Origin of the sequence: Roseibium denhamense (assembly GCF_009711415.1) — a bacterium.
Taxonomy (GTDB): domain Bacteria; phylum Pseudomonadota; class Alphaproteobacteria; order Rhizobiales; family Stappiaceae; genus Roseibium; species Roseibium denhamense.
In genome coordinates, this window is the sequence record NZ_SMLZ01000108.1 from 173,615 (window position 1) to 214,081 (window position 40,467).

The 40,467-nt window shown below is 57.5% G+C and carries 35 protein-coding genes (1 of these 35 running past the window's edge); 2 read left to right on the forward strand and 33 right to left on the reverse strand.

Translation table 11 applies throughout. The features are described 5' to 3' along the window. The 10 genes from lpxD to rpsB all read right to left on the reverse strand — a co-directional run. On the reverse strand, positions 1-985 hold the 5' portion of the coding sequence (gene lpxD / locus E1180_RS12230; RefSeq protein WP_155191457.1) for a UDP-3-O-(3-hydroxymyristoyl)glucosamine N-acyltransferase. 53 nt of this gene lie to the left of the window's left edge; only the first 985 of its 1,038 coding nucleotides appear in the window; the start codon lies at positions 983-985; the stop codon falls past the left edge of the window. Between the two features lie 94 nt (positions 986-1,079). Further along, on the reverse strand, positions 1,080-3,425 hold the full coding sequence (gene bamA, locus E1180_RS12235; RefSeq protein WP_425280916.1) for an outer membrane protein assembly factor BamA: 2,346 nt from the start codon (positions 3,423-3,425) through the stop codon (positions 1,080-1,082). Positions 3,426-3,632: 207 nt separating this feature from the next. Continuing rightward, positions 3,633-4,769: an RIP metalloprotease RseP gene (gene rseP, locus E1180_RS12240; protein WP_155191459.1), complete on the reverse strand. Its 1,137-nt coding sequence runs from the start codon at positions 4,767-4,769 to the stop codon at positions 3,633-3,635. Positions 4,770-4,876: 107 nt separating this feature from the next. Continuing rightward, a complete protein-coding gene (locus tag E1180_RS12245; RefSeq protein WP_244314047.1) occupies positions 4,877-6,091 on the reverse strand; it encodes a 1-deoxy-D-xylulose-5-phosphate reductoisomerase in 1,215 nt (404 codons plus the stop codon). 1 nt (position 6,092) lies between these two features. Continuing rightward, on the reverse strand, positions 6,093-6,935 hold the full coding sequence (locus tag E1180_RS12250; RefSeq protein WP_208997106.1) for a phosphatidate cytidylyltransferase: 843 nt from the start codon (positions 6,933-6,935) through the stop codon (positions 6,093-6,095). A 14-nt stretch (positions 6,936-6,949) separates the two neighbouring features. Continuing rightward, positions 6,950-7,717 (reverse strand): isoprenyl transferase, encoded by a 768-nt coding sequence (locus E1180_RS12255; protein ID WP_155191460.1) that lies wholly within the window; start codon positions 7,715-7,717, stop codon positions 6,950-6,952. 33 nt (positions 7,718-7,750) lie between these two features. After that, positions 7,751-8,314, reverse strand: coding sequence for a ribosome recycling factor (frr, locus tag E1180_RS12260; protein ID WP_155191461.1), 564 nt, complete (start codon positions 8,312-8,314; stop codon positions 7,751-7,753). Positions 8,315-8,424: 110 nt separating this feature from the next. Further along, positions 8,425-9,144: a UMP kinase gene (pyrH, locus tag E1180_RS12265; protein WP_155191462.1), complete on the reverse strand. Its 720-nt coding sequence runs from the start codon at positions 9,142-9,144 to the stop codon at positions 8,425-8,427. Positions 9,145-9,215: 71 nt separating this feature from the next. Next, positions 9,216-10,133, reverse strand: a complete 918-nt coding sequence (tsf, locus tag E1180_RS12270; RefSeq protein ID WP_155191463.1) for a translation elongation factor Ts — start codon at positions 10,131-10,133, stop codon at positions 9,216-9,218. Between the two features lie 147 nt (positions 10,134-10,280). Next, positions 10,281-11,096, reverse strand: a complete 816-nt coding sequence (gene rpsB / locus E1180_RS12275) for a 30S ribosomal protein S2 (RefSeq protein WP_155191464.1) — start codon at positions 11,094-11,096, stop codon at positions 10,281-10,283. A gap of 378 nt (positions 11,097-11,474) precedes the next feature. Between rpsB and E1180_RS22495 the strand changes: the two genes are divergently transcribed. Continuing rightward, complete coding sequence (locus tag E1180_RS22495) at positions 11,475-11,804, forward strand: hypothetical protein (RefSeq protein WP_244314048.1); 330 nt, start codon at positions 11,475-11,477, stop codon at positions 11,802-11,804. Between the two features lie 123 nt (positions 11,805-11,927). On the opposite strand, the gene dnaE is transcribed toward E1180_RS22495, so the two are convergent. The 4 genes from dnaE to proS form a co-directional block, all read right to left on the reverse strand. Continuing rightward, positions 11,928-15,413: a DNA polymerase III subunit alpha gene (dnaE, locus tag E1180_RS12285; protein WP_244314049.1), complete on the reverse strand. Its 3,486-nt coding sequence runs from the start codon at positions 15,411-15,413 to the stop codon at positions 11,928-11,930. Between the two features lie 457 nt (positions 15,414-15,870). After that, positions 15,871-16,587 (reverse strand): ABC transporter ATP-binding protein, encoded by a 717-nt coding sequence (locus E1180_RS12290; RefSeq protein WP_155191466.1) that lies wholly within the window; start codon positions 16,585-16,587, stop codon positions 15,871-15,873. 11 nt (positions 16,588-16,598) lie between these two features. Further along, positions 16,599-17,903 (reverse strand): lipoprotein-releasing ABC transporter permease subunit, encoded by a 1,305-nt coding sequence (locus E1180_RS12295; RefSeq protein WP_155191467.1) that lies wholly within the window; start codon positions 17,901-17,903, stop codon positions 16,599-16,601. A 78-nt stretch (positions 17,904-17,981) separates the two neighbouring features. Beyond that, on the reverse strand, positions 17,982-19,313 hold the full coding sequence (gene proS, locus E1180_RS12300; RefSeq protein ID WP_155191468.1) for a proline--tRNA ligase: 1,332 nt from the start codon (positions 19,311-19,313) through the stop codon (positions 17,982-17,984). Positions 19,314-20,232: 919 nt separating this feature from the next. On the opposite strand from proS, the gene E1180_RS12305 reads away from it, so the two are divergent. Beyond that, a complete protein-coding gene (locus E1180_RS12305) occupies positions 20,233-21,252 on the forward strand; it encodes a hypothetical protein (protein WP_155191469.1) in 1,020 nt (339 codons plus the stop codon). Between the two features lie 124 nt (positions 21,253-21,376). On the opposite strand, the gene E1180_RS12310 is transcribed toward E1180_RS12305, so the two are convergent. The 19 genes from E1180_RS12310 to E1180_RS12400 form a co-directional block, all read right to left on the reverse strand. After that, a complete protein-coding gene (locus tag E1180_RS12310) occupies positions 21,377-21,649 on the reverse strand; it encodes a DUF1467 family protein (protein WP_155191470.1) in 273 nt (90 codons plus the stop codon). A 1-nt stretch (position 21,650) separates the two neighbouring features. Continuing rightward, entirely contained in the window at positions 21,651-22,055 is a 405-nt protein-coding gene (mce, locus tag E1180_RS12315) for a methylmalonyl-CoA epimerase (RefSeq protein WP_155191471.1), read from the reverse strand. Positions 22,056-22,103: 48 nt separating this feature from the next. Beyond that, positions 22,104-23,783 (reverse strand): ribonuclease J, encoded by a 1,680-nt coding sequence (locus tag E1180_RS12320; protein ID WP_155191472.1) that lies wholly within the window; start codon positions 23,781-23,783, stop codon positions 22,104-22,106. 43 nt (positions 23,784-23,826) lie between these two features. Further along, on the reverse strand, positions 23,827-24,600 hold the full coding sequence (locus E1180_RS12325) for a biotin--[acetyl-CoA-carboxylase] ligase (protein ID WP_155191473.1): 774 nt from the start codon (positions 24,598-24,600) through the stop codon (positions 23,827-23,829). A gap of 9 nt (positions 24,601-24,609) precedes the next feature. Continuing rightward, complete coding sequence (nuoN, locus tag E1180_RS12330; RefSeq protein WP_155191474.1) at positions 24,610-26,046, reverse strand: NADH-quinone oxidoreductase subunit NuoN; 1,437 nt, start codon at positions 26,044-26,046, stop codon at positions 24,610-24,612. Between the two features lie 23 nt (positions 26,047-26,069). After that, on the reverse strand, positions 26,070-27,599 hold the full coding sequence (locus tag E1180_RS12335) for an NADH-quinone oxidoreductase subunit M (protein WP_155191475.1): 1,530 nt from the start codon (positions 27,597-27,599) through the stop codon (positions 26,070-26,072). After that, positions 27,599-29,668, reverse strand: a complete 2,070-nt coding sequence (gene nuoL, locus E1180_RS12340) for an NADH-quinone oxidoreductase subunit L (protein WP_155191476.1) — start codon at positions 29,666-29,668, stop codon at positions 27,599-27,601. The genes E1180_RS12335 and nuoL overlap by 1 nt, the downstream gene beginning before the upstream one ends. Positions 29,669-29,674: 6 nt before the next feature. After that, positions 29,675-29,983 (reverse strand): NADH-quinone oxidoreductase subunit NuoK, encoded by a 309-nt coding sequence (nuoK, locus tag E1180_RS12345; protein WP_155191477.1) that lies wholly within the window; start codon positions 29,981-29,983, stop codon positions 29,675-29,677. 102 nt (positions 29,984-30,085) lie between these two features. Further along, on the reverse strand, positions 30,086-30,700 hold the full coding sequence (locus tag E1180_RS12350; protein WP_155191478.1) for an NADH-quinone oxidoreductase subunit J: 615 nt from the start codon (positions 30,698-30,700) through the stop codon (positions 30,086-30,088). Positions 30,701-30,791: 91 nt separating this feature from the next. Beyond that, positions 30,792-31,280: an NADH-quinone oxidoreductase subunit NuoI gene (nuoI, locus tag E1180_RS12355; protein WP_155191479.1), complete on the reverse strand. Its 489-nt coding sequence runs from the start codon at positions 31,278-31,280 to the stop codon at positions 30,792-30,794. 17 nt (positions 31,281-31,297) lie between these two features. Continuing rightward, positions 31,298-31,537, reverse strand: a complete 240-nt coding sequence (locus E1180_RS12360) for a hypothetical protein (RefSeq protein ID WP_208997108.1) — start codon at positions 31,535-31,537, stop codon at positions 31,298-31,300. 9 nt (positions 31,538-31,546) lie between these two features. Continuing rightward, positions 31,547-32,605, reverse strand: a complete 1,059-nt coding sequence (nuoH, locus tag E1180_RS12365; RefSeq protein WP_155191480.1) for an NADH-quinone oxidoreductase subunit NuoH — start codon at positions 32,603-32,605, stop codon at positions 31,547-31,549. Between the two features lie 16 nt (positions 32,606-32,621). After that, complete coding sequence (nuoG, locus tag E1180_RS12370) at positions 32,622-34,691, reverse strand: NADH-quinone oxidoreductase subunit NuoG (protein ID WP_155191481.1); 2,070 nt, start codon at positions 34,689-34,691, stop codon at positions 32,622-32,624. 26 nt (positions 34,692-34,717) lie between these two features. Further along, the gene (gene nuoF, locus E1180_RS12375) at positions 34,718-36,019 is read right to left on the reverse strand and encodes an NADH-quinone oxidoreductase subunit NuoF (protein ID WP_155191482.1); all 1,302 of its coding nucleotides are present in this window, start codon (positions 36,017-36,019) and stop codon (positions 34,718-34,720) included. A 9-nt stretch (positions 36,020-36,028) separates the two neighbouring features. Then, positions 36,029-37,243, reverse strand: a complete 1,215-nt coding sequence (locus E1180_RS12380) for an NADH-quinone oxidoreductase subunit E (RefSeq protein ID WP_155191483.1) — start codon at positions 37,241-37,243, stop codon at positions 36,029-36,031. A gap of 79 nt (positions 37,244-37,322) precedes the next feature. Beyond that, on the reverse strand, positions 37,323-38,507 hold the full coding sequence (locus E1180_RS12385) for an NADH-quinone oxidoreductase subunit D (protein WP_155191484.1): 1,185 nt from the start codon (positions 38,505-38,507) through the stop codon (positions 37,323-37,325). An 11-nt stretch (positions 38,508-38,518) separates the two neighbouring features. Further along, positions 38,519-39,124 (reverse strand): NADH-quinone oxidoreductase subunit C, encoded by a 606-nt coding sequence (locus E1180_RS12390; RefSeq protein WP_155191485.1) that lies wholly within the window; start codon positions 39,122-39,124, stop codon positions 38,519-38,521. An 88-nt stretch (positions 39,125-39,212) separates the two neighbouring features. Further along, positions 39,213-39,791 carry a NuoB/complex I 20 kDa subunit family protein gene (locus E1180_RS12395; RefSeq protein ID WP_155191486.1) on the reverse strand — a complete coding sequence of 193 codons (579 nt, stop codon included), beginning with the start codon at positions 39,789-39,791 and terminating at the stop codon, positions 39,213-39,215. Beyond that, positions 39,782-40,147, reverse strand: coding sequence for an NADH-quinone oxidoreductase subunit A (locus E1180_RS12400; protein ID WP_155191487.1), 366 nt, complete (start codon positions 40,145-40,147; stop codon positions 39,782-39,784). The genes E1180_RS12395 and E1180_RS12400 overlap by 10 nt, the downstream gene beginning before the upstream one ends. Between the last annotated feature and the right edge of the window lie 320 nt (positions 40,148-40,467).

The following is a 40,467-nucleotide window of genomic DNA, read 5'->3' on the forward strand; positions in this document are numbered from 1 at the left end:
ACCACTGTTTTACGGGTTTTGCGGGCGCACCGCCGTAACGGCCACCAGGGGCAAGGTCTTCACTCACCACACTCACAGCTGCCACTTGCGCGCCCATACCGATACGCACATGTCCGCGGACACCGGTCTGCCCGCCAATTGCGACAAAATCTTCGAGGGTACAACTGCCCGACAATCCGACCTGCGACACCAGCACGCAATGACGGCCAATGACGACATTATGTCCAATCTGCACCTGATTATCGATCTTCGTGCCTTCGCCAATGATGGTATCGCGATTTGCGCCCCGGTCGATGGTCGTATTCGCCCCGATTTCCACATCATCCTGGATGATGACACGGCCGATCTGCGGCACCTTCAGATGCCCTTGCGGCCCCATCGCGTAACCGAACCCATCCTGGCCGCAACACACACCCGGATGGAGATAGACCCGATTTCCTAGCACGGAATGCTGAACGGTCGCATTCGGTCCGATCACGCAATCCCGGCCAATGCGGACACCATTCGCGATCACTGCGTTGGCCCGGATAACAGTTCCCGCCCCGACCTCGGCTTTCGCACCGATCACCGCGCCCGGCTCAACTGTTACGCCATCTTCCAGAACAGCTGTAGGATCAACGAATGCCGATGCCGCAATACCTTTCGGCCCTTCTTGAACCGGCACCATTGCGCCTGGGTAGAGTTTTGCCAGGACCTTGCCCCAGGACCGGTACGCATCCGCACACACCAGAACGGCTACCCCGTCCGGCACCTTGTCCTTGTGGCGTTTACCTACCAAACAGGCGGCCGCTCGGGTCTTCGATAGCTGGTCGAGATAAGCTGTATTGTCAAAGAACACCAGACTTCCCGGAGTTGCGTCCTCCAGGGGCGCAACTGCAGTCAGTTCCAAAGCTTCGTCGCCGCGAACCAGCTCCGCTTCTGCCCAAGCCACCACATCCGTCAAACGTACATGCGCTGGAAACTCAAAAAATCCCGGATCTGACATAAGTTTGGAGCCCTTTTCATGGAGCCGGTCTGCGCCCAACAAAAACGGCCGCCGTTGGACCGGCGGCCGTTCTTTTAACTCAAGACGCCCTGATTTAGAAGCGCGTCCCGCCACTCAGCCGGAAGACCTGTGTCTTGTCGGCATCTTCCTTGGCAAGCGGGTAAGCAAAGTCTGCCCGGAGCGGCCCGAATGGCGATTGCCAGCGGATCCCGGCACCAACCGAAGCCCGGATCGCAAGATCGTTGGACTCTACCGTGCTGGTGCCACCTTCAACAAGGTTCACTAGATCGCTGTCTGCGTCCCACAGTGAGCCAGCGTCAGCAAAAACCGCTCCACTCAAGCCGAACTCCTTGGGAAGGACTGGGAACGGAAACTGTGTCTCAGCAGATGCAGCAAAGTAGAAGCGGCCACCCAGCGCATCATCGGTAGCAGAGTCCCGAGGTCCGATACCCTGGTTCTCAAAACCCCGAACAAGATTACCACCAAGCATGAACTGCTCGGACACCCGAAGACGTTCATCACCAAGAGCCATGATGTTGCCGCCACGAACCGACAAGCTTCCTACAACACCGTAGTCTGCAAGGATTTCCTTGTAAGCACGCGCTTGAGCTTCGGTTTTGACGTAGTAGCTGTCACCACCAACGCCGGCAAACTGCTGTTCGAATGAGAGGTAGTAACCATCCGTCGGGTTAATGAAGCGGTCTAGCGTGTTGTACTTGAGCTCATAACCGACCAGAGACGTCAGATAGGTTCCGAGCGAGTCACAAACAGCAAGCGAAAGTTCACTGGTGTCACAGTTGTTGATGCCCGTGGAGTTCCCGTCCGGATCTTCATTGTCTTCCTGGAAGATGTTGTAGAACAGACGCAGTGTCAGCTCGTCTTCCCGCAACGGCAAGGTGAATCCGAAGCCGCCGCCAGTGACTTTCTGATCGAACGAGCGATAGTCGTTTGCGTCATTCACCCTGCGATAAAGATCCAGGTCCAAGGCGATCCGGCGCCCCATGAAGAACGGCTCGATGAACCGGAACTCGTACTTCTGCGAGTCAGCACCTCCGCCTGCGCCAAGTTTGACGAATTGACCGCGGCCGAGGAAGTTCTTCTCTGTGATGGATACATCACCGACAATACCATCCACGGTCGAGTAACCGACACCAAAGGAGAGCTCGCCTGTCGGCTTTTCTTCTACCCGGACGTTGACAATCACGCGGTCCGGCGCACTGCCCTGCTGGGTCGTCACGTCAACCCGCTCGAAGTACCCAAGGTTCCGCAGGCGGCGGGTCGCCTTATCTACGAGCGCCCGGTTAAACGCATCACCTTCGGCGATATCGAACTCGCGCCGGATGACATATTCCCTCGTCCGGTCGTTACCGATCACGTTCATTCGCTCAATGTAGGTACGCGCGCCCTCTTCGACGTAGTAGATCAAAGAGATTGTGTTGTCGTCGTAGTTCCGGGCTCCACGCGGACGAACGCGGGCGAATGCATACCCCTCTTCGGACACACGGAGGGTGATATCCTCTACGGTCTGCTCAACCCGCAGAGAGTTGAATGTCTGACCTGGGCGGGTCCGCAAAAGTTTGCGAAGCTCCTCAGGGTCGACGTCCGAAATCGTGGACACGACTTCAACATCGCCAATTTCGTACTTCTCGCCCTCATCTACAGTGAAGGTGACGTAAAAGATGTTTTGTTCACGATCGAGGTCTGCACTGACAGACACGATCCGGAAATCAGCGTAACCCTTGCGGTTGTAGTACTGACGCAGGAGCTCTTCGTCTGCCGCAAGACGATCAGGATCGTAGGTGTCTGTGCTGCGCAGCCAGCTCAACAAGCCGCTTTCGCGCGTCCGGATCACATCCCGCAACCGGCCGTCACTGAAAGCGCTGTTTCCGATGAAGCTGATACGCTCAACGCCGGTTTTCTGGCCTTCATTGATTTCGAAAACCAGATCGACGCGCCCTTGGCCGCGATCAATGATTTTCGGCTCGACGGAGGCACCAAAACGGCCGCTGCGGCGATACGATTCCAGAATGTTCTGGACGTCCGTCTGGACACGGGCGCGGGACAGGCTTGTACGCGGCTGCGAACGGACAGCCGTTCCAAGCGCATCATCCTTGATCCGGCGGTTACCTTCAAAAGAGACACGATTGATGATCGGGCTTTCAGACACCGTGACGATAACCGTGCTACCGCGCGGGGTAATTTCGACGGTTTCGAACAGCCCGGTCGCATAAAGCGCCTTCAGCGACTCATCGACATCAAAAGCGCTGTAGGAACGCCCAGGCACGATGGTCATGTAGCCAATCACTGTATCGGCATCAATTCGGCTGGTTCCGCGCACCTCAATATTGCGTGCGACCGCGGCCTCAGCTTGTGTGGCACCGCCCACAGGACCGAAGCTGGCCGGCAGCAGGGAACCGGTGGAAAAAACGGCAGCCGCCAACAGTACGGCCTTAGTAAGTCTCTGCAATCGCTGCATTAGTGCGCTATGCCTTTTTTATAAACACCCCTTCCGGACCCCTGCATACCCCCTGCAGAATCCCAGAAACCGATCAACGTTTTATAGGTTTTTACCGATAACGCAACCGCCCCAATCGACTGAAAGCGATTTATTCTGAAGACGTTGCGTCAATGTCACGTCCCTTGTTTTCTAGAGGCTCACAAGCCGCCAGATGTCGTTCCAAGTAGCAAAAACCATCATTGCCAGAACAAGACAGATTCCAATCTGGAATCCAATCTCCTGAACACGCTCGCTCAGCGGTTTTCCACGTACTGCTTCGGCCGCATAGAAAACGAGATGGCCGCCATCCAATACCGGAATCGGCAAAAGATTTATGAACCCGATCGAAACAGACAAAAACCCCGCGAGGTGAATCAGCTCAATCAGGCCGAATTGTGCCACCGTGCCGGACACCTGTGCGATCTGGACAGGGCCGCCAAGCTGTGTCGGCGACTGAATGCCGGAGAACATCTCCCCGATAAACGCAATCGTGTCGTAGATGATCTTGTAGGTCCGCTCCACGCCTGCTCCGACAGCCTCGACCGGCCCCAGACGGCGGACCACCTGATTGCTTTCAGAGCGTGATATCTCCACGCCGATACGCGGCTCTTTGAATTCGATGCCAAGCGTATTTTGGTCCGTGACATAAACAGGTGTCACAGTTGTTTCGACACGCTGTCCATCGCGGTCAAGGCCGAGGATAAGAGGTTCGTGCGGGTTGCGCCGGACTGTCCATTTCAGATCATCAAAATAGGAGATCGGTTTGCTGTTGATCGATAGGATCAGGTCGCCTTCCTTGATGTCAGCGCTTGCGGCCGCAGAATCTTCAACGATGCCAGAAACATATGGAAGCAGCTCAGGTTTGCCGTGAGCCATGTAGATGGACGCGAAAATGGCAATCGCGAGGATAAAGTTCGCGATCGGGCCCGCAGCAACAATCGCAGCGCGCTGCCAAACCGGCTTGGCGACAAAAGCGGTTTTTCGTTCCTCCGCGCTCATCTGAGCAATGCGTTCCCGGTCCGGAACGCTGGCGGCGTTCTCGTCACCCGCAAATTTTACATATCCACCAAGCGGGATAAGCGAAATTTTCCAACGCGTCCCTTTGCTGTCGTTCCAGCCGATAAGTTCCTTGCCGAAGCCGATTGAAAACGCATCCACCTTTACGTTGCACCACCTGGCAACCGCAAAGTGGCCGAGCTCGTGGAAGAAAACCACGATGGTCAGCACGAACAGGAAGGGGATGAGATATTCGCTGAACAGGGCGTAGGGAGAAAGAAGGAATTCCATTAGAAGCGATATTCCTTAAGCGCGTGGTGAACCTGCACCTTACAAACAAGACAATTACGGCGCGTTAATGGTGGACAGCCAGTTCCGCGCCAACGGAAACCTAGAGACTACCGGGACGATATCCAGTCAGAGGCAAATTTGCGGGCATCGGCGTCCAATGCAAGCACGCCATCAATGTCCATGCTGCCCTTGAGCCGACCGTCGCGATCAAATCGCTCCAGCACGGCGCCTATCACATCCGGAATGCCCGGATACCCGATCCGTCCTTCCAAAAACGCCGCAACGGCCACCTCATCGGCCGCATTCAGAACCGCTGGTGCACCGCCGCCAGTTTCCAGCGCCTGCATGGCAAGTTTGAACGCCGGAAACCGCTGTGTATCAGGGGTCGCAAAAGTCAGAGTTCCAAGAGCTGCCAGATCGAGCCTTTCGACCGGCACCGGCATGCGCTTTGGATAGGACAGGCAATGCGCAATCGGCGTACGCATGTCCGGGTGGCCCAGCTGCGCCAGAAGCGAGCCGTCTTTGTATTGAACAAGTCCATGAACGGCAGATTGAGGGTGGACGAGGACATCAAGCTGATCCCTCCGGACCGGGAAAAGATGAAAGGCCTCGATGACTTCAAAACCCTTGTTCATCAGGGTCGCACTGTCGATCGAGATCCTGGCCCCCATGTCCCAATTCGGATGCTTGAGCGCCTGTGCCGGTGTGACAGTTGCCATTTGCTCAAGCGGCAACTCACGAAACGGACCGCCGGAAGCTGTCAGAATGACTTTCTCAACCTGATCTGCCTGGTTTGTTTCGAAAACCTGAAAAATCGCATTGTGTTCGCTATCGACAGGGAGCAGTTCCGCGCCCTGATCACGGATAGCGGCCATGAACAGGTCACCCGCACAAACAAGGCACTCCTTGTTCGCCAGCGCGATTCTGCGGCCCGGTTTCACGGCCGCCAATGTCGGCACAAGCCCGGCCGCACCGACAATCGCGCCCACGACAATATCCGTATCGCGGTCAACAGCTTCAAGGACCGCAGAAGACCCGGCTGCAACGTCGACCGGCTGCCCCGACAACCGTGCCTTCAAGTCCGGTAAATTGCCATCGTCGGCAAGAACGGCGCAGTCCGCGCGAAGGCGGACTGCAAGATCCGCCAAGACGTCTGCATTCTGGTTCGCAACAAGGGCGACCACATCAAACTGGTCAGGGTTCCGTTCGATAATATCGGCAACGCTGAGGCCTATGGACCCCGTCGCTCCCAAAACTGTGATACGCGTCTTTTGGCCGGTCTCCCGGCTCTGTCCGTCCGGCATGTGCATCTGCTGGTCCATGTTACATCAATCCCAGCCCGGCAATCGGATCGGATAGACTTCCTCCAAGGATGAGACCGAGGATCACCGCGAAGATGGCTGCGGCCACAAGCCCGTCTATGCGGTCCATGATACCGCCATGCCCTGGTATAAGCCGACTGGAATCTTTGACTGAAAAGCGGCGCTTGATCGCAGACTCAAGCAAGTCCCCGCCCTGGGACACAACGGAAAGCACGGCTGACAGAAGCGCCCAGCTCGCCAGATTGACGGCACCGAACGCTGATGCGATTGCGGTGCCCAGAACGACGGAAAACACCAGGCCGCCCATGGCACCCGACCAGGTCTTTTTCGGAGAAACCCGCACCCAGAGCTTTGGGCCACCAACGAAACGGCCAACGAAATAGGCAAAGATGTCCGTTGCCCAAACCACGATCAGCAGGAAGAAGGCAAATAGGAGCCCGTTTGACCCCGTTCTTATTGTCAGGAGAGCAATCAGCGCCAATCCGGAGAACAAGATTCCCTCACCGGCCCATCGGCCGCTGCGGGATAATCCCGTTCCCAGGGCAGCAAATGCCGCGGCAACTGCTACGGCGGCCAATCCATATTCAACCGCCCCCAGAACATGAGCAACCAACACAGCGACGAGCGCGCCGTATCCGGCAATAGCAACCGTTGATGTCTTTCCCGTACCTGTGATGGTAAGCCACTCCCAAAGGAACAGCGCCACCGCAACCAGGATCAAAAGGGAATAAGGCAAGCCGCCCCAGTAGGTGACGAACAGGACTGTTGGCCCAAGCACAACAGCGGAAAGCAACCGCAAGCGCAGATCTGACATTTTTTTCTGGCTGGAAGCGCTTTCGGCCATCACATCATCAACGTTCACAGCGAGCCGGAATCAAGACCGCCAAACCGGCGCTCCCGATCACTGTAGGACGCGATTGCCTCGTCAAAAGCGGTCTCGTCGAAATCCGGCCAATAGCGGTCGGAGAAGAAGAACTCAGAATAAGCTGCCTGCCACAGAAGGAAATTCGACAGGCGCATTTCGCCGCTCGTGCGGATGATCAGATCAGGATCCGGAAGCCCGCCCGTATCCAGAGCCTCGGAGACCGAGTCTTCCGAAATCTGGTCGATCCTCAGTTCTCCGGACTGCACCTTTGCGCTGATCCGCTGGATCGAGCGCACAAGCTCGGAACGGGCGCCGTAGTTGAAGGCAATCACAAGCTCCAGGCCGGTGTTTGACACCGTCAGCTCTTCAGCTTCTTCAAGAAGTTTGAGAATTCCCGGTTCAAGGTTGGACCGTTCGCCAATCACCCGGATACGGACATTGGCTTCGTGCAGTTCACTCAGATCACGCTGTACAAAGCGGCGCAACAGCCCCATCAGGAAGGTGACTTCCGTTTCCGGGCGCCGCCAGTTCTCAGACGAGAAGCTGAAGACAGTGACCACTTCAATACCGATTTTGCCGGCATAGCGAATGGTCCGGCGGAGCGCTTCCAGCCCCTGCCGGTGACCTTCCGTGCGGGGCAGACCGCGCGCTGTGGCCCAGCGGCCATTGCCGTCCATGATAAGAGCAACGTGACGCGGAAACCGCGCCACAGCCCCCTCTGCAACTGGCAAATGCGTCTTTCGGTCTGGTCTGACGTTCATCAGTCTCCCCAAAGCTCCAAAAAATCGCCGGTCTTAGACCTGAGAGATTTCCTGCTCTTTCTTTTCAAGCATCGCGTCGACTTCCGAAATCATCTGGTCGGTCAGCTTCTGCACTTCGTCAGACGCAACGCGGCTGTCATCTTGGGAGATGTCACCGTCTTTTTCCGCCTTTTTCGCGGCGTCCATACCATCGCGGCGCACGTGGCGGATCGCCACCTTGGCCTGCTCGGCGTATTTATGAGCAACCTTGATCAATTCCTGGCGGCGTTCCTGGTTCAGTTCCGGGATCGGAAGACGCAGCAACTGGCCGTCAACGACCGGGTTGAGGCCAAGGTTTGATTCGCGGATGGCTTTTTCCACCGCCGACACCATGCCCTTGTCCCAGACTTGAACAGCCACCATGCGCGGCTCGGGCACAGATACCGTACCAACCTGGTTGAGCGGCATTTGCTGTCCATAAGCATCGACGGTGATCGGGTCCATCATGCTGGCGGACGCGCGGCCAGTGCGCAGGCCGGCAAAGTCAGTCTTCAATACAGACAGAGCCCCTTGCATGCGGCGCTTCAAGTCATCCAGGTCGACACCTTCAACCGACATAATTTCCTCACTGTTCTTATGTGCGTGGCTTAAAAGAAATTCGGCGCGCGCCAACATGGCACAAACGCACCGAAAAACAAGAGCTTCAACCGCGAACCGGTGCGATTACGTCAGTCACTCACAACCGTGTAGGTGCCGGTTTCCTGCAGGACGCTGACCAGTGCGCCCGGAGTGTGAATGGAGAACACGATGACCGGTATGGAGTTGTCGCGCGCCAGTGCGATAGCTGTTGTATCCATCACCTTCAAATTGCGGGTAATGACTTCCTCGTAGTTGAGGGTCTCATAGCGTTCCGCATCCGGGTTCGACTTCGGATCGTCGGAGTAGACACCATCCACCTGGGTGCCCTTCAAGAAGGCGTCACACTTCATTTCAGCAGCCCGGAGAGCCGCACCGCTATCTGTGGTGAAGAACGGGTTCCCGGTGCCGCCCGCAAAGATGATCACATCACCATCTTCCATGTACCGGTCGGCGACACGCTGGGAAAATGTTTCGCAAATGGAGGGAACCGAAACCGCCGATAAAACGCGGGCATTCACTTTCAGGCGCCGCAGGGAATCAGCCAGTGTCAGGCTGTTCATGATGGTGGCGAGCATGCCCATATGGTCGCCCGTGACCCGGTTCCCGCCCTTGGCGGCAACCGCAACGCCGCGGAAGATGTTGCCGCCGCCAACGACAACACCGACCTGCGCGCCAAGCGCGACTGCGTCGGCGATTTCCTTGGCAATCCGTTGCACGATCGCAGGATCAATTCCAAATGCCTGCGAGCCCATTAAAGCCTCACCTGACAGTTTCAAAAGAATCCGCTTCCAGCGCAATGGATTGGTCATGGGCTCACCTTATCAAAAAATGTCTCTCTATAAAAAAAGCGCCGGACTGGCCGGCGCTTTTTCGAAGAGGCTTACTGCCCGGTGGCTGCTGCCACCTCCGCGGCGAAGTCCTGTTCTTCCTTTTCGATCCCCTCGCCGAGAGCGAAGCGAACAAAGCCGGTCAGCTTCACATCGGTTCCAAGCTCTTTACCAAGAGCTTCGACCGCTTGTTCGACCGTTTGATCCGGATTGATCACGAAAGCCTGTTTGACCAGCGTGACTTCCTCGTAGAACTTGCGCAGACGGCCTTCGACCATCTTCTCAATGATGTTCTCCGGCTTGCCGGACTCACGCGCCTGTTCAACAAAGACCTGCTTTTCACGCTCGACAACAGCTGCGTCCAGCTCTTCGGTGTTCAGAGCCAGCGGGCTGGTTGCTGCAACGTGCATGGCAATCTGGCGGCCAAGGCCGTTCAGCTTGTCTTTGTCGCCGGAAGATTCCAGGGCAACAAGCACACCGATCTTGCCCAGACCGTCTTTAACAGCACCGTGAACATAGGATGCAACAACACCCTCATTGACACCAAGAACCGCAGTGCGGCGCAGGGTCATGTTCTCACCGATGGTCGCAATCGCATCTGTGATTGCGTCGGATACCGGCTTGCCGCCAAGAGTGGCCGCAGAAACGGCTTCAACGGAACCGTCGGTGCCCACGGCAACCTCGGCAACGCTGGAAACCAGCTCCTGGAAGCCTTCGTTGCGCGCAACGAAGTCGGTTTCGGAGTTCAGCTCGATAACAGCCGCTTTCGCGCCGTCCGACGCTACACCGACAAGGCCTTCAGCCGCAACGCGGCCTGCCTTTTTCGCAGCCTTGGCAAGGCCTTTGGTGCGCAGCCAGTCAACAGCCGCTTCCATATCACCGCCAGATTCGTTCAAAGCGGTTTTGCAGTCCATCATGCCAGCGCCGGATTTCTCACGGAGCTCTTTTACCATCGCAGCGGTAATGCTCATCGATTGCCTCGTGGATGGGGGTTTCAGATAAGGCACGGTTTAGCCGATGGCTATCCGCGCCTTTATGACGGGAACGCAACAAAATGCGGCCCATCTGGCGAAAGTCACATAAAACTGCCGCCCTTGCAGGCGGCAGCTTCAAAGATCTTAGGCTTCAGCGGCGACCGGAGCGGCTTCTGCTGGAGCTTCAGCGGCTGCCTCACCCGCATCAGCAAGTGCTTCTTCAACCGGAGCCTCTTCCGATGCGCCGACATCCATGCCAGCAGCGCCCTGTGCACGGGAGATCCCGTCAATTGCAGCGCGGGCAATCAGGTCGCAGTAGAGCGAAATCGCACGGCCGGCATCGTCGTTGCCCGGAACCGGGTACGTAATGCCATCCGGGTTGGAGTTGCTGTCCAGGATCGCTGCGACCGGGATACCCAGACGGCGCGCTTCCTGAATGGCAATTGCTTCACGGTTTGTGTCGATGACAAAGATAAGGTCCGGAATACCGCCCATATCCTTGATACCGCCCAGGTTCCGCTCAAGCTTCTCTCGCTCGCGGTCCATGAACAAACGCTCTTTTTTGGTCAGAGCGTTTGCAGCGTCAGAGCCGAGCGTTTCTTCGAGCTTGCGCAGGCGCTGAATGGACTGCGAAATGGTTTTCCAGTTGGTCAGCATGCCGCCGAGCCAGCGTGCGTTCACGAAGTACTGCGCGGAGTTGCGTGCAGAAGACGCAACAGCTTCCTGTGCCTGGCGCTTCGTGCCAACGATCAGAACACGGCCGCCGCCGGCGACTGTGTCGGACACGGCTTTCAACGCCTGGTGCAGAAGCGGAACGGTCTGGGACAGGTCCATGATGTGAACATCGTTGCGTACACCAAAGATGTACTGACCCATGCGCGGGTTCCAACGGTGTTTCTGGTGACCGAAGTGAACGCCAGCTTCCAAGAGCTGACGCATTGTGAAATCGGGCAATGCCATACCCTTAAACTCCTGATTTTTCCGGTTTAACCTCCGCAAGAGGGTTTGGGCCGGAGGATCATCTCCCGTCGGCCACCGGATGGATCCCGATAAGCTCGGTTTCCGCCCCTTGCGTGTGGAATGGGCGCCTTATAGTTGGGAAGAAATTTTATTTCAAGAGCCGGGCGCCGGTTTTCTGCGCAGAAAATGCCAATGTTTGCCCGACCCTACAGCGGCAGGAGCCTGACTGCCGGGCAACTATGTCTCTGTCATGTTGCCCCGAACAGACTGCTACCGGCCTTCAAGTATTGATTCTGCCTCTGCATAGCACGGTTTGCTGATGCTATTTGACCGCGCATAAAGGCAAGCCAGAACCCGCTCCGTTCCGGACCCAGCGCTTTGGCATTGCGCCTTGATATCCGTCCCGCAAACTTGCTGGAGTTTGGCGGCGCGGTCGCTCCCCTGGAGGGAGTTCAGGCTGGCGGGAAGCATCTTTTTGAACGTGGCGCTGCTGGTGACCTTCGCAAGTTCCGGCTTGCAAGTGCCGGATACCTTTGTGTCATGGGCAAACAGGCAGGCGGACAGCCGGCCCCTGCCCTCCTTTACACCGCTGCACAGGGTTTCCAGATCGGTCTTGCAGGCCGCCATAAAGGCATTGGAATGTGCCGGACCAACCGAACCGGCCGATGTCAACAAACCGGCCGCTATAATAACGGCGGCAAACCTTAAAAAACGGACCATGTCATTTCACCTTGAAGGAGGCCGCCCGACCCACTTGCAAGAATAGATTACATGCTTCCGTTTCGGAAGGAAAAATCGCGACGGCTTGTTGTAAGGCCCCCGGGCCGCGGATCACGCCATCTGGACATCCGTGACACCAGGCACGGCTTTAAGCGCTCCGGCAATTTCGGGCGACAGGCGGAAGCGGCCCGGCAGCTTGACCTCAACTTCCCGTGCACCGCTCTCCAGAAGCACAATGACCGTGACCTCGCCTTCCCCGCGCATTTGAAGATGTTTGGCAAGGCTGGCAATCGGACGTTCATCCCGGACGAAAACACGCATGCTCTTCTGCAAACGCGCCGCCACCTTGTCGATCGGGTCAACCTGTTCGATCCGCAAGGACGGCTCGTCATCGCGCATGTCCGCGCCCACAAGCACGACCACAGACCTGCCGGTCTGCAAAACATCCCGGAACTGCTCCAGCTTCTCCCGGAAGAGCAAGGCTTCGTATTGCCCGGTCGCATCGGACAAACGCGCGATCCCCATCCGCGTTCCGGACTTGGTCTTGCGCTCCTGCATGGAGACAACCGTTCCGGCAAGACGGCCGTGCGAGGCGCCTTTCTTGACCGCCTCGGCAAACTGGGTCCAGGGCTGCGCACGCATCTTCTTCAAGACACTGGCATATTCATCGATCGGGTGCGCAGACAGATAAAAGCCGATGGCCGAATGCTCACGCTGGAGCTTTTCCTCCGACGTCCAGCCATGGACCTCGTCCAGCTGAAGCGGTTCTTCGCTGTCGCTGCCACCAAAAAGTTCGTCCTGTCCGACACTGCGGTTTTCCTCGGTGCGTTGGGCAAGACCCATGATCCGGTCCAGCCCCTCGAAAACCCTGGCCCGGTTGGGTTCCAATTCATCGAAAGCACCGGCGGCCACCAGGTTTTCAAGCGTCCGCTTGTTCAGCGCCCGTGGAGAGATCCGCCGGGCGAAATCGCCAAGGCTCTTGAAGGGGCGGTCCCCGCGCACCTCCACAATGTGTTCCACCGCCTGTTCGCCAACCCCCTTGATCGCGCCCATGGCGTAGAGGATTTTGCCGTCAGCCACATCGAAATAGACCTGCCCCCGGTTGATGGACGGCGGCACAATCTCAATACCCATGCGGCGGGCTTCCTGGCGGAAGTCACCCAGCTTGTCCGTGTTGCCCAAATCAAGCGTCATGGACGCTGCCATGAATTCGACAGGGTGGTTCGCCTTCAGCCAGGCCGTGTGATAGGACACGAGTGCATAGGCGGCCGCGTGGGATTTGTTGAAGCCGTAATTGGCGAATTTCGCCACAAGGTCGAAAATCGTTCCGGCTTGATCCTTCTTAATGCCCCGCTCAACCGCACCGTCCACGAAGCGGGCGCGCTGCACCTCCATCTCGGCTGCAATCTTCTTACCCATCGCCCGGCGCAAGAGATCCGCTTCGCCGAGTGAATAGCCGGACAAAACCTGTGCGATCTGCATCACCTGTTCCTGGTAGACGATAATGCCGTTCGTCTCCATCAGGATCGGCTCCAGCAGCGGATGAAGGCAATCCGCTTCCTGTTCACCGTGCTTGACCGCGTTGTAGATCGGGATGTTTTCCATCGGACCCGGACGGTACAGCGCCACCAGGGCAATGATGTCTTCGAACCGGTCCGGCTTCATGCCGGCAACCGCCCGGCGCATGCCCTGGCTTTCCAGCTGGAACACGCCGAAGGTCTCGGCCTTGGCAAGAAGCTCGTAGGTCTTCACGTCATCAATCGGCAGCCCGGCAACATCGATCTTTTCGCCGCGCCGTTCGATCAGCTTCACCGCCGTATCGATCACGGTCAGGGTCTTGAGGCCCAGAAAGTCGAATTTCACCAGCCCGGCATCTTCAACCATCTTCATGTTGAACTGGGCAACGGGCATGTCCGAGCGCGGATCGCGGTAGAGCGGCACAAGTTGTTCAAGCGGCCGGTCCCCGATGACGACACCGGCCGCGTGGGTCGACGCATGCCGGTAAAGCCCCTCCAGCTTCTGCGCCATGGTCAGCAGCCTGTCGACAATCTCTTCTTCCTTTGCCGCCTCGCGAAGGCGCGGCTCATCATCCAGCGCCTGGCCCAGGGTGACCGGATTGGCCGGATTGGCCGGGACGAGCTTGCAGAGCCGGTCCACCTGGCCGTAGGGCATTTGAAGCACACGGCCCACATCCCGGAGCACAGCCCGCGCCTGCAGGGATCCAAAGGTGATGATCTGGGCGACCTGCTGGCGGCCGTATTTTTCCTGAACGTAGCGGATCACTTCTTCGCGCCGGCTCTGGCAGAAGTCGATGTCGAAATCCGGCATGGACACACGTTCCGGATTCAAAAACCGCTCAAACAGAAGCGAAAACCGCATCGGATCAAGATCGGTGATCGTCAGCGCCCAGGCAACGAGCGAGCCCGCCCCCGAACCGCGGCCCGGACCGACGGGAATATCGTGATCCTTCGCCCATTTGATGAAGTCGGCAACGATAAGGAAGTAACCGGGAAACTTCATCCGCTCGATAATACCGGTCTCATAGTCGAGCCGATCCCAGTAATCTTTCTCCTCCAGACCTGGCGCAAGACCGTGCTTGTCCAGCCGGTCCTGGAGCCCTTCCCTTGCCTGGCGCAACAGCTCTGCGGCCTCGGCCTTTTCCGCTTCTTCCGGGTCGGCGTCCGCCCCGGCAAAGCGCGGGAGGATCGGCGCCCGGCGCAGCGGCCGGAACGAGCAGCGACGTGCGATCTCAACGGTTGAGGCAAGTGCTTCGGGAAGATCAGCAAAAAGCGCGCACATTTCCGCGCGAGACTTGAAGTAATGCTCCGGCGTCAAACGGCGCCGGTCGTCCTCGATCAGGACCCTGCCTTCGGAAATGCAAATGAGCGCATCGTGCGCTTCGTAATCCTCCCGTTTTGGAAAGAACGCCTCATTGGTCGCAACAAGTGGCAGCCCCGCGCCATAGGCAAGCTCCAAAAAGGCGGCTTCGGTCTTTTTCTCCGCCTCCATTCCGTGCCGTTGAATCTCGACATAACACCGGCCCGGGAAAGCTCCGGCCAAACGCTGCAGGCGTTGAGCTGCAAGATCCTTGCGCCCGGCAAGCAGAGCCGCCACCAAAGGGCCGCCGACACCGCCGGTCAACAGGATGACGTCTTCTGCCTTGGACAGGAGATACGCTGCACCCACATGAGGGCGTAAACCAGTGTCCGTATCAAGAAAGGCCCGGGAACTGAGTTCCATGAGATTGCCGTAGCCAATTTCGGACATGGCAATGAGGACAACATCCGCCAGCGCAGGCTCGCCCCTGCGGCCGGTGTCCAGCCCATCATCAAACGCAACGGAAAGCTGGCAGGCGGTTATCGGCTGAATTCCGGCGCCCCAGGCTTTCGAGGAAAACTCCTGGGCGCCGAAGAGATTGTTCGTATCCGCGACCGCCAATGCCGGCTGTTCATCCGCCTTCGCCAGATCAAGAAGCTTCTTGATCGGCAAAGCCCCCTCGAGCAGCGAGAGCGCCGAGTGCACTCGCAGATGAACAAAGCCCGGCCCGTTGTTTACGGCCCTGCCCTGCATCTGATCGGTCAAACTGGCGTCGGTCATGGCAGCCCCCGGAGCGGTCTTGGAATCAGAGCGCAGTGAACCGCGAACCGCATTATGTGTCGAGAGACCGCGCGTTGCCGGGCCGAGTTGTCACCGGTCTTCTTGTCACAGCACCCGCTCCCCCGGACAAAAGGGCGGAACGCCAAAACTGCATGACAGCCCCTGGCGCCGCCGCTTAGGACAATGGTCAGCCAACGGCCAGAAGCACATCACCCCAAACGGCAAGCGTCGTGCAAAAGCAAACGATGGATCCCAGAGCGGCAAAATCACGAGCGATATGAAACATGACAGTCTCCAGCCAATTTCCTTACGTCAGGCGATTTTGTTCCATATACGTTCTCATTGCAAGCACTTTTTGTTCCTCTTGCCTTTGATAATTGACACCCCGCGGAATTCTGGCTGTTTTTGGTTTGTTCCGGTTCCACTGCGGCCGTTGCGATAGGCTGCAGCCGGGATCTCAAAGATCTTTGACAAGGCCGTCCTGCAGCGTGATCGCCCGGTCCATGCGTCCGGCAAGATCAAGATTGTGCGTCGCGAACAAGGTTGCCACACCGGAGGCCCGCACAAGCGCCGACAATGCATCGAACACGTAGGTCGCCGTGACCGGATCAAGGTTTCCGGTCGGCTCGTCCAGAAGCAGGATCCGGGGCGCATTTGCCACGGCCCGCGCGACGGCAACCCGCTGCTGTTCGCCGCCCGACAGCTCTGACGGACGGTGCTTGCCGCGTTCGCCAAGGCGCATGTAGGCCAGCAACTCATCGGCCCGGTCCGCGGCGACCTTTTTTGAAAGTCCCCGGATCATCTGCGGCATCATGATGTTTTCCTGTGCCGTGAACTCCGGCAGCAGATGATGGAACTGATAGACAAATCCGATGTCGTTGCGCCGGATGGCCGTCCTGTCATCATCGCTAAGGTCCGAGCAATTCACCGGACCGAGAAAGACATCCCCCTCATCCGGGCGCTCCAGCAACCCGGCGATGTGAAGCAAGGTGGACTTGCCGGTTCCGGACGGGGCAACCAAGGCGACCATCTCGCCGGCCTGAATTCGCAAGTTGGCGCCCTTCAGGATATCCAGCTGACGGTCGCCCTCATCGAAACTGCGGACAATGCCAGACAGTTCAAGCGCGGCAGGTTGGAGCCCGGATGCGCGGCGTGGATCAACAGCCATATTCATCTCCAGCCCCTTTACTCATACCGAAGAGCTTCAACCGGATCGAGCCGGGCGGCGCGCCAAGCGGGATAAAGCGTTGCCAGCAGCGACAGGACCAATGCCATGACCAGAACGGTGATGGTTTCACCGCTGTCAATCTCCGCAGGCAGGCGCGACAGAAAGTACAGCTCGGGCGAGAACAGCTCGGTCCTGGTGAGCCAGGACACGAATTGGCGGATGCTCTCAATGTTAAGGCAAACGATCAGCCCGAGAATGAAACCGGCCAGGGTTCCAACGCAGCCGATGCTGGCCCCGGTGATCAGAAAGATCCGCATGACCGCCCCTCTTGTGGCGCCCATGGTGCGCAGGATCGCAATGTCGCGGCCCTTGTCTTTCACCAGCATGATAAGGCCGGAAATGATATTGAGGGCGGCTACGAGAACAATCAGGAACAAGATGATGAACATCACATTGCGCTCAACCTCAAGGGCCGAGAAGAAGGTCACGTTGCGTTGCCGCCAATCGGTGACAAAGGCCGGACGGTCGGCGGCATCTTCGATCGCCTGTGTCATGACACCGACACGGTCAGGATCCGTCACGTAGACTTCGATCCCCGTGGCCCGGTTGTCCATGTTGAAATAGGCCTGGGCTTCCGGCAGCGGCAAAAACAGGAAGGTGGCATCATATTCACTCATGCCGATTTCGAATATCGCCGTGACCGGGTAAGCCTTGCGCCGGGGCGTAATCCCCATTGGGGTAACACTGCCGCGCGGAGACAGGACAGTTATGCTGTCACCAAGGGTGATGCCGAGCTGCTCGGCCATGCGGCTGCCAATGGCAATGCCCTGCCCTGAATCAAAATCGTCCAGCGTTCCTGCCCGGATATTGTTCGCAACCAGCGGCATGCGCCTCAGATCGCTTTCATAGACACCGCGCACGAGACCGCCAAACCCGCCGGCCGGACCGGAAACAAAAGCCTGGCCTTCGATGAACGGGATCGCGGCGACCACTTCCGGTACGCCTTCAATGCGTTTTGACACAGGGTCATAGTCGGTGAGCGGCATATCAATCGGCTGCACCAGCATATGGCCATTGATACCGAGGATCTTGCCGAGCAGTTCTGTCCGGAAGCCGTTCATAACGGACATGACGATGATCAGCGTCGCCACGCCCAGCATGATCCCGACAAAGGAGAAGCCTGCGATCACCGAAATGAACGCTTCGCGCCGGCGCGAGCGCAAATACCGCCCGGCAATCATCCACTCAAAGGCAGAAAAGGGGCGCGTGGGGGCAGCTCCAGTCTGCTCTGCTTCGCCTTCTGCGCGATCTGCTGCAGTCATTGTCCATCCATTTCACCATGCCCCGGACGGCCGCATGACCTGCGGCCGAATCCCCGCCCCGAGGATCACCGGACTGGTTTAGTCCGTCAATGCCGCCACCAGCTTGTTCAACGTGGCTTCCGGCGTCAGCATCTCTTTTTCCCCAGTTGCCCGGTTCTTTACCTCAAGCTGGCCCTCTTTCAATCCGCGCGGACCGGCCACGACCTGATACGGCAGGCCAATCAGGTCCATCGTGGCGAATTTCGCTCCGGCCCGGTTGTCTGTATCGTCGTAAAGAACCTCGATACCGGCAGCTTCCAACTTGGCGTAAAGGTCTTCGCATGCCGGGTCTGTCAGATCATCGCCCGGGCGCATGTTGATCAGACCGACATGGAAAGGTGCGACCGATTTCGGCCAGATGATTCCGTCATCATCATGATTGGCCTCAATCAAGGCACCGAGAAGGCGGGACACACCCACGCCGTAAGAGCCCATGTGGACCGGCACTTCCGTACCTTCCGACGTGGCGACCTTGGCCCCGAGGGGCTCTGAATATTTCGTGCCGAAGTAAAACGTCTGCCCGACTTCGATTCCGCGGGCAACAATCCGCTTTTCCTCAGGCACTTCTGCCTCAAAGGCCGCCTTGTCGACAACATCTTCAGTTGCCGCATAATGAGACGTCCAGTCCTTCACGATCCCGCTCAGGTCACTGTCGAAGTCAACATCAGCGCCAGGGACCGGTTTCGTCAGATAATCAGCGTGGCAATAAACCTCGCTCTCGCCCGTATCGGCAAGAACGATGAATTCATGGCTCAGATCCCCGCCGATCGGCCCTGTCTCGGCGCGCATGGGGATCGCGGTCAGCCCCATCCGCTTGTAGGTCCGCAGATAGGCCACAAACATCTTGTTGTAGGATTCGACGGCCTTGTCCTGATCCAGATCGAAGGAATAGGCATCCTTCATCAGGAACTCACGCCCCCGCATGACGCCAAAGCGCGGACGGACCTCGTCACGGAACTTCCACTGGATATGATAGAGATTGAGCGGCAGATCCTTGTAGGACCGCACATAGCTGCGGAAGATCTCGGTGATCATTTCCTCGTTGGTCGGACCGTAGAGCATGTCCCGCTCATGCCTGTCTGTGATCCGGAGCATTTCCTTGCCATACGCATCATAGCGCCCGCTTTCGCGCCAAAGATCCGCTGACTGGATTGTCGGCATCAGCATCTGGATCGCGCCGGCACGCGCCTGCTCTTCTTCAACAATGCGCTCAATCTTGCGCAGCACCTTGTGCCCAAGCGGCAGCCACGAATAAATGCCAGCAGATTGCTGACGGACCATGCCCGCCCGCAGCATCAAGCGGTGGGAGACGATCTCCGCTTCCTTCGGTGTTTCTTTCAGGATCGGAAGAAAATATCGGGACAGGCGCATAAAGGATCTCTCAGATTTCGGCTATGCCAGTACGGAGCGCAGTCAAAGCGCATGCAGCGGGCAAACACAAGTCTTTTGCTCGGGGCAGAGCGGTTTTGGCAGCTTATCTCCACAGTGTTGATATCAGGTCATGCAACAGTCTGCACATCTACTTACTATTTATTTAGTAGAATAAGCAGAACACCTCAAAAATCACGCTCGGGATTTAGGCAGGCAAAAAAAGTAGGCTAATTGCGACAAACAGGTGACAAGCAGAAAATGATCGGATAGTTTCCAAAATCATAAAAAAGACGCCTTGGCATTTGTGCCAACAAGCTGAATATAAAGCGCGGTCTGAGTCTTGGGAGGAAGGACCCTTTTGGCGCACCGTTTGGTTCGCAGCCGCCCGATCAGATCACAAAAAAGTCGATTGGGAACAAGGGTTGGTTTAGGCGCGTAACTTTTCGAAAAGCGGAGCTTCGGCTCTGCTTTTTTTTTGCCTTGCGCCCATCAAACGCGACCAGGTGCACCGGAGGTGTAATCAGCGCCTTAGGGTCTGCAGTCATGTTCCGGAAAACCGTGCACCCGTTTCCAATCAACTTTGCCCGCTGGATGACCAGTCTCTTTAGCTGGCAAAAATCGGCGGTTTCCAGCCGCGCCATACATTTAGATACAATTTTGCTTAGCTGGCTATCTTGAAATCCCTGTCATTTCCCACAATGTCTAACTTTAGATTAGGAAAGAAAGGTCAACTTAGATCGACGGTTTATTCCCTTTTGTTAACCGCGCATACAAAATCGGAGTATCGAGGATTACAGTTTTGTGACATAAGGCGCGACCTTAGGTCACCTCAGCGGATGAAGGGCCCGAAAAGGCCTTCAGCTGAATAGTGCCCCGGCAGAGCCGGAATCAACGAAGAAGAAGAAACTGGAGACGAAACATGGCTCTGCAAGATTGGCACCCACCGCACCATATAGACCGACACGGCCAGCCAGAAGGCAGACGCTCCTCACCTGGGCGCCCGAAACCGCCGGCGCATACGAACCGGAACATCATGTATCTGGTCCCGTCGGCGAGCACCGATGAAGCAACGGACAATATCGGCGCGTTCTTCCGCCTTGGGGAGTATTCCCAGACCGAACGGAACGCTGTCGAGAACGACCACGAAAGTGAACTGTTTCCCGCGCAGCATATTGAAGACGAAGACGACCAGACCGGCATATACACCAACGCTGCCGGCGGATCACAAGGCATCATGCTCGCCTGTGACGGCCGCATTCTCGTGAAAGCTGCCGAGCGCATGTATCTTGAGACCGGCGACTACCACCAGAAGGTCAATGGTGATTACACCCAGGACGTAGAAGGTGCCTACACGAGTGTTGTGAAGGACAATATCGACATTTCGTCCGAGGACGGGCAGATCAAGATCCAGAGCGCCAACAACAAGCCTCTCAAGCTGAAAGCAGGAGACGGCTCCGGGAAGCTCGAAATAAAAGCCAAGGATGAAGAAAAGAACATCAAGGGCGAGTCCGAACACACGTACCACAAGTGGCACACGATCAAGTACAAGGACTCCTATGAGAGCCACAAATTCGGCTGGGATTTCAATTCCATCTACGGCTTCGCTATGACAACCTATTACGGAAGCAAGATGGAGTCGCTCTACGGTCTTCGGATGCAGTTCGACAAATTCAACTTCTTGTCCGATTGGGTCTCCTTCAACTGGAAGGGCACACAAATCGACCTTAAGGGCATCGTCATGAAGAAGATCACCGCCAAGTTCGGCAAGTCCGATTGCTCGGCTGAGTGGGATGAGATCATGGTTGGTTTGCAGGGTTTGAAGGCAGAGGCCACCCGCCTCGAGGCCAAGCGCAAGGAACTGGCCGTTCAAAGCGGCAACGTTGATCTGAAGAATCACAGCACCGGTGCGCGGCTGGTCGGTATCGAGTGCGTCCTTTAACAGCGATCACGCAGCTAGATGACAAAAGGGGAATGGCTCAGCCATTCCCCTTTTTTATTTGCCGGGTTCGCACAAGATCCCTGGCCAGCCTTGCAGACTTTGACGTCCGGCAGACCTCACGTCATTACAATTGGCTCGGCGGCACAAAAAACGGAATGTCATCCAGGCCGAACCCGGATGCGCGAACCCACATATAGAAACTGAACAACACACTGGTCACAATAGTTGTCAGCAAGATGACCCGCAGCAGCTGCGGCTTTTCCGGTGCGCTGGCTTCCGAGCCCGGGATGACGTCCCCTGCCTCTTCCTGGGTCCGGCGCAGTCCAAAGGGCAGCATCGCAAAGAGTACGATCCACCACATCATGAAAAACAGGGCCAGGCTGAAAGCGATCGACATGTTAGGCCTCTTCTAATTCCGTTAGTGTCCCGAGGAAGTCCTTCGTGTGCAGAAACAAGACCGGCTTGCCATGGGCACCGATCTTGGGCTCGCCATCGCCAAGCACCCGGGCCCCATCGGCGACAAGCTTGTCACGGGCCGCTTTGATATCATCGACCTCGTAGCAAACGTGATGAATTCCACCCGACGGATTCTTTTCCAGGAACTTGGCAATCGGGGAATTCTCTCCCAGCGGCTCCAGCAGCTCGATCTTTGTGTTCGGCAAGTTAATGAACACCGTGCTGACACCATGATCGGGCTGGGCTTCCTTCGCTGAAACCTCAGCTCCAAGCGTATCGCGGTAAACAGCTGTGGCAGCTTCAATATCCGACACGGCAATGGCAACGTGATTAAGACGACCAATCATACCTTACATCCTCCATTGAAACCGCCCCGGACCATGGGCACGGCCTCCTTATAGCCGGGTCACCGTCACCTTGCAGAGCGTCTTTTTGCCCCAGACATCCAGGATCTCAGCGCGGGCAGCCTTTCGTGCGGCCTCCCCGATCAGATCCTTGTCTTTCCGGCGTGCCTTCGGGACGCTTTTGACCGCACCGGCAACCGCCTTCATCACAATGTCTTCCATCGGCTCGCCGTCATCATCGGTATCTGGAAGCCCAAGCAGGGTGACCGAAGGATCATCCAGCAAATCTCCCGCGCGGTTCACGACCAGTCCGATGACCGCCGCCCCAGCATAGGAAAGCTTCCGGCGTTCCTTGACCCCCGTCACCTCCGGATCGTCGAGAATGTCGCCATCCTTGACCATGATGCCGAACGGAGCCTGGTCAATGACCCCGGCTTTACCGCTTACAAGACGAACGATGTCCCCGTTCTTGCCGCGCACCACCTCCGGAACACCGAGCTCCTTCGCAAACGCAGCATGAGCGCCAAGATGCAACGGTTCTCCATGAACCGGAAGTACGACTTTCGGCTGCACAAGCTTATAAAGCTGTTCCAGCTCGCCCCGCCGCGGATGGCCGGAGACATGCACAAGGGCATCCTTGTCGGTGATGATGTCTACATCGCCGTCTGCCAGATTGTTGAGGACTTCGCCAACCGCCTTTTCATTTCCGGGGATCGTCCGCGACGAAAAGATCACCATATCGCCTTTTGAAAGGGCGATGTTGCGGTGATCACCCGCTGCAATACGGGCAAGCGCCGCCCGGTTTTCCCCTTGGGACCCGGTGCACAGCAGCACCACTTTGTCGCGCGGCAGATACCCGAAGGCTTCTTCATCATGGAAAGCCGGAAGACCTTCCAGATACCCCAGCTCTCCGGCAACCTCAATCACCCGGTGCATCGAGCGCCCGACGACAACTACGTTCCGGTCATTCGCGGCAGCAGCCTCGGCGATGGCCCGGATCCGGGCGACGTTGGAGGCGAAGGTCGTAACGGCAATACGGTGCTTTGCCTTGGCCATTACGGATTTCAATTCCTCCGCAACATCGGCTTCGCTGGGGCTTACGCCGTCCCGCACGGCGTTGGTGCTGTCACACACCAGCGCCATCACGCCCTCACGGCCGAGGGCGGCAAGCCGGTCCATATCAATCGGCAGGCCGACACCCGGCGTCGGATCGATTTTCCAGTCCCCGGTGTGCAACACCAGTCCGGCCGGCGTTCTAATCGCCAGAGCACAGGGCTCGGGGATGGAATGCGCCATCGCCACGAATTCAACATCGAACGGTCCGATCTGATGCCGTTCGCCCTGTTTTACAATCGTAACCGGAATGTCTTCTGAACCGGGCTCGCTCTCGGCCTTTGCAGCTAAAAGACCTGCTGTGAAATCAGTGGCATAAACCGGTACCTTCAAGTAAGGCCACAAGTGAAGGATCGCCCCGTAGTGATCTTCATGGGCATGTGTGATCACCATGCCGACCACATTGTCGATCTCATCTTCCAGGAACTTGATATCCGGGACGACCACATCAATGCCCGGAAGGTCCGGTCCTGCAAAACTCACTCCGCAATCAACAATCAGCCAGGAGCGGTTCGCTTCGGGGCCAAACCCGTAAAGACCCAGGTTCATTCCGATTTCGCCAACCCCGCCAAGGGGTAAAAACACGATGTCATGCTCATTCGTTTTGGCCGAAGCCATGGATTGCTCCTCTCAAACCCTGTCTGCAGGAGCCATGTGCCGCCTAGTTTCCGGCCAAAAACACATCGCCCGCATAAATTGTCTGCACCCGGCCATCGTCCAGTTTCAAAACGAGGTGCCCGCGGGTGTCCAAATCCGTAAAGATACCGGTCACCTCTTCGTGCCCGGTACGCACTGTAATTTCCTTGCCTATATGGGCAGCGCGTTTCAGCCACGCGCGCCGGACAGGCTCGAAGCCGCCGGGCCCCTGCCAGGCTGCCAAGTGTCTCGCCACGCTTTCCGTGAGGCATTCAAACAATCGGTCGGCCGCAACTGGAAACCCGAGGCTTCTCAAATCCGTTGCCTGGTACATCGAAAGCGGCGGATGAGACATGCAGTTGACCCCTATACCAAGGACCACCGCGAGCCTGCCGTCACCCAGCGTTTCGGCCTCCAGGAGGATTCCAGATAGCTTAGCGCCTTCGACAAGAAGGTCGTTCGGCCATTTCAAGCCTACCAGTTGGAGTGTTCCGGCTGCTTTGTCAACTGCTTCCGCCAGGGCCACTGCTGCAAGGAGGGGCAATTCGCCAATGCGATCGCGAGGTTCTGGATTGATCAGCAAGAGGCTGGCAAACAGATTTCCATTGGGCGAGTCCCAATCACGGCCCCGCCGGCCGCGTCCCGCCGTTTGGATATCCGCCCGGATCCAAAGCCGGCCGGCATCCCCTGCCCGGGCCCTGTCGAACGCCAGAGTGTTGGAGGAGCCGACTTCAGCGTGGTGTTCAAGCCTGAAGCCCGGCGCACCTGGCGCCGGGCATTCGTTTTTTGGAATGTCCATGCGTCCCAATTAAAACAGCGAACCGGCTGCTGCGGACGCGGCCGACACAACGGGTCCCGGCATCGCCCAGAAGAAGATCACAAAGATACCGGAGAGGGCCAGCACCACTTTCAGTTCGGCCGGCATGGGTTCGAAGCCCTCCACCGGCTCGTCAAAGAACATCACTTTGACAATCCGGAGGTAATAGTAACATCCGACAACCGATGCCAGGACACCAATGATCGCCAGCGGATAAAGGCCTGCTTCAACGGCTGCAGAAAAGACGAACCATTTCCCGAAGAAGCCAACCAATGGCGGTATCCCGGCAAGAGAGAACATCAGCAGGGCCAAAACGATTGCCATGGGCAGATTGGTGGTTGCAAGCCCAGACAAGTCCGAAATTTCTTCGACCATGCCGTCCTTGCGGCGCATGGAGAGAATGCAGGCAAAGACACCGAGCGTCATGGCCAGATACGTGATCATGTAGAAGATCACGCCTTCGACGCCGGTCTGAGTACCAGCGGCCAGACCCACCAGGGCATATCCCATATGACCAATGGAGGAATACGCCATAAGTCTCTTCAGGTTACGCTGGCCAATTGCCGCAAAAGCCCCAAGCACCATGGATGCAATGGCGACAAATACGACAATCTGCTGCCAATCCGAGGTAACCGGCTGAAAGGCGTCAATCACGATCCGCACCAGCATGCCCATGGCAGCCACTTTTGGCGCGGCGGCCAAAAACGCGGTGACCGGGGTTGGCGCCCCCTCATAAACGTCGGGCGTCCACATGTGGAACGGCACTGCGGAAATCTTGAACGCAAGACCGGCAAGGATAAAGGTCAGGCCGATGATAAAGCCGATGGAGGCCCCTTCCTCGTTCAGCGCATGCGCAATGCCTTCGAAGGAAATCTGACCCGTGAAACCGTAAACCAGCGACATACCATAGAGCAGCATGCCGGAGGACAATGCGCCCAGCACGAAGTACTTGAGGCCTGCTTCCGTTGAGCGGACGCTGTCACGATTGATGGCTGCGACCACGTAAAGCGCAAGGCTCTGCAATTCGAGCCCGAGATACAAGGCGATCATGTCGTTTGCAGACAGCATGAGCATCATGCCCAGCGTCGCAAGCAGGATCAGGATCGGATACTCGAACTGGTCGAAGGCCTGGTTTTTCGCGTAGGCCCAGGACATCGCTATGGCAAAGAAGGACCCGATCAGGACCAACAGCTTCAGAAGATAAGCAAACTCATCAAGAATGAACGACCCGCCGAAGGTCACACCGAAATTGGGCGCCAGCAGCAAGATTAGGAACGTGCCGCCAAGCAATCCCATGGCAACGCCGAAAACGGCATAGGTCACGCGCTTGCCGCCGAAGGCACCGACCATGAGCAGGGCCATGGCTCCGAGGGCCAGGATGATCTCCGGCAGAACCGGCATAAGGTCTGGCAATTGGGTATCTGACATAGCTCTGTCTTATCCTCGAAACCTTAGTTGCCGACGGCAGCTGACGCCGCCGCATGTTGTGCGGCACCGGCAGCCTCAAGAGCCGCCGTATACTGATTGATGAGATTGTCGACCGCCCCTTGTGTGACGTCGAGAATGGCCATCGGATAGAAGCCGAAGAAAATCGTCAGCACGATCATCGGGATCAGGATCACCTTCTCGCGCAAATCAAGGTCCAGGATCGACTTCAGGCTTTCTTTCTCAAGCGCGCCGAACACCACGCGCCGGTAAAGATAAAGCGCATAAGCGGCCGACAGGATGACGCCGGTGGTCGCGAAGACCGCGAGCCATGTGTTCACCTGGAAGGCGCCCATGAGTGTCAGGATTTCACCGACGAACCCGGAGGTTCCCGGCAGACCGACATTGGCCATCGTGAAAATCAGGAACGCAACCGCGTATTTCGGCATCCGGTTGACCAGTCCGCCATAAGCGGTGATCTCGCGGGTATGCATCCGGTCGTAAACCACGCCGACACAAAGGAACAGCGCGCCCGAGACGATACCGTGCGAGAGCATCTGGAAGATGCCGCCCTGAACACCCTGCTCCGTCATCGTGAAGATACCCATCGTCACATAGCCCATGTGGGCGACGGACGAATAGGCAATCAGCTTTTTGATGTCTTCCTGAACCAGCGCGACAAGAGAGGTGTAGATGATCGCGACAACCGACAGCGTGAACACCAAAGGCGCGAACATGTCGGATGCGAGCGGGAACATGGGCAGCGAGAACCTCAAGAACCCGTAGCCGCCAAGTTTCAGGAGAATACCCGCCAGAATAACCGATCCTGCCGTGGGGGCCTCCACGTGGGCATCGGGCAACCACGTGTGAACCGGCCACATCGGCATCTTAACGGCAAAGCTGGCAAAGAAGGCGAGCCAGAGCCAGGTCTGCATCTCGGCCGGGAACGGATGATCAAGCAGCGCTTGAATATCGGTCGTGCCCGCTTCCCAGTACATTGCCATGATGGCAATCAGCATCAGCACAGAGCCGAGCAGCGTGTAGAGAAAGAACTTGTAGGACGCATAAACCCGGCGCTTGCCGCCCCAAACGCCGATGATCAGGAACATCGGAATGAGGCCGGCTTCGAAGAAGATGTAGAACACCACGATATCCAGCGCACAGAACACGCCGATCATCAGGGTTTCCAGCACCAGGAACGCGATCATGTATTCGCGGACGCGTTTCTGGACACTCTCCCAAGAGGCAAGGATACAGAAGGGCATCAGGAACGTCGTCAAGATGACGAAGAGGACCGAGATGCCATCAACACCCATCTTGTAGGTGATGTTACCGGCCAGCCATTGGCGTTCTTCAACAAACTGGAAGCCCGGGTTCGAGTAGTCAAAATAGAGCCAGATCACAAGCGACAGAATGAACGTGATGGACGTTGTGACAAGCGCCACCATGCGCATAGCCCGCTTGCCATCCTCATCCTCGCCCCGAACGAGCAGAATGAACAGCACACCTAGCAAAGGCAGGAATGTGGTGAGTGACAGAATTGGCCAATCAATCATTAGTGTACACCCCCGCCGGTGCCGGCTCCGGTGAACATTGACCAGGTGATCAGCGCGGCCACCCCGATCAACATGGCAAATGCATAGTGGTAAAGATATCCGGTTTGCAGTTTGACAACCCAGGCTGTCAGGCCCTGGACCCGGCCGGCAACGCCGTTCGGTCCAAACCCGTCAATCACTGTACCGTCGCCCTTCTTCCAGAGAACACGGCCAAGCCACATGGACGGCCGGACGAAGATGAAATCGTACAGCTCATCGAAGTACCACTTGTTCAAGAGGAACTGGTAGAGGCCAGAATGGCGCTCCGCGAGCCGTTTCGGCAGATCCGGCGAGCGGATATAGAAAATATAGGCAACCACAAGACCGCCAACCATCATGACAAACGGCGACAAGCGGACCCATGCCGGGACATAGTGCATGTCATGCAGCACATGATTGGCACCAAATGCGGGAAGGGTTCCGGCCCAGAAGGCCTCGTAGGCCTCTTCGGAGTAGAAGAACGAGCTGTAGAACACCACACCCGCCAGGACAGCACCGACCGACAGAATGAACAGCGGCACCGTCATGACCAGCGGCGATTCATGAATATGTTTCATCACGTCCACAGGTGCCCGCGGCTTTCCGTGGAAAGTCATGAAGGTCAAACGCCAGGAATAAAAGGACGTCAGAGCTGCTGCCGCAACGGTCATCCAGAACCCGTAAAGGGCAATCGAGTTAGCGTGATCACCCGAACCGGCAGCATATGCGGCCTCGATAATCGCGTCCTTGGAGACGAAGCCCGCAAACCCGAAATGGGTGAACGGAATACCCACACCTGTAAGCGCCAGCGTGCCGATCATCATCGTCCAATAGGTGATCGGTATATGCTTGCGCAGGCCGCCCATCTTGCGCATGTCCTGCTCGTCCGACACGGCGTGGATGACCGAGCCAGCGCACAGGAACAACAGCGCCTTGAAAAAGGCGTGCGTGAACAGATGGAAGATCGCGATTGAATAGGCGCCAATCCCCAGTGCCACGAACATGTAGCCGAGCTGGGAACAGGTTGAATAGGCGATCACCCGCTTAATGTCGTTTTGAACGAGGCCGACCGTGGCTGCAAAGAAGGCCGTCGTTGCCCCGAAGAAGATGACGACGGTGAGTGCAACATCTGAGGTTTCAAACAGCGGCGACAGCCGCGCAACCATGAACACACCAGCGGTCACCATGGTCGCCGCGTGAATGAGTGCCGAGACGGGTGTCGGGCCTTCCATCGCATCCGGCAACCAAGTGTGCAGCAGGAATTGTGCTGACTTGCCCATGGCCCCCATGAAGAGCAGCAGGCACACAATGGTCATCGCGGTTTCAATGCTGACATTGTAACCGAGGAAGTTCATCGCTGTGTGGGCTGCTATGGCCCCGGCGTCGCCGGCAGCCGCCGCACCGGCTGTTGCCAGCATGGCATGCTCTTCTGCGCCGATCCCGGCAGCCGATGCGAAGATCTGTTCGAACTCGACGCTTCCAAACAGGAAGAATACGCCGAAAATGCCGAGCGCGAAGCCGAAATCACCGACGCGGTTGACGACGAAAGCCTTCATCGCGGCCGCATTCGCCGATGGCTTTTTGTACCAGAACCCAATCAGAAGATAGGAGGCAAGGCCTACGCCCTCCCAGCCGAAGAACATCTGCAGCAGGTTGTCGGCGGTCACCAGCGTCAGCATGGCGAACGTGAACAGGGACAGATAGGCAAAGAAGCGCGGCCGGTGCGGATCGTGGTGCATATAGCCGATCGAATAAACGTGCACGAGTGCCGAGACGGAGTTGACCACAATCAGCATGACCGCGGTTAGGGTATCCACCCGGATCGACCAGGAGACCTGCAGGTCCCCGGCGTTCATCCAGCGGAATAGCTCAACAACCTGCGCTTCCGAGCCGCCCAGCCAGAAGCCGAAGAACGCAACCCAGGACAGAAGAGCAGCCAGGATCACAAGACCGCTGGTGACATATTCCGAAGCTTTGGCGCCTATCGATTTGCCGAACAGTCCGGCAATCAGGAAGCCGATCAACGGCAGGAACAGAATTGCGGAATACATCAGCCCCTAGCCTTTCATCACGTTGACGTCTTCCACGGCGATGGAGCCGCGGTTTCGGTGGAATACGACCAGGATGGCAAGGCCGATGGCCGCTTCAGCAGCCGCGACTGTCAGAACCAGCATGGTGAAGATCTGGCCCATCATGTCCCCGAGAAAATGAGAAAAGGCGACGAAGTTGATGTTCACCGAAAGCAGAAGCAGCTCGACCGACATCAAGATGACAATCACGTTCTTCCGGTTCAAAAAGATACCGAAGATCCCGATCGTGAACAAAATCGCCGCGACCGAAAGGTAGTGCGACAGACCGATTTCCATGGGCGCCTCGCCGTGCTCCCCTCGTATTACCCCAACCCGGGGCCGCACGGAGGAGCGTGCAGGCACCAGGACAACTCTCAAAGACCGCAGAACGTATCTGCGTCAGATCCCTTTTCCAGTCTCGACCTTCCGCACTTCCACGGCGTCCTCGCGGGTGCGGCCGACCTGTGTCGGAATATCCTGGCGCTTGACGTTCGACTTGTGGCGGAGAGTCAGCACGATCGCACCGATCATTGCCACCAGAAGCACAAGTCCTGCGACCTGGAAGAAGTAGATGTATTTCGTGTAAAGCACCGATCCGATGGCCTGGATGTTCGGCGTCTCGTTCAACGACGGCATGGGCTCAGCGCCCTGCCCCAAAATTTCAGGTGCGATCACCCACGCGCCCAAGCCCATGAGCAATTCAACCAGCAGGATCAAACCGATCAGGCTGCCGATGGGCAGGTACTGCAGGAAGCCCTGACGCAGCTCCACGAAGTCCACATCGAGCATCATCACCACGAACAGGAACAGCACCGCGACCGCGCCGACATAAACAACCACGAGCAGCAGTGCGAGATATTCGGCACCGAGCAGAATGAAGAGCCCGGCGGAATTAACGAAAGCCAGAATCAGAAAGAGCACCGACGTCACCGGATTGCGCGCGGCGATGACCATAAAGCCGGACGCCACCGTTACTCCGGCAAACAGGTAAAAGAAGAGGGCTTTCAGGATCATTTCAAAGACCTGCTTGTCGAGTGGCCGTGTGGCCTTTAAGTGCGGGTCCCGGCCGAATTGCCGGGATGTTTAAGAGGATACGGTTGCGTTCCTAGCGGTAAGGCGCGTCCATTTCAATGTTTCGCGCGATTTCCCGCTCCCAGCGATCACCATTGGCAAGCAGTTTCTGCTTGTCGTAGTACAGCTCCTCACGGGTTTCCGTCGCAAATTCGAAGTTCGGGCCTTCGACAATCGCATCGACAGGACAGGCCTCCTGGCAGAAGCCGCAGTAGATGCACTTGACCATGTCAATGTCATAACGGGTGGTCCGCCGGGTGCCGTCATTGCGGCGTGGACCGGCTTCGATTGTGATCGCCTGGGCCGGGCAGATTGCCTCGCACAGCTTGCAGGCGATGCAACGTTCTTCCCCGTTCGGATACCGGCGCAAGGCATGCTCGCCTCTGAAACGCGGGCTTACCGGGCCTTTTTCGAACGGATAATTCACCGTTGGCTTCGGTTTGAAGAAGTAACGCATCGCAAGGAAAAATGCGGATACGAACTCCTGCAGAAACAGCGATTTGACGGTCTGACTGGGTCCCATCGCGGTTAGCCTCTCTTTCATAAACCGGCCAGCTGGCTAGCAGCCCAATACCCAATAACCGGAAAGCCGATCACCGGAACTCCAAAGATCACAGCTCCAATCGGCGCTCTGTATTTCGCAGCAGTGCCGCCATCGCCGCCCTGCTGCCTGTTCTTCATTTCATACGCCTGAAGCATACCCTTCAGGATCTTCCAGTCGAGCCAACCGATGTAGAGCCCGACAGCTGCTCCAATGACGCCGGCTATCGAGACCTCCACAACGGCCTCTTATGCCGAGGTGGGCGCCCAGCCCATTGCCATGAGAACCGCAGCGACAACAACGACCATTGCCAAAGACAGCGGCAGGAACACTTTCCAGCCAAGGCGCATCAGCTGATCGTAGCGGTAGCGCGGCACCATTGCCTTGACCATCGCGAACATAAAGAAGCAAAGCAGACACTTCAAAATGAACCAGACAACGCCCGGCACCCAGGTGAACGGCGCGAAATCGAATGGGGGCAGCCATCCCCCCATGAAGAAGATCGTCATGAGTGCGCACATCAAGCAGATGGCAACATATTCACCGAGCATGAACATCATGTACGGGGTGGAGCCGTACTCGACCATGAAGCCCGCAACCAGTTCCGATTCCGCCTCGGCCAAATCGAATGGCGGGCGGTTTGTCTCGGCCAGTGCTGACACAAAGAACACGACAAACATCGGCAAAAGCGGCAGCCAGTACCAGTTCAGGATGTTGAGCCACGGAACACCGAGCATGTCCGCAAGCCCGGTTTCCTGCGCGTAGACGATACCCGACAGGTTCAATGTTCCCGCGCAAAGAAGCACGGTCACGATTACAAACCCGATGGACACTTCATAAGAGACCATTTGGGCTGCCGACCGGAGCGCCGACAGGAAAGGATATTTCGAGTTGGACGCCCAGCCGCCAATGATCACGCCGTAGACTTCAAGCGAGGACACCGCAAAGACAAACAAGACGCCGACATTAATGTTGGAGATCACCCAGCCATCGGCGACCGGGATCACGGCCCATGCGGACAAGGCCAGAAGTACTGAAATCAGCGGCGCCAGCAAAAACAGGATCTTGTTCGAGCCCGATGGAATGATCGGCTCTTTCAGAACGAACTTCAAAAGATCGGCAAAACTCTGCAGTAGCCCCCAGGGTCCGACCACATTCGGGCCACGGCGGATCTGAACTGCAGCCCAGATCTTCCGGTCGGCGTAAAGCACGTAGGCGACGATTACCAGGAGTACAACCAGCAGCAGCACGCTCTGGAACACCATCCAGAGGAACGGCCAGCCGTAGGTCGTCATGAACTCAGCCATATCGGTCCCCTGCCCCTTATTCAGCTGCTTCTGCCGCGCGCGTCTGCGCGAGCGCCGAACACTCGGCCATCACCTTGGAGGCGCGCGCGATCGGGTTGGTCAGATAAAAATCACGAACTGTATTGGCAAAGGCGGCCCCATCCGCTTTTGCCGAGCCGCTAGCCATTTTTTCAAGATCGGCGGTATCTCCGGCCTCGATCTCGTCAACCGCTGCCAGATGAGGCACGGCCTCAAACAGCTTCGAGCGCAGCTCGGGAAGGGAGTCGAAGGGCAGCGTTTGTCCTACCTGAGCAGACAGGGCCCGCAAAATTGCCCAATCCTCACGGGCATCCCCTGGCGGGAATCCTGCCCGGTCGGCCATTTGCACACGGCCTTCGGTATTTACATAAAGCGCGGACTTTTCGGTGTAGGCCGCACCCGGCAGGATGACGTCGGCGCGATGCGCACCGCGATCACCGTGAGTTCCCTGATAAATTACAAAGGCGCCTTCCGGAACTTCAACCTCGTCGACACCCAGTAGATAAAGCACGTCCATCGAGCCCGGTTCCAGCATAGCGCCGGTATCTTTGCCGCCCTCACCCGGCACGAAACCGATGTCGAGCGCGCCGACCTGCGCCGCTTCCGTGTGAAGAATGTTGAACCCGTTCCAATCGTCGCGGATCGCGCCGCGCATGCGGGCGAAGTCCGCAGCCAATGCCAGAACTTCGGCCCCGTCAGCCCTGTTCAGCGCCCCCTGACCGACGATCACCATCGGTTTTTCAGAATGCCCGTCATAGGATTTGTCGTTGATGAGTGCTTTTAGCGTATCGGGACCAGCGCCCACATAAGTGACCGGATAGGTCAGTTCGGCATTTTCGCCAATCAGACCGACCTCCATGCCGCCCTCGACCCAACGCTTGCGGATGCGGGCATTGAGAACCGGAGCCTCCAGGCGCGGATTGGTGCCGATCAGCATAATCGCGTCGGCCTCTTCGATCCCCTGGATCGTCGTATTGAAGAGGTAGCTGGCGCGGCCGTGTTTCGGGTGAAGCGGAGATCCCGGGAAACGGCTGTCGATATTGGCAACGCCGAGTTTTTCCATGAGGCTCTTCAGCGCGAAAATATCCTCGACACCGGCAAGCTGCCCTGCGAGCGCACCGATTTTCTCGGCCGGTGCCGCTTTCATCTTTTCAGCAATAATCCGGAAGGCCTCAGCCCAGGAAACCGGCTGCAACTTGCCTTCTTTTTTCGCATAAGGCCGGTCAAGCCGCTGTGTCTTCAAGCCGTCCCAGATGTAGCGGGCCTTGTCGGAGATCCACTCTTCGTTGATCTCCTCATTTAGCCGCGGCATGACCCGCATGACTTCCTTGCCGCGGGTGTCAACGCGGATCGCCGAGCCGACAGCATCCATCACGTCGATGCTCTCGGTTTTCGTCAGCTCCCACGGACGGGCATGGAACTCATATGGCTTGTGGGTCAATGCGCCCACCGGGCAAAGATCGGCAACATTTCCCTGCATCTCGGAAGACAGGGCTGCTTCCAGATAAGTGGTGATCTCGGCATCTTCGCCGCGCCCGATCAGGCCCATGTCGGTCACACCGCAGACTTCCGTCGTGTAACGGACGCAGCGCGTGCAATGGATGCACCGGGTCATGATCGTCTTGATCAACGGCCCAATTTCCTTGTTCTCGACCGCGCGCTTGTTCTCATGGAAGCGCGAGCCGTCTACACCATAGGCCATCGCCTGATCCTGCAGATCGCACTCGCCGCCCTGGTCGCAGATCGGGCAATCCAGGGGGTGGTTGATGAGCAGAAACTCCATCACCCCTTCACGCGCCTGTTTCACCATGGGAGACTTGGTCTCGACCACCGGCGGCTCGCCGTTCGGCCCCGGGCGCAGATCCTTCACACCCATGGCGCAAGATGCGGTCGGCTTGGGAGGTCCGCCCTTCACTTCCACCAGACACATGCGGCAGTTGCCCGCGATGGACAGACGGTCATGGTAGCAAAACCGCGGAACTTCGGCGCCTGCCTCTTCACAAGCCTGAAGAAGGGTGTAGTCCGAAGGGACCTCCACTTCCTTGCCGTCGATGATGAGCTTCGTCATCCGGTGCTCTCCAAATTCCGTTCCGCTTACTCGGCCGCAACCATGGCCGAAGATGATTTCGACTTGGCGACATAATCATCGATGCGTTGCTCGATGACCGGCCGGAAGTTCTTTATCAAGCCTTGGATCGGCCAAGCGGCCGCATCTCCAAGAGCACAAATGGTGTGGCCTTCGACCTGTTTGGTGACCTTGAAGAGCATGTCGATCTCTTCATAGGAGCTTTCGCCCTTCACCATGCGTTCCATCACACGCCACATCCATCCGGTGCCTTCCCGGCACGGTGTACACTGTCCGCAGCTCTCGTGCTTGTAGAAGTAGCTCAGACGGGCAATCGCCTTGATAATGTCTGTGGACTTGTCCATCACGATCACGGCGGCTGTACCAAGGCCAGATCCCATGCCGCGCAATGTGTCGAAGTCCATCGGCGCATCCTTGATGTCCTCAGCCGTGCAGCAAGGAACCGAAGATCCGCCCGGAATAACCGCGAGAAGATTGTCCCAGCCGCCGCGGATGCCGCCGCAATGCTTGTCGATCATCTCGGAGAACGGAACACCAAGCTCTTCCTCGAAGGTCGAGGGCTTGTTCACGTGCCCGGAGACACAGAACAGCTTGGTGCCCGTGTTGTTCGGCCGGCCAAGCGCGGAGAACCAGCTGGCACCACGGCGGAGGATCGTCGGAGCAACCGCAATGGATTCAACATTGTTCACCGTTGTCGGGCAGCCATAAAGGCCGACATTTGCCGGGAACGGTGGCTTCAGGCGCGGCTGGCCCTTTTTGCCTTCCAGGCTTTCCAGAAGCGCAGTTTCCTCGCCGCAGATATACGCGCCCGCGCCATGGTGGACGTAAATGTCGAAATCGTAGCCGTTCTTGTTGTTCTTCCCGATCAGGCCAGCGTCATAGGCCTGGTCGATAGCCGCCTGCAGGCGCTCGCGCTCGCGGATGAACTCGCCCCGGACATAGATGTATGCTGCGATCGCGCCCATGGCGTAACCGGCCACAAGGCACCCTTCAACCAGGGTATGCGGGTCATGGCGCAGAATTTCGCGGTCCTTACAGGTGCCGGGCTCGGACTCATCGGCATTGACCACGAGATAGGCCGGACGCCCATCGGATTCCTTGGGCATGAAAGACCATTTCAGACCGGTCGGAAAGCCGGCGCCGCCACGGCCGCGCAGGCCGCTGTCCTTCATCTCCTGAATGATCCAGTCGCGCCCCTTATCGAGCAGCGCCTTGGTGTTGTCCCACTGGCCGCGTTTTTGAGCGCCCTTAAGGCCCCAATCGTGCAGACCATAGATATTGGTGAAGATCCGATCCTTATCTTGAAGCATCCCTTCCCCCTAGTCTTCGCTCTTGGAAGAAGCAACATCGCCAGCTTCCACACGCTTGGAAAATTCGGTGTCCTGGCCGGATGCCAGAAGTTTCGCCTGTTTGATCCAGCCATCGCGTTCGATGCGGCCCTTGAACTTCAGGCGGCTATCGACCCAGGCAATTTCCTGCGGGCCCCAGCTGGCAATCTGATCGAAGTGGAAGAAGCCAAGCTCATGCAGCGTCGCCTCAAGCTTCGGCCCGACGCCTTTTAGCTTTTTCAGATCATCCGGTTTGCCATCGCGGGCAGATTTCAGGGTCTCAGGAGCCCTTTCCCCGGCAGGTGCCGCACTCTTCGGCTTGGCTTTGGAGACGGGCTTCGGCTCATCTGATTTTGCGGCCGCTTTTTGCACCTTTTCATTGGTGTTGGCCGGGGCTGCCGCCGGCTTGGCGGGCGCGGCCTCAGGCTTTCCGGTCTTTGCAGCATGTGCGGCAACCACACGGGCAACCGCATCTTCGGCAGGTGTCGGAACACCATCATAGTCCTTGCCGCCGGTATTGATCGAGGCGCCTGCAAAGTGATGGGATGCCTTTTCCGACCCATCAACAACATGGGGAACCGGCAAATCGCCCGTAGTATCATCGTCAAGTTCGGTCAGGCTGGTTTGACCGCCCTCGCCCATTGAGAACCGCCGACCGTTTTGCGGACCCGGTGTCACTTCCTTGCCTTCAGAAATGTCATCCAGCAGCTGATTGAAACTGTCCGGTGTCAAATCCTCATACGTATCCTTGAAGATCTGCACCATCGGCGCATTCACGCATGCGCCAAGGCACTCAACCTCTTCCCAGGAAAATGCGCCGTCCTCGGAGATTTCGTACATATGCTTGGCAATGCGCGACTTGCAGATCTTGATCAGATCCTCTGACCCGCGCAACTGGCAAGGCGTTGTCCCGCAAACTTGTATATGCGCCTTCTTGCCGACCGGCTGGAGCTGGAACATCGTGTAAAATGTCGCGACTTCCAGAACGCGGATTTTCGGCATGTCGAGAAGCTCGGCAATGTAGCGGATGGCAGGTTCACTCACCCAGCCATCATTTTGCTCCTGCGCGCGCCATAGCAACGGAATGACCGCGGAGGCCTGGCGGCCTTCCGGATACCTATCGATCAGCTTATGCGCCCACGCGAGATTTTCCTCGGTGAACGTGAAGCTCTCTGGTTGTTCCGCGGCCAGTCGGCGAACTGCCATGGTTATTTCCCCGTTCTACATGCGGACCGATGCCGGCATCCGGCCATCGGCGTCGATTTAAGATGGCGGTTAGACCGGATCAGCGGTCAACCTCGCCAAAAACGATATCCATGGATCCAAGCACCGCCGAGACATCGGCGAGCTGGTGCCCCCGGCACAAAAAGTCCATGGCTTGAAGATGTGCGTATCCCGGTGCCTTGATCTTGCAGCGGTACGGCTTGTTCGTTCCGTCGGCGACCAGATAGACACCGAACTCACCCTTGGGCGCTTCCACGGCCGCGTATACCTCGCCGGCCGGAACATGGTAGCCCTCGGTATAGAGTTTGAAGTGGTGGATCAGCGCTTCCATTGAGCGCTTCATCTCACCGCGTTTCGGCGGAACGATCTTGCCATCGGTGGAGGACACCGGCCCGGTCTCAATGGTGAGCTTTTCAAGGCACTGCTTCATGATACGGACGGACTGGCGCATTTCTTCCATGCGGATCAGGTACCGGTCGTAGCAATCCCCGTTCTTTCCGATTGGGATATCGAAATCGAGGTCGGCATAGCACTCGTAAGGCTGGGACTTGCGCAAATCCCACGGTGCACCAGACCCACGGACCATCACACCGGAAAAGCCCCAGGCCCAGGCATCGTCCAAATCGACAACACCGATATCGACATTGCGTTGCTTGAAGATGCGGTTGTCGGTCAGAAGGCCTTCGATATCATCGAGCGTCTGAAGGAACGGATCACAAAAATCCCAAATGTCGTCGAGAAGATCGCGCGGCAGGTCCTGGTGGACACCGCCCGGGCGCACATAGGCTGCGTGCATGCGCGCACCGCAAGCCCGCTCGTAAAACACCATCAGCTCTTCGCGCGGCTCAAAGCCCCAAAGCGGCGGCGTCAGAGCGCCAACGTCCATCGCCTGCGTGGTCACGTTGAGGAGATGCGAGAGGATCCGGCCGATTTCGGAATAGAGAACACGCACCAGCTGGCCGCGTTTGGGCACCTCGATATCCAAAAGACGCTCAACAGCCAGGGCAAAGGCATGCTCCTGGTTCATCGGCGCCACATAGTCGAGGCGGTCAAAGTACGGAACAGCCTGAAGGTAGGTCTTCTGCTCGATCAGCTTTTCGGTGCCGCGATGCAGAAGGCCGATATGCGGATCGACGCGGGTCACAACCTCACCGTCAAGCTCAAGAACAAGACGCAAAACGCCGTGTGCCGCCGGATGCTGCGGACCAAAGTTGATGTTGAAGTTACGAACCTGAGCTTCAGCCATGGGGACCCGCCTTAATTCGTCGTTGCTTTTTCATCGCCAGGAAGCACGTAGTCCGTGCCCTCCCAGGGCGAGAGAAAATCGAATGTGCGCATTTCCTGATTCAAACGCACCGGCTCATAAACGACCCGCTTCTTTTCATCGTCGTACCGCACTTCCACAAAGCCGGTAACGGGGAAGTCCTTGCGCAGCGGATGGCCATCAAAACCATAGTCGGTCAATATGCGGCGCAGATCCGGGTGACCGGAGAACAGAATGCCGTACATGTCGTAGGCTTCCCGTTCGAACCATTCGGCGCCGGGGAACAGAGACGTCAGTGAGGCCACCGGTGTGGTGTCATCGGTCATCACCTTCACGCGGATGCGCTGGTTCTGAACCGGTGACAGGAAGTGGTAGACAACGTCAAACCGTTTTTCGCGCTCCGGATAGTCCACACCGCAAATATCGGTCAGATTGACAAACTTGCAGGCGCTGTTGTCGCGCAGGAAGCGGACAACGTCGAGGACATCAGTCGCGTTCACGGACAGCGTCAACTCGCCGTAAGCCACATTACAGGAAACAAGGGACTCGCCCAAGCTCAACTGAATATGCTCTGCAAGTTCTTTTAGCGTGTCGTCCATATTCGGCTTTCACTCCCCCGAAGCATTTCACTGGACCGCAGGCGGCCCGCTTCCTCTTGCACTGCCAGCGGCTGCCGGCAGATAAAATCTAGCGTTCGATTGTGCCCGTCCGGCGGATCTTCTTTTGAAGCATCAGCACACCGTAGAGCAGCGCTTCCGCGGTTGGCGGGCACCCGGGCACATAAATGTCGACCGGAACCACACGGTCACATCCGCGGACCACCGAATAAGAATAGTGGTAGTAACCGCCGCCATTGGCGCAGGAGCCCATTGAAATCACGTAGCGCGGTTCAGGCATCTGGTCATAGACCTTGCGCAGGGCCGGCGCCATCTTGTTGGTCAGCGTTCCCGCAACAATCATGACGTCGGACTGGCGCGGGGACGCACGTGGGGCAAAGCCAAAGCGTTCTGCGTCGTACCGCGGCATGGACATCTGCATCATTTCGACTGCGCAACAGGCCAAGCCGAAGGTCATCCACATGAGCGAGCCTGTCCGGGCCCACTGGATCAGATTGTCCGTCGACGTTACCAGGAAGCCCTTGTCGGCGAGCTCTGAGTTCACGTCCATAAAGAACGGATCATCAGCCCCGACCGGGCGGCCGGTGTTGGGATCAATGATCCCTTTCGGCTGCTGTGCCACGAGCGGCTGGTTGGAGGTCAATCCCATTCGAGAGCTCCCTTCTTCCATTCATAGATGAAGCCGACCGTCAAAACGCCCAGAAACACCATCATGGACCAAAACCCGTACCACCCAAGATCCCCAAAGACCGTTGCCCAGGGAAACAGGAAGGCGACTTCGAGATCGAAGATGATGAACAGGATTGCGACAAGGTAGAAGCGCACGTCGAATTTCATGCGCGCATCATCGAATGCGTTGAAACCGCACTCGTAGGCGGACAGTTTTTCCGGATCGGGATTCTTGTAGGCGATGATGAAAGGCGAGATCAGCAGAGCAAGGCCAATCACCAGCGATATGCCAATGAACACAACGATCGGGATATATTCCCGCAAAAGGTCTTCCATAATTTCCGCGTCCTTGCATATGGAGCATACCTGGGATGGACCCAGCGCCGAAGCTTCAAAACATGCCGCCCAGTTATACTCGCCGGTCATGCAAAGCCCGTCGGCTACTTGAAACCAACATGCACGGGCACGCTTATCTCACCCCCAGATGCAACGCAAGACCTCTGCCTAGTCAAAGTCTTGCCGCACTTGCAACATTTTTCGGACCGCCTATTCGAAAGCCCGTGTTCCCGCCGGTTTACACGCGCAAAGAACACTGTGAAGACGGTCGGGTAATTATGCCGCACCCGCACATACAAGCTCTGCACGGCAGAAGAATC

Excerpts from the sequence above, each read along its gene's own strand:
- rseP (WP_155191459.1), bottom strand. The coding sequence starts at position 4,769 with ATGGAATTCCTTCTTTCTCCCTACGCCCTGTTCAGCGAATATCTCATC.
- E1180_RS12245 (WP_244314047.1), bottom strand. The coding sequence starts at position 6,091 with ATGGACCAGCAGATGCACATGCCGGACGGACAGAGCCGGGAGACCGGC.
- E1180_RS12250 (WP_208997106.1), bottom strand. The coding sequence starts at position 6,935 with ATGGCCGAAAGCGCTTCCAGCCAGAAAAAAATGTCAGATCTGCGCTTG.
- E1180_RS12255 (WP_155191460.1), bottom strand. The coding sequence starts at position 7,717 with ATGAACGTCAGACCAGACCGAAAGACGCATTTGCCAGTTGCAGAGGGG.
- frr (WP_155191461.1), bottom strand. The coding sequence starts at position 8,314 with ATGTCGGTTGAAGGTGTCGACCTGGATGACTTGAAGCGCCGCATGCAA.
- pyrH (WP_155191462.1), bottom strand. The coding sequence starts at position 9,144 with ATGACCAATCCATTGCGCTGGAAGCGGATTCTTTTGAAACTGTCAGGT.
- tsf (WP_155191463.1), bottom strand. The coding sequence starts at position 10,133 with ATGAGCATTACCGCTGCGATGGTAAAAGAGCTCCGTGAGAAATCCGGC.
- rpsB (WP_155191464.1), bottom strand. The coding sequence starts at position 11,096 with ATGGCATTGCCCGATTTCACAATGCGTCAGCTCTTGGAAGCTGGCGTT.
- dnaE (WP_244314049.1), bottom strand. The coding sequence starts at position 15,413 with ATGACCGACGCCAGTTTGACCGATCAGATGCAGGGCAGGGCCGTAAAC.
- E1180_RS12290 (WP_155191466.1), bottom strand. The coding sequence starts at position 16,587 with ATGAATATGGCTGTTGATCCACGCCGCGCATCCGGGCTCCAACCTGCC.
- E1180_RS12295 (WP_155191467.1), bottom strand. The coding sequence starts at position 17,903 with ATGACTGCAGCAGATCGCGCAGAAGGCGAAGCAGAGCAGACTGGAGCT.
- proS (WP_155191468.1), bottom strand. The coding sequence starts at position 19,313 with ATGCGCCTGTCCCGATATTTTCTTCCGATCCTGAAAGAAACACCGAAG.
- E1180_RS12305 (WP_155191469.1), top strand. The coding sequence starts at position 20,233 with ATGGCTCTGCAAGATTGGCACCCACCGCACCATATAGACCGACACGGC.
- E1180_RS12310 (WP_155191470.1), bottom strand. The coding sequence starts at position 21,649 with ATGTCGATCGCTTTCAGCCTGGCCCTGTTTTTCATGATGTGGTGGATC.
- mce (WP_155191471.1), bottom strand. The coding sequence starts at position 22,055 with ATGATTGGTCGTCTTAATCACGTTGCCATTGCCGTGTCGGATATTGAA.
- E1180_RS12320 (WP_155191472.1), bottom strand. The coding sequence starts at position 23,783 with ATGGCTTCGGCCAAAACGAATGAGCATGACATCGTGTTTTTACCCCTT.
- E1180_RS12325 (WP_155191473.1), bottom strand. The coding sequence starts at position 24,600 with ATGGACATTCCAAAAAACGAATGCCCGGCGCCAGGTGCGCCGGGCTTC.
- nuoN (WP_155191474.1), bottom strand. The coding sequence starts at position 26,046 with ATGTCAGATACCCAATTGCCAGACCTTATGCCGGTTCTGCCGGAGATC.
- E1180_RS12335 (WP_155191475.1), bottom strand. The coding sequence starts at position 27,599 with ATGATTGATTGGCCAATTCTGTCACTCACCACATTCCTGCCTTTGCTA.
- nuoL (WP_155191476.1), bottom strand. The coding sequence starts at position 29,668 with ATGTATTCCGCAATTCTGTTCCTGCCGTTGATCGGCTTCCTGATTGCC.
- nuoK (WP_155191477.1), bottom strand. The coding sequence starts at position 29,983 with ATGGAAATCGGTCTGTCGCACTACCTTTCGGTCGCGGCGATTTTGTTC.
- E1180_RS12350 (WP_155191478.1), bottom strand. The coding sequence starts at position 30,700 with ATGATCCTGAAAGCCCTCTTCTTTTACCTGTTTGCCGGAGTAACGGTG.
- nuoI (WP_155191479.1), bottom strand. The coding sequence starts at position 31,280 with ATGGGACCCAGTCAGACCGTCAAATCGCTGTTTCTGCAGGAGTTCGTA.
- nuoH (WP_155191480.1), bottom strand. The coding sequence starts at position 32,605 with ATGGCTGAGTTCATGACGACCTACGGCTGGCCGTTCCTCTGGATGGTG.
- nuoG (WP_155191481.1), bottom strand. The coding sequence starts at position 34,691 with ATGACGAAGCTCATCATCGACGGCAAGGAAGTGGAGGTCCCTTCGGAC.
- nuoF (WP_155191482.1), bottom strand. The coding sequence starts at position 36,019 with ATGCTTCAAGATAAGGATCGGATCTTCACCAATATCTATGGTCTGCAC.
- E1180_RS12380 (WP_155191483.1), bottom strand. The coding sequence starts at position 37,243 with ATGGCAGTTCGCCGACTGGCCGCGGAACAACCAGAGAGCTTCACGTTC.
- E1180_RS12385 (WP_155191484.1), bottom strand. The coding sequence starts at position 38,507 with ATGGCTGAAGCTCAGGTTCGTAACTTCAACATCAACTTTGGTCCGCAG.
- E1180_RS12390 (WP_155191485.1), bottom strand. The coding sequence starts at position 39,124 with ATGGACGACACGCTAAAAGAACTTGCAGAGCATATTCAGTTGAGCTTG.
- E1180_RS12395 (WP_155191486.1), bottom strand. The coding sequence starts at position 39,791 with ATGGGATTGACCTCCAACCAGCCGCTCGTGGCACAGCAGCCGAAAGGG.
- E1180_RS12400 (WP_155191487.1), bottom strand. The coding sequence starts at position 40,147 with ATGGAAGACCTTTTGCGGGAATATATCCCGATCGTTGTGTTCATTGGC.